The sequence below is a fragment of the Nocardia sp. NPDC006982 genome, assembly GCF_042869435.1.
Taxonomy (GTDB): Bacteria; Actinomycetota; Actinomycetes; order Mycobacteriales; family Mycobacteriaceae; genus Nocardia.
Window position 1 is genome coordinate 1 of sequence record NZ_JBIAFV010000031.1, and the last position, 42,616, is coordinate 42,616.

Here is a 42,616-nt window from a genome sequence, read left to right on the forward strand (position 1 = left end):
CCGACGACAAGACATCATCACGCGAAAGCCGTTGGCTGTCAGCCAGATTAACCGAGCACGGCGCAAGTTGATCTTGCGCTGGTTAAATCTCAAGCTTGGAAATGCTCTCCGAGAGCGCGGGTTCAGGCGACAAACCGACGACGTGACCGACGCGGCGGCCCTCGAGTTGGAACCGGTGACCGGCACCCGGGCGGCGTGCCGGTTGACCGGTAAGTCCCGGGCCACGCTGCATCGGCACCGCAATCCGAAACCACCCAAGGCCGGTCCGCGGCGGCCGGTGGTGCACCCGGCCGCCCTGTCGGTGGCCGAACGGGCCGCGGTGCTGGCGCAGCTGCGCAGCGATCGGTTCGTGGACAAGTCGCCGGCGCAGGTGTGGGCGATCCTGCTCGACGAAGGCACCTACCTGTGCTCGATCTCGACGATGTATCGGCTGTTGCGCGGGCACGGCGAGGTTCGGGAGCGTCGCCGCCAGGCCACGCATCCGCCACGCATCAAACCTGAGCTGGTGGCCACCGGCCCGAATGAGGTATGGAGTTGGGACGCAACGAAATTGAAGGGACCGTTCAAGGGCGTCTACTACACGCTGCTGGTGATGCTGGACATCTTCTCCCGCAAAGCCGTCCACTGGAAAGTGGTGCCGGCCGAATCGCAGTGGATCGCCAAGCAGTTCCAGCTCGACGCGATCATCGCCAACGACGGGATCGTGCCCGATTACGTCCACGCCGACAACGGCGGCCCGATGACCAGCAAACCGGTGGCCGAGTTGCTGGTGGACCTGCACATCACCCGCTCGCACTCGCGCCCGCTCGTCAGCAATGACAACCCCTACAGCGAAGCGAATTTCAAGACTCTGAAGTACTGCCCGGCGTTCCCGGAACGGTTCTCCTCCATCCGCGAGGCCGACCGGTTCTGCCGGGCCTTCTTCACCTACTACAACAACCACCACCGCCACTCCGGGATCGGATTACACACTCCCGCAACGGTTCACGACGGCACCGCCACCGCGATCCGCGCCGAACGCGGCGAGGTCCTCGCCACCGCCTACGCAGCCAACCCGACCCGATTCCGGCGGCCACCGACCCCACCACAGCTGCCGGCAGCGGCCTGGATCAACGAGCCTCCGAAGGAGACCATCAACACAGAATTCGTGGCCTGACCGGTCTCACCGGGTTTGACAGATTCCGTGCCACCTTGGGTGTGCCTGTGGTGCCGCCGGTATGGAAGTACGCGGCTGTGTCCGCCGGCCCGGGCCGCCGGTCGAAAGTGGGCTCCTCGGGCTGCGTGGCGGCCAGCTCGTCGAAGTCGCCGACCCATTCGCTCGGCGCGTGTTCGACCACCCTGCCGACGGAGATCAACACACGCACTCCAGGCAGTGCCGCGGCGACCGCGCAGGCTTTGCGCCACATCCCGGCATCGAGTTCTGGTGCGGGAGCGACGAGTACACGCGCACCGGTAAGCCGGAAGATATCGATAATGTGCTCGGTGGCGAGCATCGGGTTGACCGGGTTGGCGATGCCGATCACCTGTGCGCCGAACAGGGCGGAATAGGTGGTTCCCGCGTTGGGCAGCATCAGGCCGACCACACCGCCCGGCTCGAGCCCTAGCGCGGCGTACAGGTTCGCGGCCTGGTTGACCCGGCGCAAAAGTTCGCCGTATGACCATGTTTCGGGCTGATCCCAGTGCCGTCCACCCGGCAGCAGGTGCAGTGCGGGCCGGTCGTGGTGGCTGCGGGTGGTTCGCGCGATCAGGTCGTAGGTGCTGCTCGGCAGGTCCCGAGCGGTGAACGGGACCGACTCGATCCGAGCGAGTTCGTCGACTGCGGCCTCCGTTCGAGGCTGGGCGTTCACCCTCGGACCACACGATTGCCGAGCACACCGATTCCTTCGACGTCCACCTCGATCAGGTCGCCCGCGCGCAGATAGCTCTCGGAGAACACTCCGGCACCGCGGGGAGTGCCGGTGCAGATCACGTCACCGGGCTCAAGGGTCTGGTATCGGGACAGATGTGATATCAGCTCCGGGATGGAGTGGATGAAGCCGCTGGTCCGATCGTCTTGGCGCAGTATCCCGTTCACTCGGGTCCGGATGGCGAGGTCGGGCGTCTCGGTGAATTCGTCGGCGGTCACCACGCAGGGGCCGAGCGGCTTGAAGGTGTCGAAACTCTTGGCGACGCCGATCGAGGCGGTGGGGTCCCCGGTCATCGCACGGCGTTGGATATCGCGTGCGGAGACATCGTTCACGACGGTCAGGCCGGCCACGTGGCGCCATGCCTTGTCGGCGGCCACACCGCTAGCGGCCGTGCCCATAACGACGGCGACCTCACCCTCGTAGTCGACCTGTTCCGCGGCCACGCCGGGCAGCACGATCGGATCGGCGGGGCCGGTCACCGCCGAACCCGCGGCGACTTGCAGGTTCGGTTCGCTGGGCAGCGTGATGCCGGGCTTTCCCATCGCCGCGAACATCTCCAGCGCCTCCGCCGCATGACTGCCGTAGTTCAATCCGACGATCAGCACTTTGCCCGGACGCGACACCGGTGACCGCAGCACCGCCTTGTCGATCGCCTGTTCACGAAGGACCTGTGCAGTGCGGGCAGCGTCGATTCCTGGACCGCGCAACAGCTCGCCCACCTCCGCGTACGGCAAGTCGAGCACCGCGAGCACGCCGGATCGGTCTTCTCGCGCGAGCCCGTCGTCGGTGGTGTAGAGACGCATGTCGAACCTCCTTGTTCACCGGTGATCCCACCGGCTCGTTCTCTTGATTGACAGTTAAGAGCACGTCTTAGCTCTCAGTCAAGAGCGGGCCTAGAGTTGCCTCATGCCCAAGAATCGCCAGGAGATCCCCAAGGCCGAACGCCAGGCCGAACTAGTCGAGCAAGCTCGCGAGCTCTTCGTCGACAATGGCTATCGCGGCACCAGCGTGGCGGCGGTCGGACGCGCCGCGGGCATCGCGCCCGCGGCGGTGCACTGGTATTTCCCCACCAAGGACGACCTCTTCGCCGCGGCGATCGCCTCGATCTTCAGCGAAGTGCGGGCGCGAGTCGAGGCCGATTCGACACTGGCGAGCGATCCGCGCGCCGAGTTGGTCGCACTGCTGGTGCAGATGGAGCCCTACCGCGGATTACACCGCGTCGCCTACGAGCGCATGGCAGAAACCGCGACGCTGCGCACGGTCTACGAGCAGATGCAGGACTGGCTCGAAGGGCGCCTGCTTGCGGCGATCTCGAGGCGCGTCGGCGACGGCGCGGACCTTGCCTCGATCGCCGACCTCGCCCATGTGCTGTTCGAGGGGTTGCTGATCAGCGTGCGCCGACTGGATCGGCCCACCGGTGAGTTGGTCGATCTGCTCATTACTTCCCTCGCGGCCACGGCGACCGAGGCAAGCTGATCGACACCTCTTGACTTTCATTCATGAGCGGGCCTAGCTTCTCTTGTATCGCATTCAAGAGATGTTCTCGGCTCAAAGGAGAGTCCGCTCATGGCATCACCCGCAAAGCTCGCTCATGTCGTCCTGCGGACCGGTCGGCTACCGGAGATGGTCGACTGGTACGTGCAGGTCCTCGAGGGTCGCCTCGTGTTCGGCAACGACATGTTGGCGTTCGTGACCTACGACGAGGAGCATCATCGCGTCGCGTTCCTGGCCACCGGCGCTTCCCAACGGCCCACCGACGCACATTCCGGTCTGCATCACGTTGCCTTTACCTACGACTCGCTCAGTGATCTGCTCGGCACCTACGAGCGGCTGAAGATGGTTGGGGTGCAACCGTTCTGGACAATCAACCACGGGCCAACCACCTCGATGTACTACGAGGACCCGGATGGCAATCACATCGAGCTGCAGATCGATAACTTCGCTACAGATGCGGAGCTGGCGAACTTCTTCGAATCCGGTGCCTTTACCGCCAACCCCATCGGGGTCGAATTCGATGCGGACGAACTGGTCGTCCGTTTTGAAGCGGGCGAGCCGCTCGCCGATCTGGTGCGGCGGCCATGAGCGAGGCCGAGCAGACGCCGGTGCTCATCGCAGGCGCGGGCCCGGTCGGTCTCGCGACAGCATATGTACTGGGGCGACATGGCATTTCGAGTGTCATCTGTGAGCGATACGGTGCGATCAACCCACACCCCCGTGCGCATGTGGTCAACACGCGATCAATGGAACTGCTGCGCGCGTGGGGAATTGCCGACGCGGTGACTCGCGACGCGGTCGCACCGCAGTGGATGCTCAATATCGTATGGAGGCAGACGCTGGCGGGCTCCGCACTCGGCCGGATCAATCTCGCCGATGGTGACCGAGATCGAATCCTGCGACGCACCAGCGCTTCTCCCGAGATGATCACTTCGTGCGCGCAGGATCGCGTCCAGCAGCGCCTGCTCGACGCACTACGGGCGCAAGGCATGGCCACCGTTCAGTTCGATACCCGTGTCGTTCGCGTCAACGATACGGGAGAACAGGTCGAGGTGATCGTCGAATCAGGCGGTGCGCCGAGAACTCTCAATGCTCAATACGTTGTTGCGGCCGACGGATCCGCAGGCACCCTCCGTGCCGACCTCGGCATCGGGATGGCGGGACTGTCCGAGTTGGGGCAACAGCTGAACATCTACTTCCATGCGGACCTGTCGCCATGGACCGAACGCGACCCGGCCCTGTTGATCTGGATGATCAACGCCGGCTCGCCGGGTGTGCTCATCGGGATGGACGGCAAACATCGATGGACGTTGAACCGGCCGTTCGACCCCAGCCGGGAGTCGCTGTCGGACTACACCCCGCAGCGCTGCATCGAACTGGTTCGCACGGCTGTCGGCAGCGCGGACCTCGCCGTCGATATCCGCTCGGTGGGCGCTTGGACGATGGCGGCATGCACGGCGGGAAGTTATCGCAAGGGACGGGTTCTGCTCGCCGGAGACAGCGCGCACCAGTTCCCACCGACCGGTGGTCTCGGGATGAACACCGGACTTGCCGATGCCGACAACCTCGGGTGGAAGCTCGCCGCGGTGCTCGACGGCTGGGCACCCGAATCCTTGCTGGACAGCTATGAAACCGAGCGTCGGCCGGTCGCGCTCAGCAACACCGAGCACAGTGTCGGCAACGCACTGAAGATGGTCGATGCCGGAATCGGGCCGCTGACCGTCGAGATCGCCGAGCGTCTCGACAGTGCCGATCCCTCGATCGCCGAGGGGGAACGGGACCGCCTGGCCGCCGCAATCCCACGGCACCGAGCACATTTCGACGATCTCGACCAGGAGCTGGCCTACGTCTACAGCGAAGAAGACGTATCCGCCGATCCGATCACCACCGCTGTCATCGGCGCCCGGTTACCGCATGCGTGGACCATCCACGAACGCGCCACGGTATCCACCCTCGATCTACTCGGACCCTGGTTCACCGTGATCACCGGTCCGGCCGGATCCTGCTGGGCGGCAGCGCTGGCCGAGGCGGCCAGGGGAATTCCGTGCCGGGCCTTCATTATCGGGCACGATCTCGAGCTCGACGCTGACCATCTGGGCATCGGCGCAACCGGTGCAATCCTGGTCCGGCCGGATGGTCACATCGCCTGGCTGACCGATCGCCACTCCGATACACCGACCGCCGACCTCGCCGCCGCACTCCGAACAGCCTGCGGCGCTCGCGAGTCCGCGTCCTGACGCTGTCGCCCCCTTTCGCAGAAAGCCCTCCCTGTGACGAATCAGCAAGCGCCGGTGGCGCTTTCGGACCGATACACCCAACAGCGCGGTGCCGTGCACCTCACCGGTATCCAGGCGCTCGCACGGCTGCCGCTGGAACTGCGCCGCGCCGACCTGCGCGCCGGCCGGCGTACCGCGGCCTTCATCTCCGGATACGAAGGCTCGCCCCTCGCCGGCTACGACACCGAACTCGCACGCAACGCGGCGCTACTGGACGAGCACGACATCGTGTTCCGCCCCGGCGTCAACGAAGAGCTGGCGGCGACCGCGGTACAGGGCACGCAGCTCGCCGCGACGCAGGACGACAAGCGCGTCGACGGTGTCATCGCGCTCTGGTACGGCAAGTCGCCGGGTCTGGATCGCGCATCCGATGCCATCAGGCACGCGAACATGATGGGGGCGCACCCCGAAGGCGGTGTGCTGGCCCTCGTCGGCGACGATCCGGCCGCGAAGTCCTCCACGGTGCCCGGTGCGTCCGAGGGTCTGCTGGCCGATCTCGGCCTGCCGATCCTCTATCCGTCAGATCCGCAGGAGGCCTTGGACTTCGGGCTCCACGGCGTGGCGATGTCGCGTGCGTGCGGACTGTGGGTGGCGATGAAGATCGCGACCAATGTCGCGGACGGATCGGGGACGGTGGACTTGGACCCCGACCGGGTCTCGCCCGTCGTGCCCGACCTGACCGTCGATGGCACCGCCTACCGGCACGAGGTGACCGCGCACATGCTGCAGCCGACGCTCGGTGTGCTCGAACGCAGCCGCGAGGGCGCGCGGCTCGAGATCGCGCGGCGATACGCCGTGGCGAACGACCTCAACCGGATCACCCACAGCGGCGTCGGTGATCGGTTGGGGATCGTCGCGCCGGGAAAGACCTACCTTGATGTGCGCCAAGCCTTGCGCACGCTCGGGCTCGACGATGCCGAGCTGGCGCGCCGCGGAGTACGGCTGCTACGCCTCGGCATGATCCATCCGCTCGAGCCGTCGATTGTCCGGCGATTCGCCGAGGGCCTGGACGAAGTCATCGTGATCGAGGAGAAGCGTCCGTTCATCGAAACCGCGGTCAAGGACCTGCTCTACGGACGCCCCGGAGCTCCCACCATCATCGGAAAGCGTCTGCCCGACGGCGACGTATTCGTCCCCGCCGACGGCGAACTCGACCCGGACATCATCGCGACAAAACTCGCCGCCCGACTGTCGGAGATCGGCGGCTTTCCTTCGGTGGCCCAGTCACGAGTACGCAAGCGCATTCGCATTGTGCCGCAGCGCCATGTAGGTGAGAGCACGTCTGAACGAACTAGCCCACGACCAGGGATTTTCGCAGGTGCAACAGGTGGTCATAGTGGTCATGTCCCCCTCCCGACTTGGCCCCCACGAGAATCGGACGAGGATGAGGACTCGCTGAAAACACACCCACTCAAAGTTGTCAAAAGTAGCTGGTAGTAGGAGGTTCTTGGCGTGTCACGCTAAGACACGCCGGAAGGTAGCGGCCGACGCGTCCTCCCACGACCGGGCAGGAACACTTCCGCAGCGACGGTTTCGTCGCAGTACTTGTAGCTGGGTCAGCATTTCCCGATCGTCGGTGGCAGTGTCGCATAACCGACGCTGGCAGGGACTGCGCACCCCAGTTGTGGCGCAAACGGCCAGGATCGGCTTTTATGGATGTTGGGAGAATCAGTGGGCAGGGTGCGAAAGAGGTGCCCCATGTCTTCGATGTTGGACTTCTGGCTTTTCGCCGCCGTCCTCCCAGAGATTCAACTCAGGTGCGGATTGCGGGTGAGTCCTCTGGTCCGTTACAGCCAAACTCCGCCGATTACGGGACGATGTGTTGCGGACCCGGTGAGAAACGCCAGACCGCGAGTGCTGAGTCCCCACATCCCGCGGGTGGGTTGGCGCCCTGGGCAAAGGTTGATTCTCTCGATATTCAGCGGTGTGAACACTGCGGTCATGGCGGGAGCCGATCAGTGACTGAACGGCTGCGTGCGAGTGACGATGGCCCGCAAGACATGCCGGGTCCAAGCTGGTCCCCCCGCGAGCTGCACCGCGAGCCGATCATCGGATTGTTCGAAGGGTTGTACCAAGCTGCCGATGGCCGTCCGGCACCGTCGAAAGCACTGGCGGACTTCGCGTTTCCAGCGGCCCTGGACGAGGCCCCGATCCCAACCCTCTATTGTTCGGTCACGACCATCGACAACCGAGGCCGGCTCGCTGCCAGATCTGCAGTACAGGTGCTGGGTTGGGTTCCAGGGCAACTGCTTTCGATGGACGTAGAGCACTGCGTGGTCAAGGTTCGGCGGTCGCGGGATGGTCAGCTGCTCCACCAACGCGGGTTTCTCATACTTCCATCCGATGTCCGCAACAAGTGTCGGCTGTATGCGGGTGATCGGGTGTTGATAGCGGTGTCCCTCGCCGATGAAGTGCTCGTGGTGTACCCGCCCCGGATGTTGACGGCGGCGCTATGGGCATACTTCCCGGATCCGTGGCAGCAGGGGCGATGAAAGACGCCGAGGTGGCCGAACTGGTGCAGGCGATCTCGCGGCTGGGCTTGACGGTAGTAGGAAAGAATGTCACCGCGGCGGGTGTCGAGGTGCCGACATTCGGTGAGTTCGTTCCTCGAGTGTCGTGCACTGTGTCGGTGTTGCAGCGGGAGAGCTATACAACGTACTGGCGAATTCTCGTGGTTGAGTGGGGTCACCGGCGTTTGAGCGAGCCGACGCCCACCGAGATCCTTCATCTGATGAATCAGCACAAAGCCAACGCTGTGGTCAGGTCGAACTGGCGTGGAGGTACGGGCGCGGCCAGGAACTTCCTGCACGCGGTGCGGTGTTTGTACCGCTTCGCCGAAATGGACAGTTTGATTGCTCCGGCGGACAACCCCGCGGTCAAGGTCCCGATGCCACGGAAGCTGGAAAGCAGCCGTCACGCTTTGACTCCGGAGCAGGTTTCCGAGCTGGGGCGCGTTGCGTCTGAAACGGGCAAATCGATTCCTCCCATTACCTGGTTGATCGTCGATCGAAACCCAACAACACGCCCCCTTCGCTCCACCCCCATTACAGGGGCTTCACCACTACTACGGGGCGTTCCGCCCTCCTGACACGCGACTGGGCTGCTCACCCTTCTCGCGACCGGCGTCAACCCGCCGGGCCACCGTTTCGCGTCGAGGAGTTCTCCTGTTCCGTTGTGAAGCCCGGACAGAGCTCGCGCCACCTTCATGCCGGACACCACCAGACCAATCAACAGGCACCCGTCTGGCTCATCCCGGGACAGCATTAAGGCCCCGGTTTCGATGTCACCTGGCCTAGCGACACGTCATCAGTGGTTCACTCACGTTCACCTTCCCAGCCCCTACCTGCCTTGTGACGCAAGGCTTTTCCCACGACGCTCACCACCACGGCTCATTCACCGCAGCAACTCGGGGCGGTTTGACACCTGCACCTGCATACCGATGCCGAAGGACCTACCTTCATCTCCACATCAGCACGGCGACAACAAGATTCGCGCTTCTACATCACGACCTCCCTGTCACCTTCAGGACACACCAACGCCCTGGCCGAATCGACGATCGGGCTGTTCAAAACCGAAGCCCTCGCCCGCGACAACCCGTTTCTCACCAGGCCGTTGCGGTCGCTCGACGATGTCGAGTACGCGACGATGGAATGGGTCGACTGGTACAACAACCGGCGGCTGCACAGCCTGCTCGGACACGTCCCACCCGCCGAGTACGAGACCGCCTATCACGCTGAACAACAGCCATCCCAGCCGGTGATGACTCAACCATGAAGCCGGCCGGAAAGTGGGGACGGTTCACTTGGCTCTCCAGCGCCGAATTGGGATGTCGGTATTTGTGCGACTGACGAAGACGAATCGCCGCCCGGCTCGCCACGGTCACGCTGATGTCCGGCTGGCGACATGCCGGATAAACCTTCCACATCGATCCGAACAAGTCGACCTCGACCGGACTACGCCAGCGGCTCGGATCCAAACGCACACACAGACACACCAAATTCAGGAAAGCTGCAGTTCAGTGGCGTGCACCAGGGTGGGGATATGGGTAAGTTCCCCCTCCGGACACAGCCAGTACGTCACATCACCCGGTCTACCTGCGGTTATGCACGGAGAGCGGGTGACGTGTCGGGCAAAATCAACACAAAAGGGCCGGTTAGGGGCGTGTGGGGGTTCAATTCGGGTTCAGCTGAGAGAATCCTAAGAAACCAGCGTGTGGCGCCACCGAATCATGGACTGTCACATCACGGATGTCTTTCCAGCGCTTGATCTGATGGGAGCCGTTTCCGGTCGTTAGATGCACGGTCTGCAGCATCCAGATGCTGCAACCGATGAGGCAGTGGGTGTGAATATTGTTGTGGTCACGCCTGATAACGTGTTGACATTGAACGAGGTGTTTGCGGCACGGCTGACGCCCGGAGAGAAATGTTGCTCACGTGCGCACTGGTGGTAATTTCCGGCATTTTGATGACGCGGTGTTGTCGGTGGCTCGGGTCGAGCGCGTCGCCCTGCAGCCCTCATGTCGGAACTGCTGCAGCGCACCGGCGGTGCAGGTTCTCGCGCTGTTGGGAATAGGCAACCACCATGATCATGTGGAGGTCGCCGTGGTGGCGATGCACGCGGTGATCGATCACGCGGCCGCCGACAGGATGGAGTTTCTACAAGGACTTCAACGCGTTGTCGCAGCTGCGGCGTCGCCGGCAAACGCCGGCACGGTCGGCCCCGGAGTGGCGGCAGTCCGATGCGGGTGATGTTCGTAGCGACACCGCTGATCGGGCATCTGTTCCCGATGATGCCTCTTGCTATGCATCTGCGTGCGGAGGGGCACCGGGTGCTGGTAGCAACCGGCGGTGATGCCGCGACGGCGGTTTCCGCCGATGTCCCGGTTGTCGACGTCGCACCGCGCATCGGACACATCCGTGCCGTCGCGCAGGGATTGGGCTTGCACCCCGTCCTCGCACTGCGATCCGCGGCGGGAATGGCCGACGCTCGCGGCGGCGCCCACGTGTTCGCCGTAACCAACAAACCGATGATCGACAGGCTCATTCGAGTGGCGGGCCGATTCGCACCCGACATCGTGGTGCACGAACCTTTCGCGTCGGCCGCGGCCATCGCTGCGGCCCACCTCGGCGTCCCCACAGTCCTGCACAATATCGCGCTGGACGACGGCACCGTTATTCGACGGGAGCTGTTGCGGCTGCTCGGCGGTGCCGACATTCCCGCGAGTACGGCCACCCTGTCGATCGCGCCGCCCAGCATCGTCTCTGTCCCGGGTTGGCCCCTGCGATACATCCCGTATTCGACACCGGGCGCATCCACGCCACGATTCCTCCTCGACTCCCCCCGCCGACCACGCATCGTCGTAACCCGAAGCACCATGCTCGGCGACGGCCCCGACGCGATGCTCCGATCGGTGCTACGGGCCGCGCCCGACGTCGATGCCGATATCGTTATCGTCCGCCCAAACCGAACAGTCATGCGCGCCACCAATCTTCCCGGCAACGTCCGAACTGTCGGGTGGATCGCGCTGCACGCCGTGCTCCCGACCTGCACCGCTATGGTCAACCACGGCGGCGCCGGCTCGGTGTATGCGGCTCTGCGCGCCGGAATCCCACAGCTGGCGACCCCCGCCCCAGGCGACCGCAGGTGGAACGCGGTATCGGTGCAGCGCCGCGGAGCAGGTATCGCGGTGCTGGGAAGAACGATCACCGCGGCGCATCTGCACACCTTGATCACCGACGCACGCCTCGCCGACGCTGCCCGCGCCGTCGCGGCCGAGGTGGCCACCATGCCTGCCATCGACGAGGTCGCAGCCCAAGTCCTCGCAGTGGGCAACAACCGACCGCCCCTCCGACACTCCTGACCGACGACCGGGGGAACCCGGAGGCGATTCAGATCGACAACGACAAGACGAAAGCGCGGATCCGAGGATTGACGCGGGGTCACGCCACCGCTTCGCTCGACCGACAACCGACCATGCGCCAGGAGACTACGAGAGCAAGTCCGCAGCCAAAGAAATCGGGGCGCCGTCGCAGTGACAGGGCCGCTACGTGGTCACACCCATTCGGGTACCCGCAGGTGCACGAGCGCCAACTCGAACCCACAGTCTTCGACCACCTCGACGTGCTGGGTGTTTGCACTCCGAAGGGCAGTACCCTTCGCGCGGTTGCGCTCCATAGCCTCGGCGCTGTCGAACGTGCCGGACGTGGCCCGGCATAGCGTAATTACCAGAAAACAAGGTGTAATGCGTTAAGCGGCAAGGAAATTGCTCACCTGCGCGGCGAATTCCCCGGCGTGTTGGAACAGGAATGCGTGCCCGGCATCGCTGTAGAGCACGAGGGTGGCCGATTCGAGGTGCTGGACGGCCAGATATGAGGCCAGAGCCGGGGGTCAGGGCGTCTTGCGGGCGTGGGTGCCTCCGCGCCGGACAGCGATGCTGCCCCAGACGCCGCGGTCCATCTTGCACGGCGCCCTCGGATGGACCGGCAGGCAGCACTGAAGGTCCTCGATGAGCGGGGCGATGCAGATGCGAAGACGCGGAACTTCGAGCGGGAAGCCACGCTGGCGGCAAGTCTGGAGCGTCCGAAGCTGTGATGAACGGGTGGCCAGAGTGTCGGAACTGGCCCGATCGCAACACGAAACGGCCTGACCCATCACGAACATGCCAATGACGGTCGTCCATGAGTGGGCGTTAGGGCTCCGTACACGCATTGGCAACGCCCCCGCCCCCAGCCGATAGAACAGCGACACAGGCCGTTTCGGCGAAAATGTGGGGTAAACGTGGGGTTGCGTTCGAATAGAACCAGGCAGGCCCGGCGAATCGCCGAGCCGGACCCCCATGTCTATGTGGGGGACTCGAACCCCTCACCCCACTCAGGAGTCGAGATGTCTCGTGATTCCCGCTAGCTCCCGCTACCTGGGGCAACAGAACGATCCCTCATCCATCACAAGCGCGCAAACGTTCTTCGGATTACCGCGTTTCCCAGGAAACCTCTGGTCAATGCCGGTCCCATCCTTATAGCGACCCGCCGTGGGCACAAACCTACGGCACATTGGACCAGAACCGTCACGCCACCGCTACTTGCCGATCGGTGTTGCAGGAGGTTGGCGTACTGGTCGATTCCCCCTCCGGACACAAGCCGACATCGCCTGACCGGCACTTTTCCAACTATCGTTCGAGAAATTCGCAGGTCAGGCCGGTGCGGGTTTAACTCCCCGACACCGACATAACCACTACCCCACGGCCACAGCCGTCACCACCGCGCAGAATCTCTGTCGGGGGCTCCGGCGACGACGATCCGGCACCAGTTCGAACCATACCGCCGGTCTGCGGCATCCATTATCATCCGCAACAACGCTTGCGCGGCTGCGGGATTCAGCTCGCATGCCTCGGCTGACGCCACAACCTCCACCTCGGAGCGGGAATCACCGTTATGTCGCTTGCCATGAGGACCTCCGGTCCACACCAGGCTGCCTAACCACTGTCCCAAATCCTGCAGCAGCCCAAGGCACCGTGGATGAATCGGGTGGTGTTGCCTGCACGGTCGGTCGCTCTGCGTGAGCAGGTTGCCTTCGCCGTCGTAGGTCCATGACTCGGCATGCCCGTTGGGGTCGACGCGTCGCAGCAGTTTCCGTCCGGAGCCCACTCGTAGCGAGTCCGCGCGGGCAGGCCGCCAACACCATTGCGCATCAGGTCGGCACCGGTCGTTATCCAGCAGGCACCGCTCGCCCAGGGCGAGGTGCTGACCGGCGATGTCGACGCCGCATCGCCACGGATGGTCGTGATGCCGGTCGTACTGGTGGGAGTCACTCCTCGAGGAGTGCTCGAGTCGAATGACTCAAGTGCTCGACGATGCCGCTGACGCAGGGTGAGCACATCACATCTTCGTCGTAAGGAGAATCGACATGGATACTGCCGGACGGGTAGCACTGGTTACCGGCGGAACGGGTGGCATCGGATCGAGTATCGTCGCCCGCTTGGCGCGAGAAGGTTATTCGGTCGCCATCCATTATGCGGGTCAGCCGGTGCGCGCCGAGGCCGTGGCGGCCGCCATACGTGATGACGGCGGCAGCGCGATCGCAGTTGGCTCCGATATTGCTGACGAAGTGCAGATGTCGGCGCTTTTCGACACCGTCACCAACACGTTTTCAGGTGTCGACGTGGTCGTCAACACCGCCGGGATCATGCTGCTCAGTCCGTTGGTCGACCTCGATCTCGCGGATCTGGATCGCATGCATCGCATCAATATTCGTGGGACTTTCGTGGTATCGCAGCTGGCCGCGCGAAATCTGCGCCGCGGTGGTGCATTGATCAATTTTTCGACGTCGGTCACCCGGCTACAGTTCCCGAACTATTCGGCGTATGCCGCCAGCAAGGGCGCGGTCGAGGCGATGACGTTGGTACTTGCGCGGGAACTGCGCGGTCGTGACATCACAGTCAACGCTGTTGCCCCTGGCCCCACCGCTACACCGCTGTTCCTGCAAGGGAAATCCAAATCCGAGATCACCGCGCTGGCGCACGCGGCGCCGCTGGAACGGATCGGAACTCCCGAGGACATCACCGAGGCCGTCGCCTTCCTGGCCGGGCCGGCGCGCTGGATCAATGGCCAAACAATTTTCGCCAACGGCGGCGTCGCATAACGCGCAATGCCATCCGCAGGAAAGGAAACATCATGTCCGATACAAAAGTTGTTCTGGTGACCGGGGCGTCGAGCGGTTTCGGGGCACTGGCTGCCCGCGGCCTCGCGAAGAACGGCCACACCGTCTACGCGGGAATGCGCGAGACCTCGGGAAGGAATTCATCGAAGGTCGCCGAGCTCGAGGAACTATCCGCACAGCTGGGTATATCAATTCAGGGCATCGAAATGGATGTGCAGAACCAGGACTCGGTCGACCACGCGGTCGCGGAGATCCTTACCGCGCAGCAGCGTATCGATGTAGTCGTGCACAACGCGGGGCACATGGTTCTCGGTCCTACCGAGGCATTCACCGTGGATCAGGTCGCCGAACTCTACGACATCAACGTGCTGAGCACGCAGCGGGTGAATCGGGCCGTTCTTCCCCACCTGCGTCAGCAGCGCTCGGGCCTGCTGGTCTGGGTGGCGAGCTCGAGCACCCGGGGTGGACATCCGCCCTTCCTGGCCCCGTACTTCGCGGCGAAGGCCGGCATGGACGCGCTGGCGGAAAGTTACGCGGCCGAGCTGATCAGGTTCGGCATCGACACCGCCATCGTGGTTCCCGGCGCGTACACCTCCGGTACCAACCACTTCGCGCACGCCACGACTCCGGCGGACACAGCGCGGGAGGCGGAGTACGACGAGCTGTACGGCCACACCCGGATCGCACTCGACAAGCGGCTGGCCGACATCGTGCCCCCAGGCAGCGATCCACAGGCCGTCGCCGACGAGATCGCCCGAGTGGTCGACCTCCCGTTCGGGGAGCGCCCGTTCCGCTCGCATATCGATCCCAGCCGCGACGGCAGTGCGGTCGTTACCGCAGTCGCCGACCGGATCCGACATGAGTTCTACCACCGAGTCGGCATCGCCGATCTGCTGACGCACAACGACTCTTTGTAGTCGTCGTCGACGTCGGGCCGGCGATCACCCGGTTGTGCAGCGACCTGCCGGGCCGCCGATACGACATCCGATCGAACCCTCACAGACAGAGAAGCCATGCCGCACATCACTGTTCCCGACGGAACCCGGATCTATTACACCGAGCAAGGCAGCGGTCGGCCGGTGATCCTCAGCCACGGTTGGCCGTTGTCCTCGGATGCCTGGCAACTCGAGCTGAAATTACTCGCCGACGCCGGATATCGCGCCATCGCCCACGACCGCAGAGGCCATGGACGATCGTCACACACCTATACCGGAAACGACATGGACACCTATGCCGCAGACCTCGCCGTTCTGGTGGACCAACTCGATCTGACCGACATCACTGTGGTCGGGCATTCCACCGGCGGCGGCGAGGTGGTGCGCTATGCGGCGCGGTACGGGAACGCCCGTGTACGCAAAGTTGTCACGGTCGGCGCGGTCACACCGATCATGCTGCGGTCACCGTCCAATCCTCACGGGACATCGATCGAGGACCTCGATGCCATCCGCAGCGGTGTCCTCGACGACAGATCCGAGTTTTACCGAGATCTCTCCGTGGCGTTCTACGGTGCCAACCGTGCGGGGTCGACAGTGTCGCAGGGCCTGCGCGACGACTTCTGGCGGCAGGGCATGCTGGTCGGACTCGCGGCCGCACACGACTGCGTCGAAGCATTCTCCGAAACAGACTTCACCGCCGACCTGCGGGCCTTGACCGTTCCGATCCTCATCGCTCACGGCGACGACGACCAAATCGTCCCGATCGATGCCACCGCACGCAAGGCGATCGAGCTCGTGGACAACGGCACGCTCGAGGTTTATCCGGGCGCGTCGCACGGCATACACGGCGCGTATCAGAAAGCGCTGGACCACGACATCCTCGCGTTCATCGGCGATTAGAGCGACGAGGTCGAGCAGGAAAGTATTTCGGCCCCGGGCCGCATTCACCCAGTGGCCACCGGTATGCCGCTGATCTACGGCGAAATCATCTCAGGAAGGGAAACAATGAAGATCGACGGAAACACCATCTTCATCCCCGGCGCGACCAGCGGAATCGGGTTGGCCCTCGCGCAACAACTGCAGGCGAGGGGGAACACGGTAATCGTCGGCGGAAGACGCGAAGAGCGGCTACGCCGAATCGCGACCGAAAACCCGGGAATCGGCACGGTGGCGATCGACACGAACAGCGTATCGAGTATCGCATCGGCCGCGGAGAAGGTGCTGGCCGAATATCCCGACCTCGATGTCCTCGTGATGATGTCGGGTATTTCCCGGGTCGAGGACTGGCACCATCCCCGGGACTTTCTCGAGTCCGCCGAAGCGGTCATCGACACCAACGTGCTGGGTCCCATCCGCCTGCTCGCCGCGTTCATCGAGCATCTGCAATCCCGGCCTCGGGCAACGGTTATCACAGTGTCCTCCGGCTTGGCATTCACACCCTTGGCCGTCACGCCGAGCTACAACGCTTCCAAGGCCGCGATTCACATGCTGACCGAATCGGTCCGGCTCCAGTTGGCCGACACCAACGTTCAGTTCATGGAACTCGTACCGCCGGCGGTGCGGACCGATCTGCTACCCGGGCAAGCCGAGAGTGACTGGGCGATGCCATTGGACGATTTCATCGCGGAGGTGATACACATCCTCGAGACGCAGCCGGACGCTCACGAAATCCAGGTCGAACGCGTCAAATTCCTTCGCTACGGGGAAAAACGTGGTGACTACGACGAAGTTGTCGCCACTCTCAACGCGTCCGACCCGAACGGCTGACCGGCGCACCGCCTTATCGGCACCGGGCACGCCTCCGCATCGACCACAACGGTCGTGCGCAGTGCCACGGCAACAAATCTCAGCGCGTCGCACCGTAAATGCTTCCTCCATCGACCGGCCCGCACATCGGCACGACGTTGCCCACTCGGCCCAACGAAAGGTGACATGCAATGTCTCATCATCTGGATTCGCCCATCGCCAGACAGGACGTTCGACTCGATATCACCGACCTCTACGTGTTCCGCGGTGAAAGCGGCACGGTTTTGGTGATGAACGTCTGCCATTCCCTCGCCGGGGACATTCCCGTCCCGGGATACCACCCCGAAGGCATGTACGAATTCAAAATCGACCTCGACGGCGACGCCGTCGAGGATCTCACCTACCGAATCGTCTTCGGCGAACGCAATTCCACTGGCATGCAACGGTTCACCGTCCGCCGACTCGATGGTGCCGAGGCAACCGACCCCTTCGCCGCCGGAACCGTTGTCGCGGACGGAGAAACAGATATCGAGACGATCGGTGTCGGCGGATTGCGGGTATGGGCCGGTCAGGCCGGCGATCCGTTCTGGATCGAACCCGATGTTCTGCATGCCGTGGGCCATGCTTTCCAGGACGGTACGCGCATCGACCTCGGGACGTGGACTCCCGCGAAGGCCACCAACCTCTTCGCCGGTCACACAGTGTTCTCGATCGTACTCGAACTGCCCGACCAGGCCCTGCTCGCGCACGACGAAGCCGGGCTCCGCATCGGAGTTTGGGCCATCGCGAGCCTTGCCACGGACGCCGGTGGCTGGCGATCGATCAACCGCGTCGGCCTGCCGATGATGCATCCGCTGTTCACCCAATACAACGAACAACTCGGCGACAGCTTGAACGCGGGAACCCCGACACAGGACCTCGAGAAGTACGGTGATCAACTGACGAAGGAGATCGCCGCGGTCGTTGCTGCCTACGGAACCGCCGGCGACCCGCACGACTACGCGACTCGACTGGTCCAGCGCATGCTGCCGAACATGCTGCCCTACACCGTCGGTACCGCGGCGACGTTCGGGTTCCTGACCTGGAACGGGCGTTGCCTGACCGATAACGCACCCGATGTCATGTTCTCGATCGCCGCGAACACCCCGGTGAGTCTCGGCATCGGCGTCGAATCGGTTTCCTCGAAACCTCGCCTGACGTTCCCGTACGTGCCGGCCGCCCACTGACCGCGACGAAACTCCTCAGGAGACGACGATGACCGGCTCGCCACGGCTCGCCCACGCCGTGTCCCCGCGCTTCCCGCAGGCCACCTCCCTGGCGGTGATGATCGGATTCATCACCGCCCTGCACGTGGCCGGGTGGGGACTGCTGGTATCCGGGCGCGCCGTTGGCGGGACATCTCTGGGCGTGGGTGTGGGCCTCACCGCATACACCCTCGGCCTGCGCCATGCCTTCGACGCCGATCATATTGCCGCCGTGGACAACACCACTCGCAAACTCGTCGGTGACGGCCTGAAGCCGGTCTCGGTCGGGTTCTGGTTCTCCCTGGGACACTCGACGGTGGTCTTTGCGCTCACCATGCTTCTCGCGCTGGGAGCACGCGCGCTGTCAAGCCCGCTGCAGGACGACCGGTCGCGGCTGCATCAGGTGACCGGCATCGTCGGGACCAGTGTGTCCGGGGTGTTTCTCTACCTGATAGCCGCCGTCAACATCGGCCTGCTCCTCGGTACTTGGCGGCTGTACCGGCAGGCGCGCACCGGAATGGTCGATCCCACCCGGATCGACGCGCATCCCGGTGTCGGCGGGCCGATGAGCAAGCTTTTCGGTGGCATCATGAAATCCATCCGGAAGCCGTGGCAGATGTATCCACTCGGAGTGTTGTTCGGGGTCGGCTTCGACACCGCGACCGAGGTCGGGCTCCTGGTCCTCGCCACCGGCAGCGCCTCCGCCGGCGTGCCCTGGTACTCGATGCTGTCCCTACCGCTGATCTTCGCGGCGGGCATGTCGCTGCTGGACACGGCGGACGGGGTTCTCATGCGATACGCGTACGGATGGGCCTACGCCACCGACTCCCGCAAACTTCGATACAACCTCGCGATCACAGGACTCTCGGTGTCTGTCGCGGTCGGGGTGGGGACGGTGGAATTGCTCGACCTGGCCACCGATCGTCTGCATCTCGATGCGTGGAACTGGATCAGCGGCATCGACCTCAGCGCCGTCGGTCCCGTCACCGTCGCCGTATTCGCCACCATGTGGCTAGGAGCAGCCTGCATCTGGAAGACCTTCCGGCTTTCCCGTCGCACCGAGGACGCCGATCACCGCATCGAGCAACCGGCGCCCCGCCTCGCGGCCGAAGCCGTCGTCCTCGTTCGTTCATCCCGAAACCCTTCGGGGCACGACCTGTAATCGGTCGAGCAGACAGTCGCTGCTGCGCGTACGAGCACGACGCCCATCCTGCAGTGATCGGCCCACTCGAATCGGATGACTATGGGTCCTCGCCTAGGTCGATCATGTGGAGCTGGCCTCGGGAGGTGATGCCCAGTTTCGGGAAGATGCGGTACAGGTGATTGCCGACCGTACGGTGGGACAGGAACAGTCGGGTCCCGATCTCCCGGTTGCTCATCCCACTCGCGGCCAGCTTCGCGATCTGCGACTCCTGCGGGGTGAGCCTGTCCAGGCTGTCGGGTGCAGACCGGGCGACCACCTCGCCTGCCGCGCGTAGTTCGGCTCGTGCCTCTTCGCCGAATGCCTTGGTGCCCAATGCGTCGAAGCCCTTGACGGCGGCGCGAAGACGGGACCGCGAGTCGGTGAGACGGCGCCTGCGCCTGAGGAACCGCCCATGGGCCAGCAGCAGCCGCGCCCGGTGCAGCGGCCAACTCGACAGTTGGGTGTGCAGCGCCTGCCGGTAGACGTGCTCGGCGTCGTCATTATCGGCGGCGAGCAGAGCGTGAGCATAGGTCGCCATCGCCAGGAGATAGGACGACGTCGTCCGCTCGGCCAACGCGTCCAGTTGCGCCAGGTAGTGCCGCACCTCGTCATCGCGGCCGATGAGGATCCCCGCTTCGATCAGGTCCGCAATTCCCCAGTAACCCACCGACGGGTGGTAGGCGATGTCGAAGGGGTCCAACACCCTGGCCAGGTGTTCGAACGCATCGTCGGGCGCCTTGACGAGCAGAGCGAGGCGCCCTCGGACGAACTGGACGAAGCCGAGAAGGGATTGCGCACCGGTCGAAAGCAGTTCGGCTTCCGCGGCACAGACGAGGTCGTTCGCGGTTTCGTAATCGCCGCGTTCGCCGGCGAGCATGGCTGTCACGAGATCGGCGACCAGCGCCCATCGAGGGCGGCCGGTGTCGCGGGAGAGTCGGCCGGCTTCGTCCGCCGCGGTCGCCGCCAGCCGGGTCTTGCCCAAAATAAGTGCCGCCCACGCTTGAGAGGCAAGTGCTTCGCCCAGCAGCCCCAGTCTGCCTTGTTTACGGAGGCCGCCCACCGCGGCGCACAGGAACGGCCAGGCGAGATCGAAGGCCCAGATCGCGGTCAGTGACGCCCCGAGCGCGTGTTGCTCGGTCGGATCGCCGGTGGCCCGCGGCGTGTTCGCTCGCACTGTGCCGATGACCCAAGCCGCCTCTTCGGCAGGGGCAGCGCAGGCCGCGATGGACAAGACCATCGGATCGCTGTCGCTTCGGCGCAGGCGTCGCGCCGTTCCGACGACCAGCGCGCGAGTTTCCGGGGTGGGATTGCTGTACCAGCAACCGATGGACAGTTGCCATAACGCCCTCAGCGATAGTGTCGCGCCGTCTCGCTCCGCGCCCGCGAGCCGGTGCGCCATATCCGCGATGGCGCGGACCCGCTCCGGGCGGTACCAGCTGTCCTCGTCGAGCGCCGCGGTCCACAAAGTCAGGCGCAGTCGTTCGCCTTCATCGAGGTTCGCGCAATTCGCCTCGTCCAGTTGCCGACGCGCCTCAGCAAGGTCACCGAGTTCGAAGTCGATCTCGGCGGAGCGCAACAGCAGACGACCCCGGACGGTATCCAGGCTGCTCAGCGACGCGGCCCGGCGCAGAGCCGTCGCGGCGGCATGCGGAGCCCCCCGGTCGAGCGCCTTGCGGGCGGCGACCTCCAGGTCGAGCGCCACGTCATCGTCCGGACCGGGACTGGCTGCCGCCCGATGCCACGCCCGGCGTTCCTGCCGGTCGGTCAATACTCTCGCCAGCGCGGCGTGCGCTGCGAGCCGCCGTGACGGAGTGGCCGCCTGGTAGATCGCGGAGCGGATGAGGGGGTGCCGGAAACCCACCTCGTGCCCATCTATCTCGATAAGCCCGGCCGCCACGGCGGGTTCCAGCACATCCACCGACAGTTCCGTGCCGTCGAGCAGTCCGGCGGCACCGAGGATCTCGGACGTGCCGCATTCGTCGTCGGCAGCGGCGATCAGGAGAAGGGTCTGGGCTGTATCAGACAGGACCGAGACGCGGGCCAGGAACGATCGCTCCAGACGACGGGTCATGGGCAGCCATGGAGTCGCCTGGCCAGCGTCGCTGTCACGCAGGGACCGCGGAAGCTCGATCAGCGCCAGCGGATTGCCCGCCGCCTCGATCAGAATACGGGCGCGCGCCCTGTAACCGAGTTCAGGCACACACTCAGCGAGTAGTGCGCTGGCAGCGGCGTCGTCGAGCTCCGTGAGCGGCAGTTCCGGCAGGCCCGCGTCGTCCAGCACTGTGTCGTGCCCGGCACGGACCGCGAGCATCATGACCGCCCGTTCCGTATTCAGCCGGTTCGCGACGAAAGCCAGCACCTCGCTGCTCGCCCTGTCGATCCACTGGGCGTCGTCGATGGTCAGCATGACCGGTGTGTCCTCCGCGAAAGCGCTGATCAGTTCGAGCGCGGCCAGTCCGACCGAGAACATCTCCGGGGCCGCACCAACGGCCATCCCCAGCGCCGTCAGCAACGCCTGTCGATGGTGGGGAATCAGAAACATCGTGTGGCCGAGCATCGGCCTGAACAATCTGTGCAACCCCGCATAGGGAACCAAAGCCTCCGATTGCACGCCGACAACCGACATGGCCCGGCCACCGCGGGCGGTGACCAGGTCCCGAGCAACGCCGAGCAACGCCGTCTTCCCGATACCGATATCTCCCCGCACCAGCAGAGCATCTCCCATACGGGCCAGGCCGCGGTCGATCAAATCCGATACCAACTGCAGTTCGGCCTCCCGTCCATGCAGCGGTTCCTCCGCACGGCCGCCCCACCGGCCCGGGCGGGCGACAGGGCTAACCGCCGACGGACGTCTGGGCAGCCGTGAGACCTGCGGAAGGGAAATTGTCGTGCCCGGCCGCCCTGGCGCACGTGCAAACACGGCGCTGGGCCCTTGCCCTGCCGGCAACGGGGTGTCGTCGGGGGTGATCGCGGACGTCATGTTCCTCTTTCCCAGTCGTAGCCCGTCCGAACCGACACGCACAGCTGTGATCAGGCCGGACCGACAGCCGCCAGAGTGTAGGCGGCCCACTCGGCCGTGCGCCGAGCCATACATCGAACGTCGCCGATATGCGTCAGCCCTGTCGACGCTACGAGCAACGAGGCCCGAGGGCATCGGTCAAGTGACCATCGGGCAACCCGACATCGGCCGCTCCCAGGCTCACGGAAGGCCGACGTTTAGTCTTGGCCCTGTGTTACTCGTCGGACGCAGCAGAGAGATCACTGTGCTGCACGAACTGGTGGGTGCGGTATGCGAGCGCGGCGCCGCGCTGGTGCTTCGAGGCCAGCCCGGCATCGGTAAATCCGCCCTCCTGACCGATGCGGCAGAGTTCGCGCAGGCGTCGGGCCTGCGTCTTCTGAGCACGGCCGGAGCGGAGTCGGAGGCCAATCTGCCCTATGCGGGCCTGCACCGACTCCTGCGCCCGGTACGCGGTCAACTCGGGGTGCTGCCGACCCGCCAGCGAGAGGCACTGCAGGCGGTGCTCGGCATCACCGAGGCGGCCGTGCCCGACGGCTATCTCGTCGCTCTCGCGGTCCTCAACCTGCTGGCCGAAATCGCCGAGACTGCTCCTGTCGTCGTCATCGCGGAGGATGCTCACTGGCTCGACTCCTCTACTACCGACGTCCTCACCTTTCTCGGGCGCAGGCTGGAATCGGAGCCGATCCTGCTGCTCGCCTCGGCCCGCAGCGGCATCACCGGCTGGTTGGACGCAGCCGGGCTACCGGAATTGATAGTCCCGCCGCTGTCTGCCCGGGACGCCGCCGCACTGCTCGACGCCACGGCCCCGGACTTGACTGCCGCCCTACGTCAGCGGCTGCTCGCCGAAGCCGAGGGCAACCCGCTCGCGTTGATCGAGTTGCCGACCGCAGTGCACGGCGCCGACGACACCGCCATCCTGGTGAGCCCGTGGTTACCGCTCACGGCCAGGCTGGAGAGCGTGTTCACACGGCGGTTTGCCGTACTCCCGGACGCTACGCGCGCCGTTCTGGAAGTCGCCGCGCTCAACGACAGCACGGACCTCAGCGAAACCCTGACGGCGACCCGCGTCCTGACGTGTGCACCTGTCACACTCGCCGACCTCAGCCCTGTTGCTCGAGCTCGCCTCATCACCGTCCACGAGGAGCAGGTGGTGTTCGATCACCCCCTCATCCGCTCGGCCATTCACCAGGCAACGGAGGTCGGACGGCGTCGGCAGGTGCACCGTTCCCTCGCCGCGGTGCTGGGCAATCAGCCCGACCGCAAGACCTGGCACCTGGCCGCCGCCAGCGACCGGCCGGACGAGGACATCGCCGCAGCTCTCGACGCCGTCGCTGCCCGGGCACAGCACCGAGGAAGCGGTGCCGCCGCAGTTGCCGCTCTCGAGCAGGCGGCGCGACTGAGCCCGGATAAAGACCGGCGCACCGACAGACTGTTGCGCGCTGCCGACGCCGCAGTCGAGCTCGGCCGGCCCGAGACCGTCCACCAGCTCCTCGACGCTGCGGGAAAACTCGATCTCGCGCGGCAGCAACGTGCTCGCCTTGCCTGGATCAGAGCAGCCTTCGACGACGGACTGCGGGCAGGAAACATCGACGACGCTTCCACGCTCGCCGACCTCGCCGAATCCGTTGCCGCCGAAGGCGATACCGACCTCGCGGTGCGGATCCTGTGGAGCGCGGCACTGCGCTGCTTCTGGACGGAGCCCGGCGAGGTCGCCAGGCACAAAATCGTCACCGTGGCCGAGCAACTTCCCATCGATCCGCTCGACGCACGACTGCTCGCCATCCTCGGCTACGCCGAACCGATCTCCCGAGCAACAGTGGTCATCGAGCGTTCCCAAGAACTACTCGGCCATGCCGTCCACGACTCCCAGACCGTGCGACTCGTGGGCAGCGTCGCGGTGCTCGTCGGCACCTTCGACGTCGCCATCGCACAGTCCGCCGCGTCGCTACCGGGCCTGCGTGAGCAAGGCCGCCTGCACCTGCTGGCCCGCGCACTCGCGGCACAGGCGTGGGCAGCCACCCAAGTCGCCGACCTCATGGTCGCTCTGCCCGCGGCCGAGGAAGCGGGCAGACTCGCAGCCGAAACCGGCCAGCCGTTCCTGCTCGGCATTATCCGCGCGACCCAAGCCAAGATCGCCGCGCTGCGCGGACGTCTCGCCGAAGCCGCCGACCTGGCGGCCGAGGCCGAACAAATCGCCATGCCGGTCGCTGCCCGGAACGTGCTCGCCACCGCCCAGCACGCGCGCGCCCTCGCGGCACTGGCAGCGGGCGACTATCCACAGGCGCTGACGCGCCTGCTGCGCATGCACGACATCACCGACCCCTCACACCAACTCGCCTTGAGCTGCCACACAATCATCGACCTCGCCGACGCCGTCAGCCATAGCGAAACCCCTTATGCCGCAACCACTGTGCTCGCCCAGCTGGAAGCGGCCGCGAAGACCTCGACCGCACCACCGCTCCATGACGGACTGCGGTTGGCCAAAGCAGTCATGGCCCCACCCGACGAAGCCGGAAGTCGCTTCCACGCCGCGCTCGCCGCAGACCTGACGCGCCGACCCTTCACCCGAGCACGCACCCAACTCGCGTACGGCGAATGGCTTCGCAGACAGCGCCACACCGCCGAATCCAGGCAATACCTTCGCGCCGCTCGCGATACGTTCGATGCCCTCGGCACGTCACCGTGGAGCGAACGAGCCCGCCGCGAACTCCGTGCCACCGGCGAACGAAGCAATGAACGACAAGGCGCCACCTCCGATCTACTCACCCCCCAGGAACTCCAGATCGCGCAGATGGCGGCGCAAGGACTCACCAACAGAGAGATCGGCAAACGCCTCTACATCTCGCACCGCACCGTAGGCGCCCACCTCGCAAGGACGTACACCAAACTGGGCGTCACATCACGCGTGCAGCTCCACAGTGCACTGCACTGATATTCCTGAAAACTATCTCTCGCTAACTGGATACTGCCGCTGCTAGGCACTCGTGCCTCGAACGCGACTGCGGCCGTGGGGGTGACGGGGTGCGATGGTGGTTCGATGACATCGACGGTCAGCGATTCGGCGACCGGATCCGCGGCGGGCGGGGCGGGCGCGAGACGTGTCGGGCCGATGGGGCGGAACAACACCGACGCGTGGCCATGTCGAGGGCTTGATGGGGGCGGCGGTCGTTGTAGGGCCTCGACCCAGCCAGTGATCGCGTGCTGCGCCGCGTCGATCGATTCGAAAGGTTCTGCGGCGTCGAGGAATTCGCTGCGCAGCGACTTGTGGAACCGTTCGATCTTTCCGGTCGTGATCGGTCACCGCGGTTTGGTCCGGCACTGCTCGATCCCGTTTTTTCGGCAGATCCGCTCGAACAGCACCTCGACCAGCAGTGGGCACAGGTATCGGCCACGAATCTGCCGCTCGTCACCTGCAGCCCCGACAGCAAGGAAGCCGTCCTGCTCGATAAATCGCGCATCGACGGACACGAGATCGCCAGCGCCATAACGCTCTTCGATTCACAGCAAGACCGACACGTGGTCGAGGTGACCTTCAAGTCCGGCGGGAGCGACGCCTTCTCCAAGTTCACCAGCGACAATCTGGGCAAACGGCTTGCGTTCACCATCGACTCCCGAGTGCTTAGCGCTCGGCCATCCAGTCGCCGACCCCGCCCGGCAGCCCAACCCAGATCTCCGGCAACTTCACTGCGGATCCCGCACGCCAGCTTGCCAGTTCGCTACAGTTCGGTGCACTCCCCGTGTCCTAGACACAGACTCGCCAAACTCAGGAAAGCTGCAGTTCAGTGGCGTGCACCAGGTTGGGGATATGGGTCCGACCCCCTCCGGACACCAGTGCTAACCCCACAGGGGGTGGCACCAACGATTGCGAGTTGCTGTTGGTGCTTGTAGCGCACTTCTAGATTCAGTGCTCGATACAGTCGGAGCTTGTCGGCGGGGTCTGAATCCCCCCGGGTCCGGTGCGCACCTGTTTATCTGTCACCGGCCGGTTGTCCGGCGCGGTGTGCATAGTAGTCGGCCTCGTATTCGATCGGTGGTTTGCGACCGAGCCGGTGCATCAGGCGTGACTGGTTGAACCACGCGACCCAGTCCGCGGTGAGCAGTTCGACGTCGGCCAGCCGGGTCAACGGGCCACGCCGAAACGGGGAATCGTCACGGACCGCTTCGGTCTTGTAAAGCCAATGCCACGTAGTTAAGACGTTGGGGTGCAAGTCAACTCGTATGATTCCGAGAGTGGGGACGTCGGACGGAGCAACGGGACCTCTGCTATTGCAGAGACCCGATACACAGTTATTTCCACAGCCCCACTTGATATGGCAGCAGCCAGCCCTGTGCAACGTTGGGCTGGCTGCTGTGTGGGGCTATGGGGTTATTCGCCGTGCTTCATCAGCGTCTGATGGGTTGCGGCACATGTTGGGCCGCGTAACACACTTGGGTGAATACCCAAGGCTAGGAGGCAGAACCGGTATCGGTGGGCAGGCATACCGAACCAAAGCACACGCTGCCGGACTGCACCACGGCGATACCGGCCGTGGCGCTCAGGCCGGTGGCGACGGTAAGCGGCGTGCCGCCGGAGGTCGGCAGCGCAATGACCGTGCCGTTGGCAAGGGCGATGAACAGGGTGGTGCCGGAAACGGTGATACCGGCCGTGACGCCCAGGCTGGTGGCCACGGTGGTGGTCGCGCCGCCCGAAGTCGGCAGCGCAATGACCGTGCCGTTGGCAAGGGCGATGAACAGGGTGGTGCCGGAAACGGTGATACCGACCGGGGTGCCCAGGCCGGTGGCCACGGTGGTGGTCGCGCCGCCGGACGTCGGCACCGAAACGATCGTGCCGTTGGCTTGGGCGATGAACAGGGTGGTGCCGGAAACGGTGATAGCGACCGGGTTGGTCAGGCCGGTGGCCACGGTGGTGGTCGCACCCCCGGAAGCCGCCACCGAAACGATCGTGCCGTTGGCTTGGGCGATGAACAGGGTACTGTCGGAGGCCGTGACACCGACCGGGTTGCCCAGGCCGGTGGCCACGGTAGTGGTCGCACCCCCGGAAGCCGCCACCGAAACGAGTGTGCCGTTGGTTTCGGCGATATAAATGGTGCTGCCGCCCGTCAGGGTCGGCAGTGCGGCGGCCGGGCCGGCGGCCGCGACCGCGATCACCGTCGCGAGCGCCAACGGCGCCGTTGCGGTGAGGGCCAGCACCCTACCTATGGACCGTGCCGCGGCTGCGAGGCGGGAAACAGGTCGCCCACTTCGAGTGTGGCGGAAATGCAGGTTCACGCTATCTCTCCTTTTCAAAACGGGTCACAGGACGCGGGCCGCGGCGGTCGGCCAACGGCACGTTGAGTTGTCTACTGCCGAACAAGTCGCACGGCGCCCCCGTGCAGGCATAGCGAACCTCACCCGGCGAGGGTGAGAGATGCGAACAATCTCGGTACAGGCCGCTGCGGCGGTCCGCACTGCCAGGAGTGAACGTCGGTCGATCGACATACCGTCGCCCGATATATCACGCGAACTTTTGCACGACGGACAAGCCGATCTTCCGGACGATCCGCTAGCAGTGCCGCATGAACATATCCGCGCAACCGACGAAGTCAAGGATCACGAGCGTTTTAGAAACGCGTCGGCAGTAGCACCCCGCAGCAATCCACCGATGCGGTGTTCCTGGGCGGCACGGTCTGCCATCGCATGCGCTGCGGTGGTGGCGTACGAGTACTCGATGTCACGTCGCTCGATGTGTTGCCGGTGCTCTGCTCGCTCGTTGTCGAGCTGTGTGCGAAGCTGGCGGTTCTCTCGCGATGTACTCGGCGCCGATCGCGGCGCAGCATGACGGGGAATGTTCGTGGCTGGGTTCGGTTTCGGTGCCTGGCTATCGGATACATGAACACCAGATCCGGGCGCACCCGGGATTGCTCACGTGCCGGTTAGCAGTGCGGTTTTCAGTCGATGAGTTCTTCGTCGCCGCATTCGCTGCAGCGCTACAGCTCGCCGCCGTTGGCCAGTTCGGCGATCTGGACCAGGGCACCCTCGGCGTGGCAGGCCGCGCGCAGTTGAGGTAGGTCGCGCGGCCGGGATGCTGCTCAGCCAGCTCGCCGAGCAGCTCACATCCCTCGGGCCGCTACCGTCCACTCTTGGTGGCCTCCCGGCTGCCGTGGTCGTCGCTGTGAATCCGGTCTACGGCTACCTCCGTATCGCGGCTTATCGGCGCCCGGCCCACACGCTGAGCCACATGAGCATGGGCGATCGGGAACGAGATCGGGGATGGGTTTGCGGGCCGGTGGGCCTCGATGACGCCCAGATGAGTCGTGAGGCCGGACAGGCCGGTGAGGTGAGCTTGCCCGTGCGGGGCGCCGACAAGCAAGATTTCAACCTCGCAGGTTGCGACGGTGTCTGTCGCAAGCGAGCGATCCAGGACAACCACGACTGTGGTGACCGGTTCGAGGCCCTGGCTCGGGTAGTCGAAGCCAGCTCCGGATGGTGGGTAGCTGAAGGTGAGCAGTTGCGGGCCGGAGCATTCCCGGATGAAACTCCAGCCGCGGGCGCGCAGCAGGATATCCAACCCGGCAAACACCCGCATGTCAGCTCCGGACACCGGGTGACCGCAGTCGGTGCCCAATGCCTGCATGACGCTGGCCGGTGGGTATCGGCGATGCCAGATCTCGGCTTGCATCGACGTGACGGACTCGGCGTCGTGCCCAGACATGCTCGGGCGGGCGTCGCGCGTGGATAGCCAGCCGCGCCAGCGTTTTGTCGTCGTCTTCTCCTTGTTCGCCCAGGACATGAACACCCATGCTCGCAGTCCGAACCACAGACCATCCGCTGACACGCCCGGCGCGCGACCTGCAGCCGCCTGGACGATGACAAGCCGACGGAGCGTGGTGAGGTCCGATCTATCGCGCCCGATGCCGACCACCGCTGGCTGCGCTTGCCGCGTGCTTCTCCTCGATGGCGGCGGCCGGGTTGGCATGCAGTTGGTTCAGGGTGCGAAACACTGCCTCGACCGCCCTGTCGCGGGGCGTGCGAGTGGGGCCCTCATGATTCATCGAGTACCCATACACTTCGGCTCTTGAATCTGGGTTCAACTGGCCGCCGGAGAGAGTCAGCAGTGTCCAGTGCCAGTTGAGTTGACACATTGCTCGCGCTCCGATTTGCGGCGCGACAGCTATTCGGCAAGGTGGTCAGAGTGATCGTTTCCAGGTATATGGCGCAACTCGGCGACTGGGTGCTTCGATGAGGCCATGACCGACAACACCGACGTTTCTCGCGTCGTGGCCGCCAGCCGGGAAATCGCAGCCAGTGCGGAGCAGATCTTTGAATTGATTGCTGACCCGTCGCAGCAACCCCGATGGGACGGGAATGACAATTTGGCAGCAGCCCCCGTGGGGCAACGAGTACACAGCGTGGGCGATGTATTCACCATGACGACCACCAACAACGGCATCGTCCGGGAAAACCACGTGGTGGAATTCGAGGAGGGTCGCCGTATCGCCTGGCTGCCCGCGGAACCAGGCCAGCAACCGCCGGGTCACCTGTGGCGCTGGGAGATCGAGTCCATGGGCGAGGCGCGCACTCGGGTGACACACACCTATGACTGGTCGCATTTGACCGATGAGAAGCGTTTCCCGCGCGCCCGCGCTACCACTGCCGACAAGCTCCGGGCTTCGCTCGACAGACTCGCCGAACTCGCCGAACTCGACTGAAACGGACCGCATCCGTAGGAAACCGCCGATCCAACGGTGTGGCAAGTCCGTGGCACAAAGTCCATCCTTTGCGTCGACTCGCTGGCAATGTGTCAGGTCAAATGGCAAAGGACAAGCAGCCACCGACGGTTGTCCATCGGCCCGGCCTGCCCTGGTTGTGCCAGCGAATTCTGACGTCGTTTATCGGTGAATCCTGGTGGCACTCGACGCCGGATCGGGCAGATCCGATCGGTGAATTCTGGCGTCACTGCGGTAGGGCAGACAGCCGAGACTTCCTCACGCAGGACATAAACGATCACCGCCGCTACTACGACCCCCACCATGTGAGCCTGGCCGACCTCGTCGAGGAATGCGGCGCAGCCGTTCCGCCATCGGGCGCGCCCTTCCGGGCACTGCCGTCGCGACCGAGCGTGCGAGAGGCCCTATAGGCCTGTCTCACCCGCTCGACTCGCGTCTCCACGCTGCCTGGCTGCCCAGTCTCGAATCGCAGAGACGAATTCCTCGGGCGCATCGGACTCCACGTAGGTGCCCGCGCCCTCGACGATCACGGTCCTGTGGTCGGTGAACGTCGCTTCCAGGCGCTCACGTTCCTGGGAACGGAAGGCGATGTCGGCGTCACCCCACACGATCAGTGTCGGCATGTGGGCGAGGTTGGTGAGCCCGGCCTCGACCTCGGCGAAGAAGTCCCGGCTGGCGAGGACCCGCCCGGGAAGCACGGCGGAGGCCTGGCGCCGCTCCGGAGTGTCCAACGCCCGGCTGTATTGGGTCATTTCGGCCGCGGTGGGCTTGCGCCTTCGGTGGCCTGTGGGGATGAAGGCATTGACGAGGAGGTTGAACCGCCGGACCAAGAAGCGGACGGGGAGTCCGCCGATGATGCGACCGAAGGCCTCGAAGTGGAGAATGCCGTTGACCGGCCAGGCCCAGGTGTTGGCTAGTACCAACCGATCGAAGACGTCGGGCCGTCGCTGCACGACCGCCAGGCCGATCATGCCGCCCCAGTCTTGCCCGACCAGCGTGACGCCATCGAGGCCGAGCGCGTCGACGAACTCGGTGACTACGTCCGCGTGCTGCTCTGGCAGGTAGCGGTAGCCGGGCTTTGCCGTCGACAGACCGAAGCCCGGGTAGTCGAGGGCGATGCACCGGAAATCGCCGCGCAGTGCGCGGATCACGTCGCGCCACAGGAACGACCAGGTCGGGTTGCCATGTAGGAACAGCAGTGTGGGACCCGACCCCTCATCGACATAGTGGACGGTATGCCCGCCGATGTCGACGAATCGACTCTCGAACGGGAACAGTTCGTCATCGACCCAACCGGGCCGCACGCTCTTGGTGGTATCGGCCATGGGTGGTCCCCTCAGGGCTCGGCATCAAGGTATGCTTGAGCATCTCACGCACACTTTAGAAGATCAAGCGATAGTAGGAAATGATGCGTAGCTACGGCCAGTACTGCGGGCTTGCCCGTTCTCTCGAAGTCGTCGGTGACCGGTGGAACCTGCTCATCGTCCGCCAGCTGCTCGGAGCGCCCGCCCGCTACCGTGACCTGATCGAGGGCCTGCCCGGCATCGCGACCAACCTGCTCGCCGACCGGTTGCGTGACCTCGAAGCCTCGGGCGTGGTCGAGCGGCGACTGACGGGCGAGGGCAGCGTGGTCGAGTACGCCCTGACGCCGTGGGGTGCCCAGTTACGCCAGCCGATCGAGAGCTTGATTCGCTGGTCCACTCCGTTGATGGCCAGTGGGCCCGCCGACGGTGATTCCTTTCGCCCTGAGTGGCTCGCTCTCGCACTCCCGGCCTTGCTCGACACCCGGGTCGAGGTTCGTCCCTCGGCGACGGTCGGTCTCGAGATCGGTGACGCGCCTTTACAACTCCGCGCGACGAGCTCGGGCTTCGAGGTCGGCCCGCAAGACGGTCGCCATCTCGACGCCACCGTCCGCGCCGATCCTGCCTATGTCCTTGGCCTCGCCGCCGGCGCCTTCTCCCTCATCGATGCCCGCTCTCTCGGGCTGGTCGAGGTCGACGGCGACGAGTCCGTCGTCCGCACCGTCTTCGCCGCCTGACAGGGTCGTTCTGCCAGCTGACCTGGGAATTATCGGTCAATCTCGACGTCACCCGGCGGCAGCGGCTCTGGCGGATCGAGCTTGGAACCTCGCGTTGGATACTTCTTACGCTCGTTCGGCCAAGCGACGGTCGTCGAGGCTTGCACTGTGCGCCAACCGACCCCGTACTTCGTCTGCAACGCCCGACCCGACATCCCCGCCCGCGCGTCACGTCGGATCGCGGCGTAGAGCTCGACCTTCGTCTGACGAGGCAACGGCGACTCCCTCCAACGCCTGTGTATGGGGCGAAGCACACGCATCCTTGCACCGCAACCAAGATCACGACGTCAAAATTCGCCAACACGAAACATCTTCAGATCGAGAGTGACGTCAGGATCCACCGATCGGTGACGTCACAGATCGCCGATAGAACCACGTCGGCGTGCAGCAGCTGCCGGGCAATCGGATCGGCGAACCGCCCCACCGCGACACGGCCGTCCGCCACTGCCCTGGCCTGTTCGACTCGCCCGCAGCTCAGCTGTGTCTATTTTTCGTTCGCTACGCCGGCTCATGTCGACACGGTACTGCGGTCAGCAGCGACGCGATCCCTGGCTCGTAGCGACAGAATGCCAGGACATCACCGGACGCCTGGCTTAACAGAGTGCTCGGATCTAATGAGCTACCTCGGATTTCACGAGACGAATTACCCACCACACCGAACGCACGGTAATGCCGGTGTTCGGCTCGTGGAGACGGGCTAGACTCCCGCCGTGGGGTTGATCTTCAACGCTGTCGCGGGCGAGCTTCCGCTGGTGCAACGCGTGTGGTCGGCACGCTGTGACGATGCGACGGAGTTCACTTCGGTGGTCAAAGGCTCCCCCATGATCGCGTTCGCGCGGACCGGTGACGGGGTGACGGTGCACCTGCGCGGACCGGAGACCAAGGCCACGCCACTGACCTGTCCGGAGGGCTGTGAGTACTTCGGCGTCGAACTGCGGCCCGGCGCCTATCTGCCCATGTTTCCGCCTTCCGGATTGGCCGATTTGAACGACACCTTGTTGCCGACCTTGTCCGGAGACCGGATCGTCCTGGGCGACCGAGACTGGGAGATGCCCAACGTGCAGAATGTCGACGTCTTCGTCAACAGGCTAGTGCGAGCGGGTCTGTTGTTCTTCGATCCACTCGTCGACGACCTCCGACACGGTGAACGACAGCGTGCGATTTCGGAACGGACGGCGCAAATCCGATTCCGCCGGGCCGTCGGGATTTCGCGTCGCAAGTTCGTCAGCATCGAACAGGCACGGCGCGCCGCGCAGATCCTTACGGCGGGGGGATCGATCGCCGACGCGATCAGCGGCGGCGGTTACTACGATCAGCCGCAGCTCGCGAGGGCGATGCGGTGGGCGACCAGCCATACCCCGGGCGAGTTGAGATCCGGCGTCTCGTTCCTCGCGTTCTGATCTCCACCGCTCCACGGCGGGGATTCGGTTCGATACAAGACAGGCCGATCACCGCAATAGTTGACTCCGGGGATGCGAAAACTGATCGAATTCGACCACCTCTCCATCGACGGCCGATTCTCCGGCGACGACTGGTGGCCCGCGCAGATGAAGGTCGCCCCCAACGACAACCACATCGCCTACCAGCTCGCGCTCCTGGAGTCGGCGGTCGGCTTGGTGCTGGGGCGGTCGACCTACGAGACCTTTGCCGCCACGTGGCCGACCATGACCGGCCCGCTCGCCGACAAGATCAACTCCCTGCCCAAGTATGTCGCCTCCACCACGCTGACCGAGACCACCTGGAACGCCGAGGTGCTTGCCAGCGATGCGGTAGAGGCCATCGCTCAACTCAAGAAGTCCGGCGACGGCACGCTGGTGAAATATGGCAACGGCCCCTTCAGTCGGGCACTTGCCGAAGCGGGTTTGCTGGACGAGCTGCATCTGAGCATTTCCCCGTTCGTCGCGGGTTCCGGTGACTCGCTGTTGTCGGGCATCGACGTGACAGCCATGAACCTGACGGGAGTAACCGAGATCGGCAACGGCGCAGTGGTACTCGCTTATACCACGAGTTCCGTGTGACATTCGTGCGTGGTCCGCGCAAAAATCGGTGATCTCGCGCCCAAGACGGTCGATGTGGGTATCGGGTGCGGGCGATGTTGGCGCAGGCGGGCCGCGGCGGTGTTTCAGATTCCGCATCGCCCGCAGCTCACCGTGCCATTCATCGACCTGCGCTGCGGCCCAATGCCACGGGTAGGCATCGGCGTATTGCATGAACGTCCGGGCCACCTTCTCGCGGCTGTTGATCGTCGAGAGCGCCAGGCTTCTGCGGTGTCGAGTTGTGGTCGCCGTAGTATCGCCCGAAATCGGGCCGATATGGCGTAACCACTGGTCAGGGCAGTGTGGGGATGGTGCGTTGGCATGACTCGAAGGCGGTCTACTGTGCACTCGGGAGCGATTGCGGCAGTCCGAATATGGACAGGACAGTGTTTTCGAAGCGGGTCATGGCGCAGATTCGGTCGCCGGCGAGGGTGAGGACGAAGAGGCCGACTCCGTGGATGCCGGTGGGGGTGTGTCGGTAGACCCCGAACGCCGGCTGACCGTTGGCTCGCGTCGGCACCAGTTCGAATCGCCGGCCCGAGCCGAAAATGAATGCGCAGAAGCGGGCCACGCTGTCTCGGCCCCAGTATTCCAGCGGCATCGGTGGCATCGACATGAAGACGTCGTCGGTCAATAGAGCCACCAACGCGTCGATGTCGGCAGATTCGTAGGCGGTGACGAACTTTGCCACAATCGCGTCCTCGGCAGGTGAGTCACTAGTAGGCGGCTGCTCTCGGGCAGTAGTCACCGGCAGTCGGCGCTGCATTCCCGCACGCGCGCGTTTAAGGGCGCTTTTGACCGATTCGACCGTCGTGTCCAGCATGTCGGCGACTTCGTTCGCGTGGAATCCGAGAACGTCGCGCAGGATGAGGACGGCGAGCTGGCGAGGCGGCAAGATCTGCAGGGCGGTCACAAAGGCCAGGGAAATGGATTCGGTCTGCTCGTAGCGCGCCTCCGGACCGAGCGGCACACTGATCGCACCGTCCAGAAGGGCGTCGGGATAGGGCTCGAGCCAGTGGATTTCGCCGAATCCAGTGGGTTCCGGTGGTTCGATTCCTGGGATGTCCCACTGCTTCGCAGGACGTCGGCGAGCAGAGCGCAGCGCGTCGAGGCACTGGTTGGTGGCGATGCGGTAGAGCCAGGTGCGAAGTGAGGCGCGCCCATCGAATCGTTCGAGACCTCGCCAAGCGGCGAGCATCGTGTCCTGAAGAGCGTCCTCGGCATCCTGAAACGATCCGAGCATCCGGTAGCAGTGCACCTGTAGCTCGCGACGGTGTGGCTCGGTCAGCGCTCGGAATGCCTCGCCGTCGCCGCCCTGCGCCCTCGACATCAGGTCCGTTCTCACCAACTCCACTCCCCCCACCTCATTCCTTGTGTGCAGTTCCATCCTGTATGGACGCCGGCCGAGGCGCGAACGGGGCGGTCGCGCAGCGCCTCCTTTTCCGATGCCGCGGCGTCTAGACCAGTGATAGCCGACACCATTGTCAAAGGAGCACGGAAATGGGAAAGATCGTCATCAGCTCAAATGTCACACTCGATGGAGTGGTCCAAGACCCGGACGGCCAGGAAGGCTTCGAGCGGGGCGGCTGGTTCCACCAGTTCGTGGGGGGCAAGGACCTCGAAGACTGGGTCGCCCGCGAGACGGAGGAAGCCGTCGGTGTCGAAGCGATACTGCTGGGCGGCCGGACCAATGAGTGGTTCGCGGACCGGATGACAGCCCGCAATGAAGCGGAAGGCCGCGTGAGCCCCGAGTGGGCGGAAAGAGTGAGAAGCCTCCCCAAGTACGTCGTGTCCTCGACTCTCGAAGATCCTCAGTGGAGCAACGTCACCGTCCTGGGCGGGGATGCGGTAAAGGAGATTTCGGAGCTCAAGCGGAAAGTGGACGGGGAAATCCTGGTCTACGGCAGCTATCAGCTCATGCGCACGCTAATAGAACAGAACCTGGCCGATGAACTGCGGCTGGTGGTTTTCCCGGTCGTGGTGGGAACCGGCCTGCGTCTGTTCGACGAGACCAGCGACACGAAGCCGCTGCACCTGGTCAACACCCGACAACTCGGTGACGGCCTGGTGTTCTACACCTACGAATTCGCGCGGGGCTAACGGCTGTAGAGGATTGTTCTCGCCCACGGATCGGGGATCGCCGACGATGCGGTGCGGTGGTCGCACTCAGTCCTCGATGGCATCGCACTGGACCCGCTGCGATGTCTTGCCGGTTCGAGGGACATCGAAACGGGGTGTCGAGGCCGGGATCAGTATGGGGCGGGTTGTGTTGCGCCAGGTTTGGTGCAGGTGAACTGCATGACGTTGAGGTGGCCACGGCGGAAATGGTGGGCGCACTCGGTCAGATAGCTGATGTAGGCGTTGTAGGTGTCCTGTCCTGCGAGTTCGATAGCCCGGTCGTGGTGCTCGCGCAGGGCGGTGGCCCAGCTGTCCAGGGTGGTGGTGTAGTGCGGTCCCAGTTCCTGGATGCGGGTGAGGGTGAATCCGGCGTTCTGCGCGTACTCGCTGATTCCCCTGCGGTTGTGGCCGGTCGGCAGCGGGAGCCGGCTGCTGGGAAAGACGGTGCCGCGCAGGAACGCGAATTCGGTGTCGGTCGTCAGGACGGGCGTCTGGTGCGCTTGCGCGTGGTGGGGGTCATGGGCGACGACGGTTTGTACCAGCAGCACCCCGTCCTCGGGCATTATCCGGTAGGCGAAGTCGAAGAAGTCGGGGTATCGCTGATGGGGGATGTGTTCGAGCGCGCCGATGCAGACGATGCGGTCCACGCGGCGGTCGAATTGTTGCCAGCTTTGCCGTCGCACACCCCCGTAGGGGCATCCGCGGAAGAGCCGGTCGACGAGGCGGTCGCGCACGTACCGGTGCTGGTTGCGGTTGGGCGTCAGCCCGATCGCATTGACGCCGTAGTTGTCCATGGCGCGCAGCATGGTCGAACCCCAGCCGCAGCCGACGTCGAGCAGGGTCATCCCCGGTCGCAGATCGCATTTGGCCAGTGCGAGGTCGATCTTGGCGGACTGGGCTTGTTCCAACGTGTCGTCCGGGTGAGTCCAGTAGGCGCAGCTGTAGGTGCGGGTCGGGTCGAGGAACTGCGCGAAGAACTCGTCGGGCAGCTGATCGCGGGACGGGATCTGACGGTAGGCGGGAGCGTAACCGGTCATTGTGCGGATCTTTCGGGCATGCAGGCCAAATCGTGTTGGTGTCGGTGCCTTCGGCCGCCCACGCAGTCGACATGGGACCCGCCCTTCGTCGCGCGGATGTCGGGGAGTCGTCGCTCGGGCGGTTGGCCGGATCCCCCGGTTCGGGTGGGATCTGGATCCGAGACTACCGAGCCTCACCGCTGCGCGAAACGGTACGTGAGCAACATTTAACCAGTCGGTAACTGTAGCTGCTCGTCAGATGACATTGGCTCCGCCGATGACTTGCGAGTCCGCGAGCTCATGCGAGCGCCGCTCGATGTTCTCGCAGCGGATATCGCGCTGGGGTACGGGGCCCGGTACTGGTAAGGGCTCGTATTCGAGTGGTCTGTATTCCCTCGGCTCATCTCGGTGAGTCGCGGCCTCGTTCCCGGGTGGCGTAGGTCGTCCAGCTGCCTCCTGTGGCGCCCCAGATCCTGGTCATGTGTTTGGCGGAGAAGCCGAGTGCGTCGGCGACAACGGGTGCTGGGGCTTGGAGAACGAGTTGGCGGAGAGTGGCCGATTTCGTGGCCTGGGCGGGCAGGCCGAGATCGTGGCGGAGATGTCCGAGCAGGGTGCTGAAGTGCACCGGTTGTCCTGCTCGGCGGCCAGGGAATAGCCAGTAACTATCCGGGTTGACCGTGTTCATGTTCTGGCGGTTACCGACGAGTTCCAGCAGCATCCCGGCGAGCGGTTCGGGGACAGGCAACGGTGGTGTGCCGAGTCGGATGAGTACCTGGTCGTCGTCGTCGGCGACGACGTCGGCGATGGTGAGGCGGACGAGTCGGGCAACGGGCTGGCCGTAGAGCAGCATGAGCGCGGCGGCGACGCGGGACCGCAGCGGCGGACGCGAGTCGGTGAGCGCCCGCCGCAGCAAGGCGAGCCGACGGGACTGGGTGATGGGTTTCGTCGCGCCGGCCGTGGCGGTCGGGATATCGAGTTTCGCCATTCGGCCGGTGTTTTTCGCCCAGATCAGGAAGGGACGAGCCAACCTCTTGTGGTGTGCGAGGGTCTGAGCGTGCCAGATGTCGATATCGGCTTGGGTGCACTCGCCGAGTTGCGTGCCGCGCTGATCGAGCCAGGTGAGGAACCGGGCCGCTTCCTCGACTGAGCCGACGTAGTACCGGCCGCCGTCGGTGACCGGGCCGCGGCGAGCGCGGCGGCGCAGGCGTGGAAGCTGATGCCAGAGCGCGAATTGCCGCAGGATCCGGTGGTGCGGGTGGTCGGCGTGGTTGGTCAGCTTGCGCTGTAATAGTGACTCGGCGTGGAGCAACTGCTTGTCGACCGTGGGCAGGACGCCGCTGGTCATGAGCAGGTCGCGGAGGTAGGCGACGGCCTGCTGGTTGGGTAGTTCCTTCAGGGCTTCGTGGGTGATCGGCACCCGCCCGGCCGCCAGATCGCGGAGAAGGCCACGAACGATGGTGCTGCGCAGCCATTTCAGCCCGGTCAGCGGTTCGGGCATGCCGACCACTGCATCGACCAAGGGGGCCAGTTGCGGATGGATCCGGCCGGTGCCGTCATCGAGCAATTCGTTCAGCCGCGCTGTCGAGGTGCATCGGGTGCAGAGCCGTCCGCCGTGCAGTTCACCCTCGAATCCACAACGGCCGCAAAAGAACTCACGGGTGATGCCCGCGCAGTCCCGGCAGATAGGTGCCCCGTCGCAGGGGCGGCGGCCCGGTAGCAGGCGTTCGGTGCCGCACCCGGGGCAGCGCCCGCGCTGCCGCACTGCCTTGGCGTAGCAGGTTCGGCAGATCGATCCTTCCCAGTTCGCGGCCTTGGCCGCTCGTCGACCGCATCGAACGCAGTCGCGAACGTGCCAGCGTTCGTACTGTTCGGCGTTCTTGTAGGCCGGGCTCATTCCTCGACGCGGATGCGGGCGCGTTTGGGCCGGATCGTGGTGTTTATGTCGACGACCTTGTCGCCGGCGACGGCCTTGCGTGTCTGGTTCTCGGCCTTGGTGGCGATCAAATCCGTTGGGGTGCAATCGAAAATGTCGCAGAGCGCCGCCAGCACGGGCAGTGACAGCCGTTCCGGGGTTTGGGTCACCAAACGCCAAACCTGAACCGATGACAGGGTGATCCCGCGGTCACGAAGGTGTGGTTCGAGGTCGTTAGCGGCGAACATGCCCGCTGCGGCCATTGTCTCCCGCAACCGCCACTGGTAGCTGAACTGCCGTTTCATCGTTTCCTCCCAGTTTGTTTCAGCGCAGCTGCTACCGTCGTGTCCAGCACCCGCCGCAGCGTGCGAGTGCGGTAGTCCGAGGACACGCAGGTGTAAATCGACGTCGTCGAGGAATGTTCGTGGCCAGCCTGCTCCTGGACAAATCTGGCGTCGAAACCATCCTCTACTTGGTGGGTGATGTGGCTGCGCCGCAGCGAGTGGAAGTCCAGAGCGGGGTCCAGGCCGAGTTCGTCACGATAGGTGGCCAGCCGGGTGTTGAGCGTGCTCAGACCGATCCGGGGGCCGCGTTCGGACGGCCAGCACGCCGGTGATCCGGCGGTGGGAAACAGCGGCCGATACTCCTCGATCCACTCGGCCAGCACCTCCGCCGACCAGTCCCAGATCGCCAGCACGCTGCGCCGCTTCGGGGTGGATCCCTTCTTCGCCTTGCCGTGGCGGACGTAGATCACCCCGTAGTCCCCGAACTCCGGACCATCTGGATTACTGCCGAAGTCGGCGGTATCGAGCATCCGAATTTCGTTGCGCCGCAAGCCGAATGCGTATGCCGTTTTCAGTAGCGCGGCGTCGCGGAACGCCGGCAGCCAGCCCTTGCGCCCGGCCTCGCGGATGCGCACCACCTGCTCGTCGGCGTAGTCGAACAGCGCGACCAGCTCCTTACGGGTGAAAGCCCGCTTGCCGGAATCGGATTCGGCTTCGTCGATGTGCTCAGCGGTATTCCATTCGTGGACAACCTGAACCGGGTGGGTGCCGAACCGCTGCTCACACACCGCCGCCCACTGGTATGTCGGGTCGATCAGGTAGGCGCAGAACAGCTGCACCGCCTCCTGGTAGTTGCGCAGCGTCGATCGCTTCGCGTTGCGGATGGACCGCAGGTCACCGAGCCATTCGTCGATATGCTGAGCCGTCCAGTGCCAGGGAAAGGTATCCGCATACGCCGTGAATGCGCGCACCGCCCGCTCACGGCCGCCGATCGTGGAGAACGCCAGATTCCGTCATCGATGAAGTTCAACGAGTCCCGAGGCGTCCCGGTCACCACCTTGGCCGCCAGGCCGGCGGACTGGTCGTTGAGCATGTTCAACCAGGTGATACCGCGTTTGCGGCCGAAGTACTTCGGATTCGGACGGGCATGAATCGTGCGGACCGGAACCACGAACCGCATGCCGTCGACTGAGGCGAGCAGGCCACCGCCCCACAGCTGTGCCAGCTCGATCTCGGCCTGGGCCTTGCGCCACGCATGATCTCCACCCAAAAACCCCACCGCGATCAGCTCGGCCCTCTGGCTGCCGGGCTTACGGCGGCCGGATCGTTCGGTCTCGCTGGGCTCGGTTAGGCGGTTCGGGCCCTGGTCCCCAGGCCGACGAGCGTGGTGGAGCTGGATGCGGCCGGTTTCAGGTGGGGCGGCGGATAGCCTGTACGGCGGTGTCGTAGAGGTCGAACAGGTCTACCTGCCCGCCCAGGCGTGCCCACTCCTCGTTGGCTACCTGCAGGCAGATGATCGCTGCGGCTGCGATCGCGCGGGCTTGCAGAGTGCGGCGGTCGGAGTTGGGCAGTCGCGGCTCGATCAGCGGTGCGAACAGGTCTTGCCACCGGGCTTGCTTCTCGGCGTGTCCGGCGCGTAGGGAATCGTTGCCGAACAACAGCGTGATGAACTCCAGGCGCCCTTCGGCTGTCATGTCGATCTCCTCGAGCACCTGGAACGCCGCGCGCAGCGCCGCCCAGGCATCCTCGTCGGCCGGGCGCTGCGCGAGGCGCGCGGCGATCAGTTCGCCCTGTTCTGCGAGGCTGCTGAGCGCGAGGTCTTCCTTGTTTCGGAAGTAGTTGAACAGGGTCCGCCGGGAGACGCCCGCAGCGGCGGCGACTTCTTCGAGGGTCGTGTTGTCGTAGCCCTTGGTGGCGAACAGCTCGATAGCGGTCCGGGCGAGCAGCGAGCGGACCACGGAGCGGGTCTGTTCCCGAAGCGGTGTCGGTTTCGGAGCCATGCACCAATGGTACGCCATCTCACGCAATGCAGATAATTACACTAGGTGCAAAAACATGCGTAGAGTAAATGACATGAGCAAAATCGACTACCACCGCCAGACCGTCATCGTCACCGGCGCCAGTTCCGGCCTCGGCGCCGAATTCGCCCGCCAGTTGGCCCGCCGCGGCGCGAACCTCGTGCTGGCCGCCCACGGCGTCACGGTGACCGCCGTCGCCCGCGACCTCGGCCTGCCCGACGCCGGCCGCACGCTGCGCGCCGAACTCGAGTCCCGCGGCATCTACGCCACCGGACTGGTCAACAACGCAGGCTTCGGCACCCACAACGCGTTCACCGACGAGGAACCCGACCGCCTGCAAAGCATGATCGCGCTGAACGTCAGCGCGCTGGTCGACCTCAGCGGCGCCTACATCGGACACCGGCGTCCTGATCAACGTCGCGAGCCTGCTGGGCTTCCAGCCGACCCCATACCTGAGCGTCTACGGCGCCACCAAGGCCTTCGTCCTCAGCTTCACCGAATCGCTGTGGGGAGAGGCCCGCGGCACTGGCCTCCGCGTACTGGCCGTGTGCCCGGGCGCGATGCAGACCGAGTTCTTCGACGTCGCAGGCAGCCAGTCCGCCGACTACGGCACAAAACGGGCAACCCCCGAGCAGGTCGTGACGATTGCCGTCGACACGCTCGACCGCCGATCCGCGCCCCCGTCGGTGATCACCAACGCCGACCGCTCGCCCTCGCCAGCAAACTCCTGCCACGCCGCCACGTGGTCCGCTTCGGCCACGCCCTGGCTGAGTTCGCCACCGCAGGCCGGTTGGCCTCCTATGCCGGGCTCGTGCCGGTGCCACGCCACTTGGCGCGTTCGAGCCCGGCAATCAGCAGGACGAGTGGACATTCGACAGGCACCTGGAAGTGTTGTTTCGAGCACGAGTATCAGACTCTTTCGCCTTTCCCGTCCCTACCGAGGCGGCCACGCCTAGGCAGAGATTTCGACCGGAAGGGCGGGTGGGTTGG

The 42,616-nt window shown here is 64.8% G+C and carries 38 protein-coding genes and 5 pseudogenes; 26 read left to right on the forward strand and 17 right to left on the reverse strand.

What is annotated here, in order from left to right; genetic code table 11:
* Positions 1-142: 142 nt before the first annotated feature.
* Positions 143-1,156 carry a transposase gene (locus ACFYOW_RS46310; RefSeq protein ID WP_387298022.1) on the forward strand — a complete coding sequence of 338 codons (1,014 nt, stop codon included), beginning with the start codon at positions 143-145 and terminating at the stop codon, positions 1,154-1,156.
* Here ACFYOW_RS46310 and ACFYOW_RS46315 read toward each other — a convergent pair.
* Positions 1,134-1,847 (reverse strand): AMP-binding protein, encoded by a 714-nt coding sequence (locus tag ACFYOW_RS46315; protein WP_387298024.1) that lies wholly within the window; start codon positions 1,845-1,847, stop codon positions 1,134-1,136. The two genes, ACFYOW_RS46310 and ACFYOW_RS46315, sit on opposite strands and share 23 nt — an antisense overlap.
* Entirely contained in the window at positions 1,844-2,710 is an 867-nt protein-coding gene (locus ACFYOW_RS46320) for a fumarylacetoacetate hydrolase family protein (protein ID WP_387298026.1), read from the reverse strand. The genes ACFYOW_RS46315 and ACFYOW_RS46320 overlap by 4 nt, the downstream gene beginning before the upstream one ends.
* A 103-nt stretch (positions 2,711-2,813) precedes the next feature.
* Here ACFYOW_RS46320 and ACFYOW_RS46325 point away from each other — a divergent pair, with 103 nt between their 5' ends.
* The 9 genes and pseudogenes from ACFYOW_RS46325 to ACFYOW_RS46365 all read left to right on the forward strand — a co-directional run bounded on the left by ACFYOW_RS46325 (position 2,814) and on the right by ACFYOW_RS46365 (position 11,537).
* A complete protein-coding gene (locus ACFYOW_RS46325) occupies positions 2,814-3,383 on the forward strand; it encodes a TetR/AcrR family transcriptional regulator (RefSeq protein ID WP_387298028.1) in 570 nt (189 codons plus the stop codon).
* A gap of 90 nt (positions 3,384-3,473) precedes the next feature.
* Positions 3,474-3,989 (forward strand): VOC family protein, encoded by a 516-nt coding sequence (locus ACFYOW_RS46330; protein WP_387298030.1) that lies wholly within the window; start codon positions 3,474-3,476, stop codon positions 3,987-3,989.
* Positions 3,986-5,638, forward strand: coding sequence for an FAD-dependent monooxygenase (locus tag ACFYOW_RS46335; RefSeq protein WP_387298032.1), 1,653 nt, complete (start codon positions 3,986-3,988; stop codon positions 5,636-5,638). Before ACFYOW_RS46330 ends, ACFYOW_RS46335 begins: the two co-directional genes overlap by 4 nt.
* A 33-nt stretch (positions 5,639-5,671) precedes the next feature.
* A pseudogene (locus ACFYOW_RS46340) lies at positions 5,672-6,848 on the forward strand (2-oxoacid ferredoxin oxidoreductase); the annotation flags it as partial.
* A gap of 787 nt (positions 6,849-7,635) precedes the next feature.
* Positions 7,636-8,169: a hypothetical protein gene (locus ACFYOW_RS46345; RefSeq protein ID WP_387298035.1), complete on the forward strand. Its 534-nt coding sequence runs from the start codon at positions 7,636-7,638 to the stop codon at positions 8,167-8,169.
* Positions 8,166-8,765 (forward strand): hypothetical protein, encoded by a 600-nt coding sequence (locus ACFYOW_RS46350; protein WP_387298037.1) that lies wholly within the window; start codon positions 8,166-8,168, stop codon positions 8,763-8,765. The genes ACFYOW_RS46345 and ACFYOW_RS46350 overlap by 4 nt, the downstream gene beginning before the upstream one ends.
* 452 nt (positions 8,766-9,217) lie before the next feature.
* Positions 9,218-9,451, forward strand: coding sequence for an integrase core domain-containing protein (locus tag ACFYOW_RS46355; protein ID WP_387298087.1), 234 nt, complete (start codon positions 9,218-9,220; stop codon positions 9,449-9,451).
* Positions 9,452-10,110: 659 nt separating this feature from the next.
* Positions 10,111-10,425 (forward strand): hypothetical protein, encoded by a 315-nt coding sequence (locus ACFYOW_RS46360; RefSeq protein WP_387298039.1) that lies wholly within the window; start codon positions 10,111-10,113, stop codon positions 10,423-10,425.
* Positions 10,425-11,537: a glycosyltransferase gene (locus ACFYOW_RS46365; RefSeq protein WP_387298041.1), complete on the forward strand. Its 1,113-nt coding sequence runs from the start codon at positions 10,425-10,427 to the stop codon at positions 11,535-11,537. Before ACFYOW_RS46360 ends, ACFYOW_RS46365 begins: the two co-directional genes overlap by 1 nt.
* Positions 11,538-12,927: 1,390 nt before the next feature.
* On the opposite strand, the gene ACFYOW_RS46370 is transcribed toward ACFYOW_RS46365, so the two are convergent.
* Positions 12,928-13,320, reverse strand: a complete 393-nt coding sequence (locus tag ACFYOW_RS46370) for a hypothetical protein (RefSeq protein ID WP_387298043.1) — start codon at positions 13,318-13,320, stop codon at positions 12,928-12,930.
* Positions 13,321-13,579: 259 nt separating this feature from the next.
* Between ACFYOW_RS46370 and ACFYOW_RS46375 the strand changes: the two genes are divergently transcribed.
* The 6 genes from ACFYOW_RS46375 (at position 13,580) to ACFYOW_RS46400 (ending at position 19,419) form a co-directional block, all read left to right on the forward strand.
* Positions 13,580-14,314: an SDR family oxidoreductase gene (locus tag ACFYOW_RS46375; RefSeq protein ID WP_387298045.1), complete on the forward strand. Its 735-nt coding sequence runs from the start codon at positions 13,580-13,582 to the stop codon at positions 14,312-14,314.
* A 32-nt stretch (positions 14,315-14,346) separates the two neighbouring features.
* Positions 14,347-15,249 carry an SDR family oxidoreductase gene (locus ACFYOW_RS46380; protein WP_387298047.1) on the forward strand — a complete coding sequence of 301 codons (903 nt, stop codon included), beginning with the start codon at positions 14,347-14,349 and terminating at the stop codon, positions 15,247-15,249.
* 96 nt (positions 15,250-15,345) lie between these two features.
* Positions 15,346-16,167, forward strand: coding sequence for an alpha/beta fold hydrolase (locus ACFYOW_RS46385; protein ID WP_387298049.1), 822 nt, complete (start codon positions 15,346-15,348; stop codon positions 16,165-16,167).
* Between the two features lie 105 nt (positions 16,168-16,272).
* The gene (locus tag ACFYOW_RS46390) at positions 16,273-17,034 is read left to right on the forward strand and encodes an SDR family oxidoreductase (protein WP_387298051.1); all 762 of its coding nucleotides are present in this window, start codon (positions 16,273-16,275) and stop codon (positions 17,032-17,034) included.
* Positions 17,035-17,204: 170 nt separating this feature from the next.
* Positions 17,205-18,239, forward strand: coding sequence for a DUF4331 family protein (locus ACFYOW_RS46395; protein WP_387298053.1), 1,035 nt, complete (start codon positions 17,205-17,207; stop codon positions 18,237-18,239).
* 28 nt (positions 18,240-18,267) lie between these two features.
* On the forward strand, positions 18,268-19,419 hold the full coding sequence (locus tag ACFYOW_RS46400) for a HoxN/HupN/NixA family nickel/cobalt transporter (RefSeq protein WP_387298055.1): 1,152 nt from the start codon (positions 18,268-18,270) through the stop codon (positions 19,417-19,419).
* 79 nt (positions 19,420-19,498) lie between these two features.
* Here the strand turns inward: ACFYOW_RS46400 and ACFYOW_RS46405 are convergent, their stop codons facing one another.
* Complete coding sequence (locus tag ACFYOW_RS46405) at positions 19,499-22,594, reverse strand: AAA family ATPase (RefSeq protein WP_387298057.1); 3,096 nt, start codon at positions 22,592-22,594, stop codon at positions 19,499-19,501.
* Between the two features lie 76 nt (positions 22,595-22,670).
* On the opposite strand from ACFYOW_RS46405, the gene ACFYOW_RS46410 reads away from it, so the two are divergent.
* Positions 22,671-25,391, forward strand: a complete 2,721-nt coding sequence (locus ACFYOW_RS46410; RefSeq protein ID WP_387298059.1) for an AAA family ATPase — start codon at positions 22,671-22,673, stop codon at positions 25,389-25,391.
* 365 nt (positions 25,392-25,756) lie between these two features.
* Here the strand turns inward: ACFYOW_RS46410 and ACFYOW_RS46415 are convergent, their stop codons facing one another.
* The gene (locus tag ACFYOW_RS46415) at positions 25,757-25,927 is read right to left on the reverse strand and encodes a hypothetical protein (RefSeq protein WP_387298097.1); all 171 of its coding nucleotides are present in this window, start codon (positions 25,925-25,927) and stop codon (positions 25,757-25,759) included.
* A gap of 3 nt (positions 25,928-25,930) precedes the next feature.
* Between ACFYOW_RS46415 and ACFYOW_RS46420 the strand changes: the two are divergent.
* A pseudogene (locus tag ACFYOW_RS46420) lies at positions 25,931-26,026 on the forward strand (hypothetical protein); the annotation flags it as partial.
* Between the two features lie 65 nt (positions 26,027-26,091).
* A complete protein-coding gene (locus tag ACFYOW_RS46425) occupies positions 26,092-26,205 on the forward strand; it encodes a hypothetical protein (protein ID WP_387298089.1) in 114 nt (37 codons plus the stop codon).
* A gap of 222 nt (positions 26,206-26,427) precedes the next feature.
* Here the strand turns inward: ACFYOW_RS46425 and ACFYOW_RS46430 are convergent.
* The 3 genes and pseudogenes from ACFYOW_RS46430 to ACFYOW_RS46440 form a co-directional block, all read right to left on the reverse strand.
* A pseudogene (locus ACFYOW_RS46430) lies at positions 26,428-26,640 on the reverse strand (IS3 family transposase); the annotation flags it as partial.
* Positions 26,641-26,905: 265 nt separating this feature from the next.
* Positions 26,906-27,727, reverse strand: a complete 822-nt coding sequence (locus ACFYOW_RS46435) for a hypothetical protein (RefSeq protein WP_387298061.1) — start codon at positions 27,725-27,727, stop codon at positions 26,906-26,908.
* Between the two features lie 838 nt (positions 27,728-28,565).
* Entirely contained in the window at positions 28,566-29,273 is a 708-nt protein-coding gene (locus ACFYOW_RS46440; RefSeq protein WP_387298063.1) for a hypothetical protein, read from the reverse strand.
* A gap of 412 nt (positions 29,274-29,685) precedes the next feature.
* Here ACFYOW_RS46440 and ACFYOW_RS46445 point away from each other — a divergent pair, with 412 nt between their 5' ends.
* A complete protein-coding gene (locus ACFYOW_RS46445) occupies positions 29,686-30,147 on the forward strand; it encodes an SRPBCC family protein (RefSeq protein ID WP_387298065.1) in 462 nt (153 codons plus the stop codon).
* A 422-nt stretch (positions 30,148-30,569) separates the two neighbouring features.
* On the opposite strand, the gene ACFYOW_RS46450 is transcribed toward ACFYOW_RS46445, so the two are convergent.
* The gene (locus ACFYOW_RS46450) at positions 30,570-31,490 is read right to left on the reverse strand and encodes an alpha/beta fold hydrolase (RefSeq protein WP_387298067.1); all 921 of its coding nucleotides are present in this window, start codon (positions 31,488-31,490) and stop codon (positions 30,570-30,572) included.
* A gap of 83 nt (positions 31,491-31,573) precedes the next feature.
* Here ACFYOW_RS46450 and ACFYOW_RS46455 point away from each other — a divergent pair, with 83 nt between their 5' ends.
* Positions 31,574-32,203, forward strand: coding sequence for a winged helix-turn-helix transcriptional regulator (locus ACFYOW_RS46455; protein ID WP_387298091.1), 630 nt, complete (start codon positions 31,574-31,576; stop codon positions 32,201-32,203).
* Between the two features lie 352 nt (positions 32,204-32,555).
* On the opposite strand, the gene ACFYOW_RS46460 is transcribed toward ACFYOW_RS46455, so the two are convergent.
* Positions 32,556-32,687, reverse strand: a complete 132-nt coding sequence (locus ACFYOW_RS46460) for a hypothetical protein (RefSeq protein ID WP_387298069.1) — start codon at positions 32,685-32,687, stop codon at positions 32,556-32,558.
* A gap of 265 nt (positions 32,688-32,952) precedes the next feature.
* Here ACFYOW_RS46460 and ACFYOW_RS46465 point away from each other — a divergent pair, with 265 nt between their 5' ends.
* Together ACFYOW_RS46465 and ACFYOW_RS46470 are read left to right on the forward strand one after the other, a co-directional pair.
* Entirely contained in the window at positions 32,953-33,642 is a 690-nt protein-coding gene (locus ACFYOW_RS46465) for a hypothetical protein (RefSeq protein WP_387298071.1), read from the forward strand.
* 72 nt (positions 33,643-33,714) lie between these two features.
* Positions 33,715-34,260 (forward strand): dihydrofolate reductase family protein, encoded by a 546-nt coding sequence (locus ACFYOW_RS46470; RefSeq protein ID WP_387298073.1) that lies wholly within the window; start codon positions 33,715-33,717, stop codon positions 34,258-34,260.
* 355 nt (positions 34,261-34,615) lie between these two features.
* Here ACFYOW_RS46470 and ACFYOW_RS46475 read toward each other — a convergent pair whose 3' ends face one another.
* Positions 34,616-35,608, reverse strand: coding sequence for a sigma-70 family RNA polymerase sigma factor (locus tag ACFYOW_RS46475; RefSeq protein WP_387298093.1), 993 nt, complete (start codon positions 35,606-35,608; stop codon positions 34,616-34,618).
* 170 nt (positions 35,609-35,778) lie between these two features.
* On the opposite strand from ACFYOW_RS46475, the gene ACFYOW_RS46480 reads away from it, so the two are divergent.
* The gene (locus ACFYOW_RS46480) at positions 35,779-36,378 is read left to right on the forward strand and encodes a dihydrofolate reductase family protein (protein WP_387298075.1); all 600 of its coding nucleotides are present in this window, start codon (positions 35,779-35,781) and stop codon (positions 36,376-36,378) included.
* A 149-nt stretch (positions 36,379-36,527) separates the two neighbouring features.
* On the opposite strand, the gene ACFYOW_RS46485 is transcribed toward ACFYOW_RS46480, so the two are convergent.
* The 6 genes and pseudogenes from ACFYOW_RS46485 to ACFYOW_RS46510 all read right to left on the reverse strand — a co-directional run bounded on the left by ACFYOW_RS46485 (position 36,528) and on the right by ACFYOW_RS46510 (position 41,608).
* Positions 36,528-37,433 (reverse strand): class I SAM-dependent methyltransferase, encoded by a 906-nt coding sequence (locus ACFYOW_RS46485; protein WP_387298077.1) that lies wholly within the window; start codon positions 37,431-37,433, stop codon positions 36,528-36,530.
* Positions 37,434-37,812: 379 nt separating this feature from the next.
* On the reverse strand, positions 37,813-39,306 hold the full coding sequence (locus ACFYOW_RS46490) for a hypothetical protein (protein WP_387298079.1): 1,494 nt from the start codon (positions 39,304-39,306) through the stop codon (positions 37,813-37,815).
* The gene (locus tag ACFYOW_RS46495; RefSeq protein ID WP_387298081.1) at positions 39,303-39,629 is read right to left on the reverse strand and encodes a helix-turn-helix domain-containing protein; all 327 of its coding nucleotides are present in this window, start codon (positions 39,627-39,629) and stop codon (positions 39,303-39,305) included. The genes ACFYOW_RS46490 and ACFYOW_RS46495 overlap by 4 nt, the downstream gene beginning before the upstream one ends.
* Positions 39,626-40,579, reverse strand: coding sequence for a tyrosine-type recombinase/integrase (locus ACFYOW_RS46500; RefSeq protein ID WP_387298083.1), 954 nt, complete (start codon positions 40,577-40,579; stop codon positions 39,626-39,628). Before ACFYOW_RS46500 ends, ACFYOW_RS46495 begins: the two co-directional genes overlap by 4 nt.
* 56 nt (positions 40,580-40,635) lie before the next feature.
* Positions 40,636-40,851 (reverse strand): annotated as a pseudogene (locus ACFYOW_RS46505) (Tn3 family transposase); the annotation flags it as partial.
* 166 nt (positions 40,852-41,017) lie between these two features.
* Positions 41,018-41,608 (reverse strand): TetR/AcrR family transcriptional regulator, encoded by a 591-nt coding sequence (locus ACFYOW_RS46510; protein ID WP_387298085.1) that lies wholly within the window; start codon positions 41,606-41,608, stop codon positions 41,018-41,020.
* A 73-nt stretch (positions 41,609-41,681) separates the two neighbouring features.
* Between ACFYOW_RS46510 and ACFYOW_RS46515 the strand changes: the two are divergent.
* A pseudogene (locus ACFYOW_RS46515) lies at positions 41,682-41,957 on the forward strand (SDR family NAD(P)-dependent oxidoreductase); the annotation flags it as partial.
* Positions 41,958-42,078: 121 nt separating this feature from the next.
* The gene (locus ACFYOW_RS46520) at positions 42,079-42,582 is read left to right on the forward strand and encodes an SDR family NAD(P)-dependent oxidoreductase (RefSeq protein WP_387298095.1); all 504 of its coding nucleotides are present in this window, start codon (positions 42,079-42,081) and stop codon (positions 42,580-42,582) included.
* Positions 42,583-42,616: the final 34 nt, after the last annotated feature.

Bases quoted from the DNA above. Each gene is read 5' to 3' on its own strand.
- ACFYOW_RS46320 (WP_387298026.1), bottom strand. From the start codon at position 2,710: ATGCGTCTCTACACCACCGACGACGGGCTCGCGCGAGAAGACCGATCC.
- ACFYOW_RS46325 (WP_387298028.1), top strand. From the start codon at position 2,814: ATGCCCAAGAATCGCCAGGAGATCCCCAAGGCCGAACGCCAGGCCGAA.
- ACFYOW_RS46330 (WP_387298030.1), top strand. From the start codon at position 3,474: ATGGCATCACCCGCAAAGCTCGCTCATGTCGTCCTGCGGACCGGTCGG.
- ACFYOW_RS46335 (WP_387298032.1), top strand. From the start codon at position 3,986: ATGAGCGAGGCCGAGCAGACGCCGGTGCTCATCGCAGGCGCGGGCCCG.
- ACFYOW_RS46350 (WP_387298037.1), top strand. From the start codon at position 8,166: ATGAAAGACGCCGAGGTGGCCGAACTGGTGCAGGCGATCTCGCGGCTG.
- ACFYOW_RS46365 (WP_387298041.1), top strand. From the start codon at position 10,425: ATGTTCGTAGCGACACCGCTGATCGGGCATCTGTTCCCGATGATGCCT.
- ACFYOW_RS46375 (WP_387298045.1), top strand. From the start codon at position 13,580: ATGGATACTGCCGGACGGGTAGCACTGGTTACCGGCGGAACGGGTGGC.
- ACFYOW_RS46380 (WP_387298047.1), top strand. From the start codon at position 14,347: ATGTCCGATACAAAAGTTGTTCTGGTGACCGGGGCGTCGAGCGGTTTC.
- ACFYOW_RS46385 (WP_387298049.1), top strand. From the start codon at position 15,346: ATGCCGCACATCACTGTTCCCGACGGAACCCGGATCTATTACACCGAG.
- ACFYOW_RS46390 (WP_387298051.1), top strand. From the start codon at position 16,273: ATGAAGATCGACGGAAACACCATCTTCATCCCCGGCGCGACCAGCGGA.
- ACFYOW_RS46395 (WP_387298053.1), top strand. From the start codon at position 17,205: ATGTCTCATCATCTGGATTCGCCCATCGCCAGACAGGACGTTCGACTC.
- ACFYOW_RS46400 (WP_387298055.1), top strand. From the start codon at position 18,268: ATGACCGGCTCGCCACGGCTCGCCCACGCCGTGTCCCCGCGCTTCCCG.
- ACFYOW_RS46405 (WP_387298057.1), bottom strand. From the start codon at position 22,594: ATGCCCTCGGGCCTCGTTGCTCGTAGCGTCGACAGGGCTGACGCATAT.
- ACFYOW_RS46445 (WP_387298065.1), top strand. From the start codon at position 29,686: ATGACCGACAACACCGACGTTTCTCGCGTCGTGGCCGCCAGCCGGGAA.
- ACFYOW_RS46450 (WP_387298067.1), bottom strand. From the start codon at position 31,490: ATGGCCGATACCACCAAGAGCGTGCGGCCCGGTTGGGTCGATGACGAA.
- ACFYOW_RS46455 (WP_387298091.1), top strand. From the start codon at position 31,574: ATGCGTAGCTACGGCCAGTACTGCGGGCTTGCCCGTTCTCTCGAAGTC.
- ACFYOW_RS46470 (WP_387298073.1), top strand. From the start codon at position 33,715: ATGCGAAAACTGATCGAATTCGACCACCTCTCCATCGACGGCCGATTC.
- ACFYOW_RS46475 (WP_387298093.1), bottom strand. From the start codon at position 35,608: ATGTCGAGGGCGCAGGGCGGCGACGGCGAGGCATTCCGAGCGCTGACC.
- ACFYOW_RS46480 (WP_387298075.1), top strand. From the start codon at position 35,779: ATGGGAAAGATCGTCATCAGCTCAAATGTCACACTCGATGGAGTGGTC.
- ACFYOW_RS46485 (WP_387298077.1), bottom strand. From the start codon at position 37,433: ATGACCGGTTACGCTCCCGCCTACCGTCAGATCCCGTCCCGCGATCAG.
- ACFYOW_RS46490 (WP_387298079.1), bottom strand. From the start codon at position 39,306: ATGAGCCCGGCCTACAAGAACGCCGAACAGTACGAACGCTGGCACGTT.
- ACFYOW_RS46495 (WP_387298081.1), bottom strand. From the start codon at position 39,629: ATGAAACGGCAGTTCAGCTACCAGTGGCGGTTGCGGGAGACAATGGCC.
- ACFYOW_RS46510 (WP_387298085.1), bottom strand. From the start codon at position 41,608: ATGGCTCCGAAACCGACACCGCTTCGGGAACAGACCCGCTCCGTGGTC.